The 57,671-nt window shown below is 44.2% G+C and carries 55 protein-coding genes and 1 pseudogene (1 of these 56 running past the window's edge); 37 read left to right on the top strand and 19 right to left on the bottom strand.

The window, feature by feature from the left end:
• The 5 genes from ispG to der form a co-directional block, all read left to right on the top strand.
• Positions 1-1,014: the 3' portion of a flavodoxin-dependent (E)-4-hydroxy-3-methylbut-2-enyl-diphosphate synthase gene (ispG, locus tag B9T34_RS09020; RefSeq protein ID WP_086212833.1), read on the top strand. Its footprint begins 102 nt before the window's first position; 1,014 of the gene's 1,116 nt are visible here — the last part of the coding sequence; its start codon lies beyond the left edge, outside the window; the stop codon is at positions 1,012-1,014.
• A complete protein-coding gene (gene hisS, locus B9T34_RS09015) occupies positions 1,011-2,306 on the top strand; it encodes a histidine--tRNA ligase (RefSeq protein ID WP_086212832.1) in 1,296 nt (431 codons plus the stop codon). Before ispG ends, hisS begins: the two co-directional genes overlap by 4 nt.
• Before the next feature lie 30 nt (positions 2,307-2,336).
• The gene (locus B9T34_RS09010; RefSeq protein WP_086212831.1) at positions 2,337-3,035 is read left to right on the top strand and encodes a YfgM family protein; all 699 of its coding nucleotides are present in this window, start codon (positions 2,337-2,339) and stop codon (positions 3,033-3,035) included.
• On the top strand, positions 3,032-4,177 hold the full coding sequence (bamB, locus tag B9T34_RS09005) for an outer membrane protein assembly factor BamB (RefSeq protein ID WP_086212830.1): 1,146 nt from the start codon (positions 3,032-3,034) through the stop codon (positions 4,175-4,177). The genes B9T34_RS09010 and bamB overlap by 4 nt, the downstream gene beginning before the upstream one ends.
• Before the next feature lie 167 nt (positions 4,178-4,344).
• On the top strand, positions 4,345-5,754 hold the full coding sequence (gene der, locus B9T34_RS09000; RefSeq protein WP_086212829.1) for a ribosome biogenesis GTPase Der: 1,410 nt from the start codon (positions 4,345-4,347) through the stop codon (positions 5,752-5,754).
• A gap of 73 nt (positions 5,755-5,827) precedes the next feature.
• On the opposite strand, the gene B9T34_RS08995 is transcribed toward der, so the two are convergent.
• Positions 5,828-6,598, bottom strand: a complete 771-nt coding sequence (locus B9T34_RS08995) for an SDR family oxidoreductase (protein ID WP_086212828.1) — start codon at positions 6,596-6,598, stop codon at positions 5,828-5,830.
• Between the two features lie 115 nt (positions 6,599-6,713).
• Here B9T34_RS08995 and mazG point away from each other — a divergent pair, with 115 nt between their 5' ends.
• The 9 genes from mazG to yjgA all read left to right on the top strand — a co-directional run bounded on the left by mazG (position 6,714) and on the right by yjgA (position 13,400).
• A complete protein-coding gene (gene mazG, locus B9T34_RS08990; protein ID WP_086212827.1) occupies positions 6,714-7,508 on the top strand; it encodes a nucleoside triphosphate pyrophosphohydrolase in 795 nt (264 codons plus the stop codon).
• 22 nt (positions 7,509-7,530) lie between these two features.
• A complete protein-coding gene (locus tag B9T34_RS08985) occupies positions 7,531-7,920 on the top strand; it encodes a ComEA family DNA-binding protein (RefSeq protein WP_416202708.1) in 390 nt (129 codons plus the stop codon).
• Between the two features lie 147 nt (positions 7,921-8,067).
• Positions 8,068-9,534 carry a polynucleotide adenylyltransferase PcnB gene (gene pcnB / locus B9T34_RS08980; protein WP_086212825.1) on the top strand — a complete coding sequence of 489 codons (1,467 nt, stop codon included), beginning with the start codon at positions 8,068-8,070 and terminating at the stop codon, positions 9,532-9,534.
• The gene (gene folK / locus B9T34_RS08975; RefSeq protein ID WP_086212824.1) at positions 9,531-10,019 is read left to right on the top strand and encodes a 2-amino-4-hydroxy-6-hydroxymethyldihydropteridine diphosphokinase; all 489 of its coding nucleotides are present in this window, start codon (positions 9,531-9,533) and stop codon (positions 10,017-10,019) included. The genes pcnB and folK overlap by 4 nt, the downstream gene beginning before the upstream one ends.
• A 42-nt stretch (positions 10,020-10,061) precedes the next feature.
• Positions 10,062-10,871, top strand: coding sequence for a 3-methyl-2-oxobutanoate hydroxymethyltransferase (panB, locus tag B9T34_RS08970; protein ID WP_086212823.1), 810 nt, complete (start codon positions 10,062-10,064; stop codon positions 10,869-10,871).
• Between the two features lie 3 nt (positions 10,872-10,874).
• Positions 10,875-11,723, top strand: coding sequence for a pantoate--beta-alanine ligase (gene panC, locus B9T34_RS08965; RefSeq protein ID WP_086212822.1), 849 nt, complete (start codon positions 10,875-10,877; stop codon positions 11,721-11,723).
• A gap of 23 nt (positions 11,724-11,746) precedes the next feature.
• A complete protein-coding gene (gene rapZ / locus B9T34_RS08960; protein WP_086212821.1) occupies positions 11,747-12,598 on the top strand; it encodes an RNase adapter RapZ in 852 nt (283 codons plus the stop codon).
• Positions 12,595-12,864 (top strand): HPr family phosphocarrier protein, encoded by a 270-nt coding sequence (locus B9T34_RS08955; protein ID WP_086212820.1) that lies wholly within the window; start codon positions 12,595-12,597, stop codon positions 12,862-12,864. Before rapZ ends, B9T34_RS08955 begins: the two co-directional genes overlap by 4 nt.
• 2 nt (positions 12,865-12,866) lie before the next feature.
• On the top strand, positions 12,867-13,400 hold the full coding sequence (gene yjgA / locus B9T34_RS08950) for a ribosome biogenesis factor YjgA (protein ID WP_086212819.1): 534 nt from the start codon (positions 12,867-12,869) through the stop codon (positions 13,398-13,400).
• Between the two features lie 66 nt (positions 13,401-13,466).
• Here the strand turns inward: yjgA and B9T34_RS08945 are convergent, their stop codons facing one another.
• Together B9T34_RS08945 and B9T34_RS08940 are read right to left on the bottom strand one after the other, a co-directional pair.
• Complete coding sequence (locus B9T34_RS08945; protein WP_086212818.1) at positions 13,467-15,110, bottom strand: acyl-CoA synthetase; 1,644 nt, start codon at positions 15,108-15,110, stop codon at positions 13,467-13,469.
• Positions 15,111-15,439: 329 nt separating this feature from the next.
• Positions 15,440-17,056 (bottom strand): glutamate synthase-related protein, encoded by a 1,617-nt coding sequence (locus tag B9T34_RS08940; RefSeq protein ID WP_086212817.1) that lies wholly within the window; start codon positions 17,054-17,056, stop codon positions 15,440-15,442.
• A 332-nt stretch (positions 17,057-17,388) separates the two neighbouring features.
• Between B9T34_RS08940 and thrS the strand changes: the two genes are divergently transcribed.
• The 5 genes from thrS (at position 17,389) to B9T34_RS08915 (ending at position 21,838) form a co-directional block, all read left to right on the top strand.
• Positions 17,389-19,311, top strand: coding sequence for a threonine--tRNA ligase (thrS, locus tag B9T34_RS08935; RefSeq protein ID WP_086212816.1), 1,923 nt, complete (start codon positions 17,389-17,391; stop codon positions 19,309-19,311).
• Between the two features lie 5 nt (positions 19,312-19,316).
• Positions 19,317-19,868 (top strand): translation initiation factor IF-3, encoded by a 552-nt coding sequence (gene infC / locus B9T34_RS08930; RefSeq protein WP_086212815.1) that lies wholly within the window; start codon positions 19,317-19,319, stop codon positions 19,866-19,868.
• 304 nt (positions 19,869-20,172) lie between these two features.
• Entirely contained in the window at positions 20,173-20,790 is a 618-nt protein-coding gene (locus B9T34_RS08925) for a glutathione S-transferase N-terminal domain-containing protein (RefSeq protein WP_086212814.1), read from the top strand.
• Between the two features lie 331 nt (positions 20,791-21,121).
• Positions 21,122-21,409: a hypothetical protein gene (locus B9T34_RS08920; protein WP_086212997.1), complete on the top strand. Its 288-nt coding sequence runs from the start codon at positions 21,122-21,124 to the stop codon at positions 21,407-21,409.
• A 3-nt stretch (positions 21,410-21,412) separates the two neighbouring features.
• Complete coding sequence (locus B9T34_RS08915; RefSeq protein WP_086212813.1) at positions 21,413-21,838, top strand: YqaA family protein; 426 nt, start codon at positions 21,413-21,415, stop codon at positions 21,836-21,838.
• Here the strand turns inward: B9T34_RS08915 and B9T34_RS08910 are convergent.
• The 3 genes from B9T34_RS08910 to B9T34_RS08900 all read right to left on the bottom strand — a co-directional run bounded on the left by B9T34_RS08910 (position 21,826) and on the right by B9T34_RS08900 (position 24,735).
• Positions 21,826-22,575, bottom strand: coding sequence for an energy transducer TonB family protein (locus B9T34_RS08910; protein WP_228147429.1), 750 nt, complete (start codon positions 22,573-22,575; stop codon positions 21,826-21,828). The genes B9T34_RS08915 and B9T34_RS08910 overlap by 13 nt on opposite strands.
• Before the next feature lie 61 nt (positions 22,576-22,636).
• The gene (locus B9T34_RS08905; protein ID WP_086212811.1) at positions 22,637-23,380 is read right to left on the bottom strand and encodes an energy transducer TonB; all 744 of its coding nucleotides are present in this window, start codon (positions 23,378-23,380) and stop codon (positions 22,637-22,639) included.
• Positions 23,381-23,481: 101 nt separating this feature from the next.
• Positions 23,482-24,735, bottom strand: a complete 1,254-nt coding sequence (locus B9T34_RS08900) for an MFS transporter (protein ID WP_086212810.1) — start codon at positions 24,733-24,735, stop codon at positions 23,482-23,484.
• Positions 24,736-24,966: 231 nt separating this feature from the next.
• Here B9T34_RS08900 and rpmI point away from each other — a divergent pair, with 231 nt between their 5' ends.
• The 5 genes and pseudogenes from rpmI to B9T34_RS08875 all read left to right on the top strand — a co-directional run bounded on the left by rpmI (position 24,967) and on the right by B9T34_RS08875 (position 27,002).
• A complete protein-coding gene (gene rpmI / locus B9T34_RS08895; RefSeq protein ID WP_004278281.1) occupies positions 24,967-25,161 on the top strand; it encodes a 50S ribosomal protein L35 in 195 nt (64 codons plus the stop codon).
• An 11-nt stretch (positions 25,162-25,172) separates the two neighbouring features.
• On the top strand, positions 25,173-25,532 hold the full coding sequence (rplT, locus tag B9T34_RS08890; RefSeq protein ID WP_004692276.1) for a 50S ribosomal protein L20: 360 nt from the start codon (positions 25,173-25,175) through the stop codon (positions 25,530-25,532).
• Between the two features lie 161 nt (positions 25,533-25,693).
• A pseudogene (locus tag B9T34_RS08885) lies at positions 25,694-26,073 on the top strand (hypothetical protein).
• A gap of 117 nt (positions 26,074-26,190) precedes the next feature.
• Positions 26,191-26,727 (top strand): adenylate kinase, encoded by a 537-nt coding sequence (locus B9T34_RS08880; protein ID WP_171265171.1) that lies wholly within the window; start codon positions 26,191-26,193, stop codon positions 26,725-26,727.
• Between the two features lie 62 nt (positions 26,728-26,789).
• Positions 26,790-27,002, top strand: a complete 213-nt coding sequence (locus B9T34_RS08875; protein ID WP_086212808.1) for a KOW motif-containing protein — start codon at positions 26,790-26,792, stop codon at positions 27,000-27,002.
• Positions 27,003-27,062: 60 nt separating this feature from the next.
• Here the strand turns inward: B9T34_RS08875 and B9T34_RS08870 are convergent, their stop codons facing one another.
• On the bottom strand, positions 27,063-28,085 hold the full coding sequence (locus B9T34_RS08870) for a hypothetical protein (RefSeq protein WP_086212807.1): 1,023 nt from the start codon (positions 28,083-28,085) through the stop codon (positions 27,063-27,065).
• A 156-nt stretch (positions 28,086-28,241) separates the two neighbouring features.
• Here B9T34_RS08870 and pheS point away from each other — a divergent pair, with 156 nt between their 5' ends.
• The 3 genes from pheS to B9T34_RS08855 all read left to right on the top strand — a co-directional run bounded on the left by pheS (position 28,242) and on the right by B9T34_RS08855 (position 32,039).
• Positions 28,242-29,222, top strand: a complete 981-nt coding sequence (gene pheS, locus B9T34_RS08865; RefSeq protein WP_086212806.1) for a phenylalanine--tRNA ligase subunit alpha — start codon at positions 28,242-28,244, stop codon at positions 29,220-29,222.
• Positions 29,223-29,364: 142 nt separating this feature from the next.
• The gene (gene pheT / locus B9T34_RS08860; protein WP_086212805.1) at positions 29,365-31,746 is read left to right on the top strand and encodes a phenylalanine--tRNA ligase subunit beta; all 2,382 of its coding nucleotides are present in this window, start codon (positions 29,365-29,367) and stop codon (positions 31,744-31,746) included.
• Positions 31,743-32,039 (top strand): integration host factor subunit alpha, encoded by a 297-nt coding sequence (locus B9T34_RS08855; RefSeq protein WP_004649746.1) that lies wholly within the window; start codon positions 31,743-31,745, stop codon positions 32,037-32,039. Before pheT ends, B9T34_RS08855 begins: the two co-directional genes overlap by 4 nt.
• A gap of 148 nt (positions 32,040-32,187) precedes the next feature.
• Here B9T34_RS08855 and B9T34_RS08850 read toward each other — a convergent pair whose 3' ends face one another.
• A complete protein-coding gene (locus tag B9T34_RS08850; RefSeq protein WP_086212804.1) occupies positions 32,188-32,442 on the bottom strand; it encodes a hypothetical protein in 255 nt (84 codons plus the stop codon).
• A 90-nt stretch (positions 32,443-32,532) separates the two neighbouring features.
• Between B9T34_RS08850 and B9T34_RS18885 the strand changes: the two genes are divergently transcribed.
• A complete protein-coding gene (locus B9T34_RS18885; RefSeq protein WP_171265168.1) occupies positions 32,533-32,694 on the top strand; it encodes a hypothetical protein in 162 nt (53 codons plus the stop codon).
• Positions 32,695-32,854: 160 nt separating this feature from the next.
• Here the strand turns inward: B9T34_RS18885 and rho are convergent, their stop codons facing one another.
• Both rho and trxA read right to left on the bottom strand, forming a co-directional pair.
• Positions 32,855-34,126: a transcription termination factor Rho gene (gene rho / locus B9T34_RS08845; RefSeq protein WP_086212803.1), complete on the bottom strand. Its 1,272-nt coding sequence runs from the start codon at positions 34,124-34,126 to the stop codon at positions 32,855-32,857.
• 327 nt (positions 34,127-34,453) lie between these two features.
• Positions 34,454-34,780 (bottom strand): thioredoxin, encoded by a 327-nt coding sequence (trxA, locus tag B9T34_RS08840; RefSeq protein WP_086212802.1) that lies wholly within the window; start codon positions 34,778-34,780, stop codon positions 34,454-34,456.
• A gap of 271 nt (positions 34,781-35,051) precedes the next feature.
• Here trxA and ppx point away from each other — a divergent pair, with 271 nt between their 5' ends.
• The 5 genes from ppx to B9T34_RS08815 are packed head-to-tail and all read left to right on the top strand — an operon-like array spanning position 35,052 to position 40,170.
• Positions 35,052-36,572 carry an exopolyphosphatase gene (gene ppx / locus B9T34_RS08835; protein ID WP_086212801.1) on the top strand — a complete coding sequence of 507 codons (1,521 nt, stop codon included), beginning with the start codon at positions 35,052-35,054 and terminating at the stop codon, positions 36,570-36,572.
• A gap of 33 nt (positions 36,573-36,605) precedes the next feature.
• Complete coding sequence (locus B9T34_RS08830) at positions 36,606-37,430, top strand: acetyl-CoA carboxylase carboxyltransferase subunit alpha (RefSeq protein WP_086212800.1); 825 nt, start codon at positions 36,606-36,608, stop codon at positions 37,428-37,430.
• Positions 37,367-38,740 carry a tRNA lysidine(34) synthetase TilS gene (gene tilS / locus B9T34_RS08825; protein ID WP_086212799.1) on the top strand — a complete coding sequence of 458 codons (1,374 nt, stop codon included), beginning with the start codon at positions 37,367-37,369 and terminating at the stop codon, positions 38,738-38,740. The genes B9T34_RS08830 and tilS overlap by 64 nt, the downstream gene beginning before the upstream one ends.
• Positions 38,741-38,742: 2 nt before the next feature.
• Positions 38,743-39,573 carry a pyrroline-5-carboxylate reductase gene (proC, locus tag B9T34_RS08820; RefSeq protein ID WP_086212798.1) on the top strand — a complete coding sequence of 277 codons (831 nt, stop codon included), beginning with the start codon at positions 38,743-38,745 and terminating at the stop codon, positions 39,571-39,573.
• A 27-nt stretch (positions 39,574-39,600) separates the two neighbouring features.
• Positions 39,601-40,170 (top strand): YggT family protein, encoded by a 570-nt coding sequence (locus B9T34_RS08815; protein WP_086212797.1) that lies wholly within the window; start codon positions 39,601-39,603, stop codon positions 40,168-40,170.
• Between the two features lie 155 nt (positions 40,171-40,325).
• Here B9T34_RS08815 and polA read toward each other — a convergent pair whose 3' ends face one another.
• Positions 40,326-43,091, bottom strand: a complete 2,766-nt coding sequence (gene polA, locus B9T34_RS08810) for a DNA polymerase I (RefSeq protein ID WP_086212796.1) — start codon at positions 43,089-43,091, stop codon at positions 40,326-40,328.
• Between the two features lie 224 nt (positions 43,092-43,315).
• Here polA and B9T34_RS08805 point away from each other — a divergent pair, with 224 nt between their 5' ends.
• Positions 43,316-46,033 carry a DUF2339 domain-containing protein gene (locus B9T34_RS08805; protein WP_086212795.1) on the top strand — a complete coding sequence of 906 codons (2,718 nt, stop codon included), beginning with the start codon at positions 43,316-43,318 and terminating at the stop codon, positions 46,031-46,033.
• A 155-nt stretch (positions 46,034-46,188) separates the two neighbouring features.
• Here the strand turns inward: B9T34_RS08805 and B9T34_RS08800 are convergent, their stop codons facing one another.
• Positions 46,189-47,112 (bottom strand): mechanosensitive ion channel family protein, encoded by a 924-nt coding sequence (locus B9T34_RS08800; protein WP_086212794.1) that lies wholly within the window; start codon positions 47,110-47,112, stop codon positions 46,189-46,191.
• A 9-nt stretch (positions 47,113-47,121) separates the two neighbouring features.
• Entirely contained in the window at positions 47,122-47,943 is an 822-nt protein-coding gene (locus B9T34_RS08795; RefSeq protein WP_086212793.1) for a hypothetical protein, read from the bottom strand.
• Between the two features lie 99 nt (positions 47,944-48,042).
• Between B9T34_RS08795 and gspE the strand changes: the two genes are divergently transcribed.
• From gspE to B9T34_RS19020, 3 genes are all read left to right on the top strand, one after another.
• Complete coding sequence (gspE, locus tag B9T34_RS08790; RefSeq protein WP_086212792.1) at positions 48,043-49,530, top strand: type II secretion system ATPase GspE; 1,488 nt, start codon at positions 48,043-48,045, stop codon at positions 49,528-49,530.
• A gap of 451 nt (positions 49,531-49,981) precedes the next feature.
• Positions 49,982-50,314 (top strand): hypothetical protein, encoded by a 333-nt coding sequence (locus B9T34_RS08785; protein WP_086212791.1) that lies wholly within the window; start codon positions 49,982-49,984, stop codon positions 50,312-50,314.
• Positions 50,315-51,091: 777 nt separating this feature from the next.
• Positions 51,092-52,474, top strand: a complete 1,383-nt coding sequence (locus B9T34_RS19020) for a hypothetical protein (protein WP_228147428.1) — start codon at positions 51,092-51,094, stop codon at positions 52,472-52,474.
• 221 nt (positions 52,475-52,695) lie between these two features.
• On the opposite strand, the gene B9T34_RS08775 is transcribed toward B9T34_RS19020, so the two are convergent.
• The 6 genes from B9T34_RS08775 to B9T34_RS08750 form a co-directional block, all read right to left on the bottom strand.
• Positions 52,696-53,121 (bottom strand): organic hydroperoxide resistance protein, encoded by a 426-nt coding sequence (locus B9T34_RS08775; protein ID WP_086212790.1) that lies wholly within the window; start codon positions 53,119-53,121, stop codon positions 52,696-52,698.
• A 201-nt stretch (positions 53,122-53,322) separates the two neighbouring features.
• Complete coding sequence (locus B9T34_RS08770; RefSeq protein WP_086212789.1) at positions 53,323-53,715, bottom strand: DUF4951 domain-containing protein; 393 nt, start codon at positions 53,713-53,715, stop codon at positions 53,323-53,325.
• Between the two features lie 145 nt (positions 53,716-53,860).
• The gene (locus B9T34_RS08765; protein WP_086212788.1) at positions 53,861-54,685 is read right to left on the bottom strand and encodes a carbon-nitrogen hydrolase family protein; all 825 of its coding nucleotides are present in this window, start codon (positions 54,683-54,685) and stop codon (positions 53,861-53,863) included.
• A 27-nt stretch (positions 54,686-54,712) separates the two neighbouring features.
• A complete protein-coding gene (gigB, locus tag B9T34_RS08760) occupies positions 54,713-55,231 on the bottom strand; it encodes an anti-anti-sigma factor GigB (protein WP_086212787.1) in 519 nt (172 codons plus the stop codon).
• Positions 55,232-55,343: 112 nt separating this feature from the next.
• Positions 55,344-56,312 carry an RsbU family protein phosphatase GigA gene (gene gigA, locus B9T34_RS08755; protein ID WP_086212786.1) on the bottom strand — a complete coding sequence of 323 codons (969 nt, stop codon included), beginning with the start codon at positions 56,310-56,312 and terminating at the stop codon, positions 55,344-55,346.
• Between the two features lie 99 nt (positions 56,313-56,411).
• A complete protein-coding gene (locus B9T34_RS08750) occupies positions 56,412-57,386 on the bottom strand; it encodes a VacJ family lipoprotein (protein WP_086212785.1) in 975 nt (324 codons plus the stop codon).
• Between the last annotated feature and the right edge of the window lie 285 nt (positions 57,387-57,671).

Raw genomic sequence — 57,671 nt, 5'->3', positions numbered from 1 at the left:
ACGGAAACTTGCGACGTCGATGCAACTGTAGCGCAAATTCAGCGCTGTGTTGATGTCGGTGCAGACATCATGCGTGTTTCTGTGCCGAGCATGGAAGCTGCAGAAGCGTTTGGCGAAATCCGTAAACGCTCGCAGGTGCCGTTGGTTGCCGATATTCATTTTGATTATAAAATTGCGCTGCGTGTTGCCGATTTAGGCGCAGACTGCCTGCGCATTAACCCAGGCAATATCGGTTCGGAAGCAAAAATCCGCGAAGTGGTTGCTGCCGCGCGCCATAATGATATTTCAATGCGTATTGGTGTGAATGCAGGTTCATTGGAAAAAGATATTCAAAAGAAATATGGCGAGCCGACAGGCCAAGCTTTGCTTGAATCTGCACTGCGCCATATTGATATTTTAGACCGTTTGGATTTCCACGAATTTAAAGTTTCAGTCAAAGCGTCTAATGTATTTTTAACCATGGATGCGTACCGTCTGCTGTCTAAGCAAATTGACAATCCATTGCATTTAGGTGTGACTGAAGCGGGTGTTTACCGTACAGGTTCAGTGAAATCGGCGATCGCGCTGGGCGGACTGCTGATGGAAGGTATTGGCGACACCATGCGTATTTCGCTGGCGGCTGAGCCTGAAGAAGAGATTAAAATCGGTTTTGATATCTTAAAATCATTGGGCCTGCGTTCGAATGGCATTAACTTTATTGCCTGTCCAAGCTGTTCGCGTCAAGAGTTTAACGTCATTAAAGTGATGCAGACGCTGGAAGAGCGTTTGGAAGACGTGCGTACGCCAATGGATGTCTCTGTGATTGGCTGTAAAGTGAATGGCCCCGGTGAAGCCAAAGAGGCAGATATCGGTGTGGTAGGTGCAAGTCCGCGTTCACTCGTGTATCGTAATGGCGAGAAAAGTCATTTAATTGACACAAATCAGTTGGTTGATGAAATCGAAACAATGGTTCGTCAACGTGTTAAGGCGCTTGAAGAAGCAAAATCTAAAGAAATTATACGCAGTAAATCATGAGTTCAATTGTCGCAATTAAAGGTTTTAACGATATCCTTCCAACGCAAACACCTGCGTGGAGACGTCTTGAGCAGCATTTAGCATCTTTAATGGATGCCTATGGCTATCAGCAAATCCGCCTGCCGATTGTTGAACAGACCAATCTGTTTAAGCGTTCTATTGGCGATGCAACGGATATCGTTGAAAAAGAAATGTATACCTTCTTAGATAAAGGCAACCCGCCTGAATCTTTGACTTTGCGTCCGGAAGGCACAGCTGGCTGTGTACGCGCAATGCTGGAACATAATTTACTGCGCGGCGCTGCGCCGCGTGTGTGGTATGTGGGTCCAATGTTCCGCTATGAAAAGCCGCAAAAAGGCCGTTACCGCCAATTCCACCAGTTTGGTGTAGAAACTTTTGGCGTTTCAACACCAGATCAAGATGCAGAACTGATTTTGATGACTGCGCGTTTATGGAAGCGCATGGGTGTTGCGGATAAAGTGCAGCTGGAGCTGAATACTTTAGGTGAATCAGATGAGCGCGCAGCTTACCGTGCAGCTTTGGTTGAGTTTTTAGAATCACACAAAGCAGATTTGGATGAAGATTCTCAGCGCCGTTTAACGACCAACCCTTTGCGTATTTTGGACTCGAAAGATGCCAAAACACAGCAAATTTTGGAAAATGCGCCGAAACTGCATGATTTCATGGGTGAAGATACCATGAATCATTTTGCACAACTGCAGCAGTATTTAAGCGATGCTGGCGTGAAATTTGTAATTAATCAAAAATTGGTTCGCGGTTTGGATTATTACAATAAAACAGTATTTGAATGGACCACAACATTGCTGGGCTCACAAGGCACAGTGTGTGCTGGCGGCCGTTATGACGGATTGGTGGGTCAGCTGAAAGGCAAGCCTGATCAAACTGTACCTGCTGTTGGATTTGCAATGGGCATGGAGCGTTTGCTTTTGCTTCTTGAGCAAGTCGAAGACAATACGCCAGTGCGTGACTGCGAAATATTCTTGGTGTCAGATCCGTCGGTACAAGGTAAAGCTTTGGTGCTGGCAGAACAGATCCGTGATCAGCTGGAAGCTGCAAACAGTGCAATCCGTTTAAAAGTCGGTTCGCAAGGCTCCATGAAATCGCAAATGAAAAAAGCCGATCAGTCTGGCGCTTACTATGCGGTGATTTTCGGTGAGCGGGAGCAGGAGGCGCAGCAAGTGCTGGTTAAAGAGCTGGCGACAGCAGAACAAGCTGAAGTTGCAGTAGATGGCTTTGTGCCATTTATCATTGAAAAACTTTCTTCAAAATAAGCCATAAAACATAAGGAAAAGGGTCGTCAAATGAACGCATTAAGTGATGATGAACAACTTGATAATTTAAAATCTTTCAGCAAAAAATATGGCTCTGCCATTGTGAGCGGGATTTTAATTGCGTTGATTGCCTTTTTCGGATGGGAATATTGGCAAAAGAAAAATTTAGCTGCTTCTCAAACTGAGACCGCTAAAGTACAGCAGCTGATGGACAGTGCAAAATCAGCGCAAGGTGATGCATTTGCCCAGCTGTCGACGTCTGCAGACAGCATCATGAAAGAATCTGCTGATTCACCGCAAGCAGTACAAGCGCAGTTGGTCATGGCGAAATTGGCCTATGATAAGGCTGATTACGCGAGTGCGGAAAAAGCGCTGCAGAAAGTTGAAAATGTTAAAATCAGTGATGAAGGCTTGATGCAGATTGTGAAGCTGCGTCTAGCTTATGCGCAGCTGGCGCAAAAAAAATATGATGTGGCGCTGAAAACATTAGAAGCTGTGAAAGATCCAGCATTTAAAGCGACTGCAGATGAAGCGCGAGGCGATATTTATGTTGCTAAAAATGATATTGAAAATGCAAAAAAAGTATATCAAAGTGCATGGGATGCATTAGTTGAACGTAAAGAAGAACGTCAAATTTTACAAATTAAACTCGAAAGTGTAGGCGTTTTAGTCGATGATCCTGAAATCGAACGCCCGATTTTAGAGACTCAAGTGGAAGAAACTGAATGAATAGAAAATACAAAATTGCGTGTGCACTGACGGTTTTAACGCTTGCGCTTTCAGGCTGTGCCAGTAAAGGCAAAGTTGAAGAGGCAAAACCAAATCCATTGCCAAAGCTCACGCAGGCAAAATCATTGGTTCCGGTATTTTCTCAAAGTGTGGCTTCTACAGATGAGGCAGATCCGCTTCGCTTGCGTTTAGATGCAGACAATGGCGTGATTTTTGCCATTAATCCCAAGGGTGAAGTTGAAGCTTATCAAGGTAAGCAGCGCCTTTGGCAAAAGAATATTTCAAAACTGGGCTTAAGCTCCGGTGTTGAAGCAAAAGACGGCTTAGTGGTTGTTGGCAATCAAAAAGGCCAGCTGTTCGCGCTCGATCAGGCGACTGGCGAAACCAAATGGACGGCACAGCTGTCTGGCGCTATTCTTGCGCCGTCATTAATACATGCAGGCCGTGTGATTACTGTATCGAATGACGGGACTGTTTTTGCGCACGAAGTTGAAACAGGCAAACAGGCATGGACGTATAACCTGCCAAATGTTCAGTTCAGCTTGCGTGGTCAGGCAGCACCCGTGGCTTTAGATGCGCGCAATGTCTTAATCGCATCTGCCAATGCTTATATTTATGCCATTGATGCAATCAGTGGCATTCCAAAAATGCAGCGCCGAGTAGCGGTGTCTGAAGGCCGCTCAGATATTCAGCGTTTGATTGATATCGATGGCGAGCCTGTTGTTGCTGGCCAGTTTGTGGTGACGACAAGCTATCAAGGTCAAGTGACTGTACTGGATTTGGCTTCACAGCAAGTGGTGTGGAGCGAAGATGCCAGCAGCATTCAGCGGCCTGAAGTAAAAGGCAATGGCGTTTTTGTTGCACAAACTGATGGAAAAATTACGGCTTATGAAATTACCACGGGCAATAAACTGTGGGAAAATGATCAGCTGCTGAACCGCCAGTTGAGCAATCCAGTCATGCTGGGCAATGATTTGGTGGTAGGTGATTTAGACGGCGTATTGCACTTGCTTGATCCAAGCACAGGCGAGATTATCGGCCGTTCTAAAACCAGCGGTGAAGTGCGTACACTGCGCGTGATTGATAATCAGCTTTACGTTGCAACACGTAAAGGTGCGATGAGTGTTTGGCAGAATCGTTAATTTTTGCAGCTTATGTTAATATAAGCGCACCGTATTTTTTAACGCGGGGGATTGAACAGTCAATGCCCCGTGTTTTTATTTAAGCCCTTGGCTTAATTCCTATTCTTCCATTGTTTCTGATTGTTCAGACCAGACCAAACTGGCTGATCTTGAATATAGGTTAATCTATGAAACCCGTAATTGCGCTCATTGGTCGTCCGAACGTCGGAAAATCAACGTTGTTTAACCAGATCACTAAGAGCCGTGATGCCCTTGTAGCAGACTTTGCAGGTCTGACGCGTGACCGTAAATACGGTGATGCAAAGTATCAAAATAAATCTTTCATTGTTGTCGATACCGGCGGTATTGGTGAAAATGAAGGCGGTATTGACTCGTACATGGCTGAACAGTCAAAAACTGCCATCAATGAAGCTGACATCATTATTTTTGTTGTTGATGCGCGTGCCGGCTTATTGGCTTCTGATGAACAAATTGCCCGTGAACTGCGGACGCTAGGTAAAAAAGTTTATCTTGTGGCAAACAAAGTGGATGGTGTACATGCTGAAGCTGCACTTGTAGAGTTTTACAAGTTGGGCATGGGCGAACCGATGCAAGTGGCTGCCAGCCATGGCCGCGGTGTACAGCAAATGCTGGAAGATGTACTTTCTGAAGTTCCTGATGATGAAGATTCTGAAGCGCGTGATGAAGACACAGGTTTACGTCTAGCGATTATCGGCCGTCCAAACGTGGGCAAGTCGACACTGGTCAACCGTTTATTGGGTGAAGAGCGTGTGGTTGCGTTTGATGAACCGGGTACAACGCGTGACTCAATTTATATTCCCTATGAGCGTGAAGGCCGCAAGTACACATTAATTGATACAGCTGGTGTGCGCCGTAAAGGTAAAGTTGATGAAATGATTGAGAAATTCTCAATTGTTAAAACTTTACAAGCGATTAAAGATGCCAACGTCATTGTTGTGGTTGTCGATGCGCGTGAGGGTATTGTAGAGCAAGATTTACATTTAATCGGTTATGCACTTGATGCTGGCCGTGCAATGGTGATTGCGGTGAATAAGTGGGACAATATGTCCGAATATGACCGTAAGCAATGTAAATTGGATGTGGAACGCCGTTTTGACTTTATTCCATGGGCAAAAGTGCATTTAATTTCTGCACTTCATGGTACGGGTGTAGGTGATCTTTATCCTTCAATTCATCGTGCTTATGATTCTTCGCGTTTGAAAGTATCGCCTGCTAAAATTACCCAAATTTTGCAGGATGCAACTGAAGCGCATCAGCCTGGTATGGTGCAAGGTCGCCGTATTAAAATGCGCTATGCGCATATTGGCGGTCAAAACCCGCCTACGATTGTTATTCATGGTAACAAGGTGGATAAAACACCTGCGGATTATCGCCGTTATTTAGAAAACGTATTCCGTCGCGTGTATAAGCTTGAAGGTACCCCAGTTCGTATTGAGTTTAAAACTTCGGAAAACCCATTTGAAGGCCGTAAGTCACAGATTGATGAGCGTACAGCAGCACGTAAGCGCCGTTATGTTCAGAAATTTAAAAAGGCTGAGAAAAAATTTAAACGTTAATTTTTTCTTCTTAAAAAACCCGCTTTATGGCGGGTTTTTTATGGCTAACGTTATCCGTATATACATCTAAAATTTACTTCTTCGCAATCCACAAATTACTTAATCTGTTGATAAATTGCGGGCTAATATTGGATAAGCCAAATAAAAATTTGGTTTTAAGACCAACTGGACGGTGTGTTGGTGTAAATGCATTCGCTTTCAGTGTCGCTAAACTGAAAATTTGCTGTGCAACATCTTCAGGAGTCAAATTTACGCCCATTTTACGGATGCTTTCAGCATCCATATCTTTGACCATGGCAGTTTGCACAAATAGCGGCATAACATCCAGCACACGTATGCCGTGCTTTTGCCATTCAATATCTAAACTTTCCGTTAAGCCGCGTACCGCAAATTTACTCGCGGAATACGTGGCTAAGTCTGCCTGACCGTAGATTGCAGAAGCTGAAGACAAATTTATTACGCGGGCAAAAGAGGCTTGTTTTAAATAGGGCAATGCAGCATGGCAACCATTAATCACGCCTTTAACATTAATATCGATGGTGCGGTGATGTGCGGCAATGTCGGTATGTTCAAAAGCGCCTGAATATAAAATCCCAGCATTATTCACTAAGATGTTTAATCCCCCAGCCCAATGGAAAAACTCTTCTAAGGCTGTGTGCCAATGCTGAATATTGGCGACATCCAGCAAACCTGCTTTGGCATTCGGCCCAAGCTGCTGCGCCAGCTGCTCTGCCTGTGCGGTGTTAATGTCATAAATGCCAACTTTATAGCCTTGGCTGTAAAATAATTTGGCTGCCGCTGCGCCAATGCCTTGGCTTGCGCCGCTAATCAAGATACTCGGCATGTTATTCTTCTCCCTGCGTTTTTCTTCCTTGTTGTTATTCAGAGCATAGCAAATTCTGATGCCTAAAAAAGACGCAGGCCTTAAAAAAACTTAATTTAAATGATAGAGGTATATCATGGAACAGCTGTTGAACATCATGCGTGAATTACGTGAGAAATGCCCTTGGGATCAGCAGCAAACGCCAGAGTCTTTAACCCGTTATGCGATAGAAGAGGCCTATGAAGTGGAGGCTGCAGTGCGTGCTGGCAAGGCTGAAGATGTACGTGATGAATTGGGGGATTTATTGCTGCAGGTGGTGTTCCAGTCGCAAATGTACAGTGAGCAGGGGGCTTTTGGTTTTCAGGATGTGGTGCAGGCTATTTCAGATAAATTGGTGCGCCGTCACCCGCATGTGTTTGAATCAGAAAAATTCAGCCAGTTGAACGCTGAGGATGTTGCTGAGCTTTGGCAAGAGATTAAACGTCAAGAAAAAGCCGGTAAGCCGCAATCGCGCTTGGATCAAGTCAAGCATGGGCCGGCCTTGCAGCAGGCGGAAGGCGTTCAAAAAAATGCCGCTAAAATTGGCTTTGATTTTGTCACAGCCGAAGATGCCTATGGCAAATTAGAAGAAGAGCTTGCTGAATTTAAACAGGCGCTTAAAGATCAAAATTCCGACGAAATTATGGAAGAGTTTGGTGATTGCTTATTTTCACTGGTGAATATTGGCCGTAAACTCAGCATCTCGAGTGAAATGGCATTATTGGGTACTGTCCACAAATTCCGCACTCGTTTTGCCTACATTGAAACGCAGGCGCAAACCCACAATAAAAATATAGAAGATCTGACATTGGCTGAGATGGATCAGCTTTGGGATCAGGCAAAACAATATTTTAAACAGCAGGCTTTATATGAAAAACAGCAGCATGAATAAATTTCAGCTTTTAACTTTGCTGATGCCTTTACTCGGCATCAGCATTACCCTCAGCAATGCAGCATCACCTTCCAGCAGCAATTATGAGCAATGGAAGTCTGAGCAACAGATGCAGGATCAAGCACTCAAAAAAACCAATACGCCTGCAAAATCTGGCACAGCATCTCAAAATCATTATTTGAGCAAACCTGCACTCAGCGGAAATTCAATAACCAATAGTCAAAAAATTAGATTAAATTCTGCCAGCGCTGAACAGTTTCAGCAGCTGAACGGGATTGGTCTAAAGAAAGCCGAAGCGATTGTGGCTTACCGCACAAAAAATGGGAAATTTAAAAGCATTGAAGAAATTCAGGAGGTTAAAGGAATTGGTCCTGCTATTTTTGCTAAAAATAAAGAGCGTTTAGGCTTATAGAGCAGGTGGAAAATAGTGAAAAAAATATAAAAGGCTGACAGTAAGGGTAATTTACAGCAGGAGAATCAAATTGCCCTTTGATTGTGTTAGAGATATGATTAGCGTCATCTTAAGAATTTTACGTTCAGACGTAGGAGACAGCGTCTTTTGCAAACTTTGCGCGCGTCAAAATGCGGTTTATCAGCCGCACAATTACCTTCTTCCATATTAGATGTGATTGATGCCTTAACCAAGGCAGGCTATGAAGCTTATATCGTCGGCGGCGGTGTACGTGACTTGATGTTGGGTCTAAATCCGAAGGACTACGATGCTGTCACCAATGCAACCCCATCTCAGGTGAAGGAAGTTTTCGGGCGTCGCTGCCGGATTATCGGCCGCCGTTTTGAGCTGGCTCATGTCTACTCAGGCCGTGAACTCATTGAAGTGGCGACATTCCGCGCGCCGCCGAAAAAGGCTGTAACTTCTTCTGCAGGCATGATTCTGCGCGACAATAACTGGGGAACCATTGAGCAGGATTTTGCCCGCCGTGATTTTTCAATTAATGCGCTGTATTACCAGCCGCGTAAAAATGAAGTCTTGGATTTCTGCGATGCAGTAGATGATATTCAGCATAAAACACTGCGTCTGCTGGGCGACCCGATGCTGCGTTTTGAAGAAGATCCGGTACGTATGCTGCGGACACTGCGGTTTGCTGCCAAGCTGAATTTCAGCATTGATGAAAAAATTCTGGATATTTTTACGCCTGAAATTACTCAATTACTGCGTGATGTGTCCCCGCACCGTCTGTACGACGAGTCGCAAAAACTCTTTACGATGGGGCATTTGAACCGTGTCATGCCGATGCTGATTGAATTCGGCATTTGGCGCCAGCTGTTTGCAGATATTCCGCCTGACATTACGCCGTTTATTGAACGTGCAGCAAAAAATACCGATCAGCGGATTTCAATTGGCAAAACCATCAACCCAGCATTCTTTTATGCCGTTTTGTTATGGAAGCCTTTCTTAGAGCGCTGTGATTTTTATGCCAGCAAAGGTGTTGTGCCAGCAGAGGCGCGCGCGCAAGCAGGTTTGGATGTGCTGAAGCGCCAAGCGACACGAACCATTATTCCGCGTTTTGCTGAAACCTTCATTCGTGAAGTTTGGGAAATGCAGACTCGCCTGCTGAATCCGAAACCGCAGCAAATTGAAGCATTATCTAGCCATGCGCGTTTCCGTGCAGGTTTTGACTTTTTGCTGCTGCGTGAAAAATCAGGTGATCAAAATACGCAAGGTATGGGCATTTGGTGGGAAAACTATCAAACCCTGACTGCAGATGAGCGTGAGCGCGCAATTGCTGACTATAACCGCCAGCGTGCGAAAAGCCGACGCAAGGCAGCGCAAGCGCCTGCGGAAGACAGCAAAGCCCACGCTGCCGTTCAGCAAGCTGAAATTGAGCCATTGGTGAATGAGCCTGAGCCGCGCAGCCGCCGCTCCCGCAAAGCTAGATCTGCAGAAGATCGCCGTCCAGCAGCATCTGCGGCAGCAGAAGGCGGAATTGGCGCAGACCATCCAATTTTAAAACGTAAACGCGTGCAGCGTGATTTAAGCCAAGTAGTGTTTGGACCAACGCGATGAGCACGGTGTCTTATATCGGCTTGGGCAGTAACTTAGGCGATTCATTGCAAATTTTGACTGAGGCAGTGCATAAACTGGCTGCTTTAGGTGCAGTGAAAATCTCTAAACTGTATCAAAGTCCGCCCATGGGACCGCAAGATCAGCCGAATTATTTGAATGCTGTGGTGCAGTTGAAGACTGAGTTGGCGCCCATGGCTTTGCTGGATGAACTGCAGCGCTTTGAGCAAGAGTCTGGACGGGTGCGCCTTCGCCGCTGGGGGGAGCGTACATTGGATTTAGATTTGTTGATTTATGGACAAGAGCAGATTCAGAATGAACGCCTAACCGTACCGCATATTGGGGTGCTGGAGCGTGATTTTGTGCTGATTCCTTTATTGGATTTAGACCCTGAATTGGTGCTGAAAGGACAATTATTAAAAGATTTGCCTATTCTGAAACATCCGGCATTAGATGTGCTGGATGCTGGAAATTGGGCAAAGATTTAAGCTTTACGTGGCTATTGCATGAGCCATAAGAGGAACATCTAGATGATTAGTCTAAGTGACTTAAAAAAATTTAAAGCGCAAGGCCGTAAATTTTCCTGCCTGACCTGCTACGACGCCAGCATGGCTAAGGCCATGGAAACCGCTGAGATCGATACGATTTTAATTGGCGACTCTTTGGGCATGAGCATTCAAGGGCGCGATTCTACTTTACCTGTAACGGTAGAGGATATGGCTTACCATACTGCTGCGGTGCGCCGCGGCAACAGCCATGCATTCATTTTGACGGATCTGCCGTTTATGAGTTACGCCACGCTGAATGATGCGCTGCAAAACTCGAAAACTGTGATGCAGGCTGGCGCGCAAATGGTCAAGCTGGAAGGCGGCGCTTGGTTAAGTGAGACGGTAACAACGCTGACACGCAATGGTATTCCTGTTTGTGTGCATCTGGGGTTAACGCCGCAATCTGTACATGTATTTGGCGGCTATAAAGTTCAAGCGCGCACCCGTGCAGCGGCCGATCAGCTGATCGCGGACTGTAAGGCGGTGGTGGATGCAGGCGCAGCAGTTCTATTATTGGAATGCGTGCCTGCTCAAGTCGGCAAAGAAATCAGTGAATTGTTCCCAAATACACCGGTGATTGGTATTGGCGCTGGCGCAGATACTGACGGACAGGTGCTGGTGGTGCAAGACATGCTGGGACTGACCTTTGGCCATGTTGCGAAGTTTGTGCGCAATTTTATGGTTGAACAGTCAGGTGCAACGGCTATTTTAGATGCATTTAAAGCCTACCATGCAGCGGTCAATGAAGGTTCATTCCCAGCTGTTGAACACACTTTCCAAATTGAGCTCTAAGACATGAAAACAGAAACGACGATTCAGGGTTTAGCTGCTTCTTTAAACCCGGCACGGGCGGCGCGCAAAATTATAGGCTTTGTGCCGACAATGGGCAATTTGCATGAAGGTCATTTAAACCTTGTGCGTGAAGCGCGCAAGCTATGCGATATTGTTGTGGTCAGCATTTTTGTCAACCCGATTCAATTTGGACCAAACGAAGATTTTGACAACTATCCGCGTACTTTGGAGCATGATCAGCGCCTATTGGCGGAAGTGGGCTGTGACGTTGTTTTTGCGCCGACCGTTGAACAAATGTATGGTAAAAAGCCGCGCCTGACCAATATTACTGTGAGCGGTATTACTGATGACCTGTGTGGTCTGCAGCGCCTAGGGCATTTTGACGGTGTGGCGGTTGTTGTGACTAAGCTGTTCAATATTGTGCAGCCGAATTTTGCTTTCTTTGGCGAAAAAGACTATCAGCAGCTGGCGGTGATCCGTCAGTTTGTGCGCGATTTGAATCTGCCGCTGGAAGTGATTGGCGTGCCCATTACCCGTGCTGAAGACGGTTTGGCCTTAAGTTCGCGTAATGGCTATTTAAGTGCGGAAAACCGCGCCATTGCGCCAACCATTTTCAAAACGCTGAAAGAAGCAGAACAAGCGCTGAAATCTGGCAAAGCACTGAATGAAGTGTTAGCAGATATAAAAACAGCATTGACAGCTGCGGGCTTTGTTGTGGACTATGTAGAGGCACGGACAACAGAACTTCAAAAAATTGAACAATTTAATGAAAATGTAGTTCTGTTTGTGGCAGCAAAAATTGGCGCTACTCGTCTGATTGATAACCTGCAGGTAAAATACTCTGCGTCATAATGCAATAAAAAGGCAGTTATGCAATGAAACGCATCTTAATTGTTACAGGCCAATCGGGTTCTGGTAAAAGCTCTGCATTGCAGGTGCTCGAAGATCTTGGCTATTACTGTATTGATAATTTGCCGTTGGCGCTGCTGCCGGAAATTGTAGAAAAGCTGGACAGAGAAAATAATCTTGAGTTATTGGCGCTGGGTGTGGATGTACGCAGCACACGCGCTGACCTGCAGGAGTTTGATCAGGTTTTTCATGCGCTGCAGCGCCATGGTTCTGTTGATATCATTTATTTGACGACACAGGATCAGGAACTGATTGCAAGATTTAGCGCCTCGCGCCGCCCGCATCCTTTGTCCAGCCGCTTTAAAAGTCTGAATGAATGCATTCAGGAAGAAAAATCATTATTGCTGCCGATTCAAATGCGTTCTACGGTGCATATTGATACCACGGATAAAAGCGTACATGATTTAAAGCATGTTTTGCTGACCAAGCTGGGCCAAGCGGATAATCTGATTTTAATTTTGCAGTCTTTTGGCTTCAAACATGGCATCCCTTTAGACGCCGATTATGTTTTTGATGTACGGCATTTGCCTAATCCGCATTGGGATTTAGAGCTGAGACGATTTTCGGGCTTGGATGAGCCAGTGCAGAAATTTTTAGAACAAAGTCCAGAAACTGAAGAAATGTTTACGGATATTTATCACTTTTTAGACAAATGGCTGCCTGCATTTTCAGCCGGTCACCGTCACTATATGACGGTCTCAATCGGTTGTACCGGCGGGCAGCATCGTTCTGTTTATATTGTGGATAGACTAAAAAAAGCCCTTGAGGCAAAATGGTCTATTCAGGTCTTACATAGAGAAATGAAGCACTGGTCATGATAGACACAACTGTTGACGTAATTAATAAACTAGGTTTACATGCGCGTGCGTCTGGCAAACTGATTGAAGTCACCACAAAATTCCGCTCATCGATTCAGATTGGCAAAGGTGATAAATTAGTGGATGCAAAAAATATTATGTCCTTGCTGATGCTTGGTGCAGGCAAAGGCACAACTTTAAGAATAGTGATTGAGGGTGCAGATGAAGAAAAAGCTTTATCTGAAGTTCAAGCACTGTTCGCAGCGAAATTTTACGAGGCAGATTAATCGTGGCAAGTCGATCGAAGAGTTTAACTGATGAAGATTTTGATTCTTTAGACGGACGTGCAAGTAAAACCGAACAGAAAAAAGCTGTTCAGCGTATGGCTGCTTTAGGTTCACAGCTGGCTGAGCTCAGTGCGAAGCAAATTAAGAATTTGCCTGTAGAAGAGCGTTTAATTGAAGCGCTGCTTGATGTACAGCAAATTAGCTCACATGAAGCGCGCCGCCGTCAATTTTTACGTATTGGTAAACTTTTACGCAATGAAAATGAAACGGTCATTTTGTCATATCTGACCCCGAAACAAGGCCTAAAAAAAACAGCTCAGCTACAGCGCTGGGTAGAGCGTATTGTTAAAGATGGTGATCCTGCAATTAATGAGTTTACCAAAACGTATAATGCGACTGAACGTCATACTTTACGTCAGCATTATCTCCGTGTGCACCGTGATCTTAAAAATCAAGCGCCCGCAGAAGAGGTGAGTGCATCTAAGTTGAAGATGTTTAACTACCTGCAGCAAGTGGCATTAATTTCTGATAATTGATGCAGGCTTTCTGTATAAAAAAAACGGCTCTTTGAGCCGTTTTTTATTGCCAAAGATTCAGCTAAATTAGCTGGACTCACGATTGGCGCGCTCTTTCGCCCAGTCACGCAGCACAAACTTTTGCAGCTTGCCGGTTGATGTTTTAGGAATTTCAGTAATCACCACATCTTTTGGCACTTTAAAGCGCGCTAAGTGCTGTTTGCAGAATTCAATAATTTCTTCAGGTGTTGCTTTTTTGCCGGCTTTTAACTCAATAAAGGCGCACGGCACTTCCTGCCAGCGCGGGTCGGGTTTAGCCACCACAGCTGCAGTGAGTACTGCAGGGTGCTGATACAGAATTTCTTCTACTTCTAGCGAAGAAATATTTTCCCCGCCAGAAATAATCACATCTTTAGAGCGGTCAGTAATTTTGGCATAACCGTCTGGCTGGCACACGGCCAAATCTCCAGTATGGAACCAGCCGCCGGCAAAGGCTTCCGCCGTGGCTTCTGGGTTCTTTAAATAGCCTTTCATCACGATGTTGCCGCGGAACATAATTTCGCCCATGGTCTGACCATCTTTAGGCACAGGCTGCATGGTTTCAGGGTCAAGTACTTTCATGCCGTCCTGTAGCGGATATGGCACACCTTGACGCGAGTGCAGCTGCGCCTGCTCTTGAATGGACAAGTCTGACCAGCCTGCTTGTGATGCGCATAGCGCAGATGGGCCATAAGTTTCTGTTAGACCATAAACATGCGTTACATTAATGCCAATGTTGCGCATGCCCTCAATAATGGCAGCAGGAGGCGCAGCGCCAGCAACCATCACCTCAACGCGGTGATCAATTTTAACTTGCTTATCTTCAGGTGTATTGATCAGCATTGACAGTACAATTGGCGCGCCGCAGAAGTAATCAACTTTGTGGGTGGCAATCAGCTGATAAATCAGTTCTGGATCAACTTTACGCAGGCAAACATTGGTGCCGCCATTGGCTGCCATAGTCCAGGCAAAGCACCAGCCGTTGCAATGGAACAGCGGCAAGGTCCAGAGGTAGGTTGCGCGAGGCGTCATGCCGCAGGCAATGATGTTGCTGGCCGCATTGATATAGGCGCCGCGGTGGTGGTAGACCACGCCTTTAGGGTTGCCTGTTGTGCCTGATGTGTAGTTCAGGCTGATGGCATCCCATTCATCTTGCGGCAAATGCCATTCAAACTCTGGATCACCGTCTGCAATCCATGTTTCATATTCAATTTGGCCGATGGGCGCAGGTGAGCTGTCTTGATATTCGGCATCTGCGACATCAATCACCAGAATCTCCTGCTTCACCATGCTCAGCGCTTCTTGCGCAACCGCTGCAAACTCTGGATCGACCAGCAGCACTTTGGTTTCTGCATGTTCCAGCATAAAGGCGATGGTTTTGGCATCGAGGCGGGTATTGAGCGTATTCAGCACAGCGCCAGCCATAGGCACAGCAAAATGCGCTTCAATCATGGCTGGAATATTGGGCAATAGAACAGAAACAGTATCATTTTTAGCAATGCCCAGCTTTTGCAACTGATGGGCAAATTGACAGCAGCGCTGATAGGTCTGGCGCCAGCTGATGCGGCGTGAACCGTGGATAATGGCATCCTGATGCGGGTAGATATAAGCTGCGCGTTCTAAATAGCGCAGCGGCGACAAGGCAACAAAATTGGCCGGTGTCCGCGGCAACTCATCATATGCACTAACCATCTCAGAAACTCCGTGTCTGATTTTTTTCATTTTCTACACAATATTTAGTCTCGCGCTAAGTTTCATTTATGCTTTAGTCGAGTATTTATTCTAAAATTGTAATTATTTGAAAAATAATAAATAAAAATAACTTGAAATCGCAAAATTGAACCCTCTGGTTCTGGAATTTGCTTTTCATTTATAAATAATTTAGAGCAAAAAATAGCTTTTGTAGAGTATCAAACCTATCTTTATTTTATCTTAGGTGTTTTTGCAGGAAACTGCGGCACGCAAAATATGAAAGAGCGCAAAACTAAAATTTTACGCTCTGTTTTTTCGTAATTGGAATTTTAAAAACCGCCGTAATGAATGCCGGTCAGCTCGCTCATGTCTTTTTTCCATGTGGTGAGGTCATCTTTGCAGAACTTGCTGAGTTGATCATGCCCGCATGCACGCGCCATGACTTGCATGAGTTCAACCGACGCATTAAAGAAGTTTGCCAATTGCTGCGCTGATTTATCAATTTCTAAACGGCGGCGGAAATGATCTTGCTGTGTGGCGATGCCGACAGAACACTCATTGGTTTGGCAGGCGCGCATTCCCAAACAGCCAATGGCCTGCATGGCAGAATTGGATACGGCAATGGCGTCTGCACCTAAAGCAAGTGCTTTGATGAAGTCTGCTGGAACACGTAAGCCGCCCGTAATGACTAAGCTGATGTCTGAACGTCCTAAACGGTCTAAATGGCGTCGCGCACGGGCCAGTGCTGGAATGGTGGGTACAGAAATATTGTCACGGAACAGTGTTGGGGCCGCGCCTGTACCGCCGCCGCGGCCATCTAAAATAATATAGTCCACGCCAATCGCGAGGGCTGCATCAATATCTTTTTCAATATGCTGCGCAGACAGTTTAAAGCCAATGGGGATGCCGCCAGTTTCTTCACGGATATAGTTGGCAAAGTCTTTATACTGCGACAGCTCTGTCCAATCGGGGAAGGTGGCAGGTGAGATCGCGGCTTCGCCTTCAGGCAGATGACGTACTTCCGCAATTTTGCCCACCACTTTGTGCCCAGGTAAATGTCCGCCTGTCCCTGTTTTAGCGGCTTGACCGCCTTTGAAGTGGAACGCTTGGCAGCGTTTGACTTTTTCAATATCGTAACCAAAACGCCCAGAAGCCAATTCATAAAAATAACGTGAATTTGAACCCTGTTCATCCTCCAGCATGCCGCCTTCACCTGAACAGATGCCTGTTCCTGACAGTTCAGCGCCTTGCGCTAACGCCACTTTGGCCTCTTGGGACAGTGCGCCAAAACTCATATCAGAGACAAAAAGTGGAATATCTAAAACTAAAGGCTTTTTGGCATTTGGACCAATTACGACTTTTGTTGCAACAGGCGCATCATCAAGCAGCGGCACTTTCCAGAGCTGTGCTGTAACCAGCTGCAGGTCTTCCCATTTTGGCAGTTTATCAAAAGGCACACCCATAGCAGCAGTCGGCCCATGATGCCCAAATTTTTTCAGGCCATTACGTGCCAGTTCTAAAATGAATTTATTGTGCGGTTCTTCAGGCGCAGGGGCTGAGTCTGCATATAAGCCTTGATATTGATCGCGCTTATACTGCTGCGGATTTTTGACTTCCCATGCTGCTATTTCTTCTTCATCTGCATACACATAGCCATCTTCAATCCATGCATTAAATTTTTGCAGGTTTTTATTGATATAGCGCGGGTTAATGCCTGTTTTATAAATGTAATGCGAGCCGTGCAGTCCGCAAACAATTTTATCCCCTTGAATCTGCGCATCCGACATTAAAGCGCCGCGGTGCTGGCATCGGCCATACATGACTACGACTTGTTCGGGATCGTCTTCGGCCAAGCGCACGATGACTAAATCAACATTGGCGGCCAGCGCATAAGCAGGTTTTAACGGTTCTAAAGATGACCAAGGAAGAAGAGGGATTTTTTTCATAATACCGGCCTACAGAAAATTTCAGTGGGTATGGAGTTTTTAAATAAAAAGGAAAACAAGCAATTTATCAAAGTACATGCATATTTTTGTTTCAATAGCATAATCTGCTTTAAATAGGTGCGCTGCTCAGATTTTTAAGAGTCTTGTAAAGGCTTTTGCAGCAGATGGGCTGCAAAAGAAGTAAAGAAAGGTTTATTAAAATGGGGCAGGCGTGTAAAATTCTAGGCGATTTTTATTTATCCACCGTTTTTATCTTTTGAGGTTCGCCTCGATCATAATCTCGCGGTGACATGCTCCATTGTACGGGGCATCACTCCTTAAGGATTTTTTATATGCCAATTATCACTTTGCCAAATGGCGATCAAAAAGAATTTGATCAAGCCGTATCTGTGATGGAAGTTGCTCAAAGCATCGGTCCTGGTCTTGCAAAAAATACAGTTGCCGGAAAAGTAAACGGCAAGCTTGTAGACGCTAGCGATTTAATTACTGAAGATGCTTCGCTGCAAATCATTACGCCAAAAGACGATGAAGGGGTCGAAATTATTCGCCACTCTTGCGCGCATTTGGTGGGCCATGCTGTTAAGCAATTGTTCCCTCAAGCAAAAATGGTAATTGGTCCAGTTATCGAAGAAGGTTTTTATTACGATATCTTCAGCGAAAAGCCATTTACTTTAGATGATTTCGCAGCCATCGAAGAGCGTATGAAAAAGCTCATCGATCAAGATTACGATGTCATTAAAAAAATGACTCCGCGTGACGAAGTGATTGCAGAATTCACAGCGCGCGGCGAAGACTATAAATTACGCTTGATTGCAGACATGCCTGAAGAAACACAAATGGGCTTATACTACCATCAGGATTATTTGGATATGTGCCGCGGTCCGCACGTACCGAATACGAAATTCTTAAAAGCATTCAAATTGACAAAAATGTCTGGCGCTTACTGGCGCGGCGATGCAAAAAATGAACAGCTGCAGCGTATTTACGGTACAGCTTGGGCAGACAAAAAACAGCTGGCTGCTTATGTAAAACGTATTGAAGAAGCAGAAAAGCGCGACCACCGTAAAATCGGTAAAGCGCTAGACTTGTTCCATATGCAGGAAGAAGCGCCAGGTATGGTGTTCTGGCATCCAAATGGCTGGACCATTTACCAAGTGCTTGAACAATACATGCGTAAAGTGCAGCAGGACAATGGCTACTTAGAGATTAAAACACCACAAATCGTAGACTTTACGCTGTGGGAAAAATCTGGCCATGCTGCCAACTATGCAGACAACATGTTTACGACGCATTCAGAAAGCCGCAACTATGCTGTAAAACCAATGAACTGCCCTTGCCACGTGCAGGTGTTCAACCAAGGTTTGAAATCATACCGCGACTTGCCGATTCGTTTAGCTGAGTTTGGTTCATGCCACCGTAATGAGCCGTCTGGTTCACTGCACGGTATTATGCGTGTACGCGGCTTTACTCAGGATGATGCGCATATTTTCTGCACCAAAGAGCAAATTGGTCCAGAAGTTGCTGATTTCATTAAATTAACTTTAGATGTATACAAAGACTTTGGCTTCGAAGAAGTTCAAATGAAGCTCTCTACACGTCCAGAAAAGCGTGTGGGTGATGACAAACTTTGGGACATGGCGGAAAAATCTTTGGCAGACGCTTTAGATGCAGCTGGCTTAGAGTGGGAGCTGCAGCCAGGCGAAGGTGCATTCTACGGTCCAAAAATTGAATTCTCTTTGAAAGACTGCTTAGGCCGTGTATGGCAATGTGGTACAATTCAATGTGACTTCAACTTGCCGGAACGTCTGGACGCATCTTATGTGACTGAAGACAATGACCGCGATCAGCCTGTTATGCTTCATCGCGCAATTCTTGGCAGTTTTGAACGTTTTATTGGTATACTTATTGAACACTATGCTGGTTTCATGCCGCCTTGGCTGACTCCAATTCAAGCATGTGTGATGAACATTACAGATTCACAGGCAGAAGCATGTGAGTCAGTCGTCGCTAAACTTAAAGAAAGCGGTATCCGCGCGATTTCAGACTTGAGAAATGAGAAAATCGGCTTTAAGATTCGTGAACGTACATTAGAGCGCATTCCTTATTTACTGGTTCTTGGTGACCGAGAAGTAGAGGAAGGTACTGTGAACGTCCGTACCCGCTCTGGAAAAAATTTGGGTACTATGTCAATCGATGCTTTCGTTGACCTAGTAAAAGCAGCCGTTGCCGAACGCGGCCGGTACATTGTGGAGTAACAGCGATTAAACAGCCTGACCGTAATCAACAGGGCGGTAACAAGTCAAACCGTCCTGCCTTGAATGATGAAATTCGTGCAAAAGATGTCCGTCTTGTAGACGAAAATGGCGAACAAAAAGGCATCGTAAGTTTGGCGGAAGCCTTACGCGCTGCTGAAAGTGTTGAGCTTGATCTTGTAGAGATCGTAGCGAATGCTGAACCGCCAGTTTGTAAGATTATGGACTTCAACAAGCATTTGTTTGATCTGAAGCAAAAGCAGAAAGAAGCGAAGAAAAAACAGCATCAAGTACAGGTGAAAGAAATCAAGTTGCGCCCTGGTACTGATGTTGGTGACTACAACGTTAAACTGCGCTCTATTATCAAGTTCCTTGAAGAAGGCAACAAGGTGAAAATCACACTGCGTTTCCGCGGCCGTGAAATGGCTCACCAGCAATTGGGTCTTGCTCAATTGCAAAAAATTGAAGCTGACGTGGCTGATTTTGGTATTGTTGAACAAACGCCAAAAATGGAAGGCCGTCAAATGGGTATGTTGCTTGGTCCTAAAAAGAAAAAGTAAGCATCCATTGAAAAAAGCACTGCATTTACAGTGCTTTTTTTTGCCTAAAGCAAAGCAAGAGAACACAGCATGGCACTGAACGTACTTGCTGAACGGGGCAAGGGGGATTTAAAGGAATATCATTTGCCCTGAGAAAAAAACAAATCTCGCAGTTTGATAATCATATGAAAAAAAATTCGCTGTTCAGCATTTTTTAGGATTCTAACTTCAGTTTTAGCTAATGTTTCCAGCATAGAATCATGTTATAAACAGTATGAAAACTCGACAATTTGAACTATAACGAGAACAGTAACAGGACCTGAGAATGATTGATTTGTACTATTGGGGCACTCCCAACGGACATAAAATTACGATTGCTTTAGAAGAAATGGGGCTGGATTATCAAATTTTTCCCATCAATATTTTAGAAAATGATCAGTTTCAGCCTGATTTTCTAAAAATTTCGCCAAACAATAAGATACCTGCCATTGTGGATCAAAACGGTCCGCGCGGCGAAGCGATTTCTGTATTTGAGTCAGGCGCAATTTTACAGTATTTAGGCCGTAAAACAGGTTTGTTCTATCCAGAAGATGAATTTGAGCGTGTAGAGGTTGAGCAGTGGCTCATGTGGCAAATGGGCGGCTTTGGGCCAATGCTGGGGCAGAACCATCATTTCAGCCGTTTTGCGCCTGAGCGGATTCCTTATGCGACAGACCGTTATGTGAATGAAACCAAACGTTTGTACAAGGTGCTGAATGATCAGCTGATGGGGCAGAAATATGTCGCTGGCGAATACTCAATAGCGGATATGGCGATTCTGCCTTGGACGCTTCGCTATGAATGGCAGCAAATCCAGCTCGAAGATTATCCTTATGTCAAAGAATATGTAGAACGTTTGACTGCGCGTCCAGCTGTTCAGAAAGCGTTGGCGATTAAAGTGTAAATTTCAGGTGAACATGATGCCTGTCATGTTCACAATGACGCTGAGATACAAATAACCATGTTTGACTATGAAGACTGTTTATTTATTTTGATAATAAAAGACTGTCAGTTGTGAAAGTATTTTTTGATGCCGCGCAGTGATGAAATGCAGCTGAGCGGCCTGCTTTGATTGAGTGCTAGCCCCGTCTTTGAGGACTGGCATATCGGCAAACCCTAAGGTAGTTCAAGATGTGACCACTTTGTAAAAGACTCGTGCGGTTATGCTAAGATGCTCTCAATTAAAGACAAAAAACCACCAAAAATTGCGGTGGTTTTTTTATTGGATGGCAGGCATGAAAAACTTCTTTTTAAATCTTACCCGCATTGTTGAAAAAAATCCCCGCGTGTATTTTGCGATTATCTTCGGTATGGCAGCCTGCATGATGCTGTTTGTGGCTGAAGCCTTACATGTGCAGACAATATCAGATGCCTTGCAGACCCGCGATCAGTCTGTGTTGAAAGCTGCAATCGAACCTGTGTCTTCACGCTATACATGGTCAAGAGTGCTGGCAATTGCTGTAATGGTGCTCTGTTCGACGGCAGAATATCGCAAAACTAAAAAACAATTGGGCTTAAAATAAAAGATGGCGCTGTGGCTGCTGTTCCTATCGGCCTTTGGGGCGGCGACTTTATTGCCGCTGCAGTCCGAGGCGGTATTGCTGGGACTGTTGGTCAATAATCAGCACGCCGCTTGGGCGCTTATTGCGGTTGCGAGCCTTGGCAATATTTTGGGTTCATGTGTGAATTGGTGGCTGGGCCTAAAGATTGAACATTATAAGAATAAAAAGTGGTTCCCAGTGTCAGAAAGCAAGATGCTGCAGGCACAGGGTATGTATCAAAAATATGGCTATTGGTCTCTGCTGCTGAGCTGGACCCCCATCATCGGCGATCCAATCACACTGATTGCAGGCCTGCTGAAAGAAAATTTTTGGCGGTTTTTGATCTTGGTGAGTATCGCTAAGACTGGACGATACCTGTTTATTTATGGCTTATTTGTTCAATTGCATTGAATATTTTTGAGCTGAATTTTCTCTTCAAACTGATATTTAAAAATTTGATAAAACTTGCGCGGCGCTTCAATTTTAGCTGCTGAAAATTGATTTAAGAGCAATAAGGCAAGATATTCGCTGCCCGTGCTTTGTTTTAATTGAATATCGGAAATGCGGTTTTTGCGGTCTAAACTAAATTTAAAGTGAATATTGAATTCTTTTGCTTCCAAGTCAGTCATTGTTAGTTTCATGACTGGTGTTTCTATATATTGAAACGCACTGTGCTGGCCTGACTGCTGGCGCTGCCAGCCTTCGGTTTCAAAAGAATACGAGCAGCGTTTTATCGGCTTGCTTTTGACGCTTTTAGGTGTAGACGTATAGTCGTCAGCATCAAATTCAAAAGGCTGTGTCACTTGAATGGGGTAGCTGAGGCCAGATTCGATATAAGGTTTGAACCGCGCTCTCATCACCGCTTGAATAACGATTTCATCCAGATCTGGCAGGCCTGAACTTTTTTTGATTTTTACTGAAGTGATTTTACCTGAGCGGTCTGCTTGAATAAGCACATTGGCCTTTCTCGGACGCCCTTCAAGATCCCCTGGCAGTATTTTAACTTTTGGTGCACGCATCCAGCTTAATTGCCCGTCTTTCAATATTTTTACATCACTGGCTGGCTGAGTTTCAGCGGCAGAATGCTCTGCCCAAATCAGAGTGCTTGCACCGAGCATCAGGCTTATAGTTATACATTGCTTTAACATGGTAATCCCCGTAATGCGCGGCATTTCAATATAGAAATTCAAATGCCGCTGTAAATTGAAATTACGAGCAGGCGTTCAGCTTAAATTGAATTTCATCTTTGAAGCTGGATTTTTTATAGATCCACAGAGTGCTTGCTGTACGCTTCACAGAAATTTTACTGGCAGATAGCGCTTGCACGACTTTTTGATCAAGGGCATATACGCCTGAACCTTGCTTGATTTTAACTTTCTTCACATTGCCGTGCTTATCCGCTTTAAAGCTGAATTTTATTTTGCGGTCATGCTGATTCAGTTGTTCTGAATCTACTGAAAGCTCAGGCTGCTGGACATACTGAAACGCTGTGCGTTTTTCATTTTGCTGTGCTTGCCATACTTTTGAGTTAAATGCAAAATCACAGTCTTTGGTATTTTTATCCACCAGCTTCAGATTAAATGCCTGATAGCCAATCTGCGGTACAGCTTTGCCGTTTTCTGCGACATGCGGTTTCACTTGCGCTTTTTCCACAGCGCGAATGAGGACCTGATCTAAACCATTCAGACCTGTACTTTCTTCAACTGTCGCTTCCTGCACTTTGCCGCGCTCGTCTGCATAAACACGGATAATAGCTGCCCGGTTTTTATTTTTTAAATCGGTATTGCTGTAATTGGGCTTTGGAAACTTAGACCACTGAATGCGTGTGGTGAGATGAGCAGGCAGCACTTCAATGGTTTGCGTCGGCAAGGCCTGAACTTTTTTAGGAGATGCACTATAAGCAGCGGTCAATGGAAGCGTCATCAACACAGACAAGCATAGAATTTTTTTCATAACTTAAAGGCTTCAATTGCTTGAAGATAATCGGTGATCAATATTGAAGCGCAGTATTTCCTGATTTGGAAATACTGGCAAGTCTAAATCTAAAATATCGTTTATTTTTCTGCACCTTTAGTGATGTCTACACCAAATAAATCTTTGGTTTTTGCCCAGCTGACGGCAACAACCGCCATGGTCATGCATCCGCCAAATAAGGTGGCCATGATGGTGCCTATATATTTGGCGGCCAAGCCAGACTCAAAAGCTCCCAACTCATTGCTGCTGGACACAAACATGCCATTTACCGCAGCGACGCGTCCGCGCATATTTTCAGGCGGGGAAATTTGCAGAATAGTTTGGCGGATCACCACAGAGATGCTGTCGCAGGCGCCAGTCATGGCAAGTGCAAATAAAGACAGCCACATGTAGTTGGAAAAGGCGAAAAGGAGGGTGAAAATACCAAAGCCGGCAACGGCCAGCAGCATATTGCGCCACGCATGCTGTGTCGGCGGAAATTTAGTTAAGGCAATCATGGTGATCAGCGCGCCAATGGACGGCGCTGCCCGCAAATAGCCTAAACCTTCGGGCCCGACTTTTAAGATGTCTTCAGCAAAGATCGGCAATAGGGCAATGACGCCGCCAAATAGCACGGACACCAAGTCGAGGGAAATTGACCACAGCACAATTTTGGTTTTCCAAATAAAACGGAAACCATCTCCCAGACTGTCCCATAAATTGTCTGTTTCAATTTTGGGAAAGCTGCGCTTGCTCAGCAGGTTGATTAGAACAAAACATGCAATTAATAAGGCTGCAACTGTAAATAGACTGTTTTCACGGCCTAGTCCTGCCAGCATGAAACCGCCCAGCATAGGGCCGATAATCACGCCGCTTTGCCAGCCGATCGTCGTCCATGTTGCACCGTTGGCGTACAGCTCGCGTGGAATTAAAAAGGGCTTTAAAGATGTGGCGGACGGATTGTAAAAGCCGCGGATGGTGCCTAATCCAAAAATAACAGCGTAAATTCCCCAAGATAAGGTGCTGATCGTAATGTGCTTCTGTGCATAAGCATGAAACAGCCCCCATAGAATGATGGGCATCGGAATGGCGAAAAATAAACAGATCTTCATGATGGTCTGTTTATTGAAGCGGTCAGCAAAATAGCCGCCCCATAAAGACAGCGCAATAAATGGAATGGCTTCCGCTAAGCCAATTAAGCCCAAAGTCAGTGGGTCTTTGGTGATTTGATAAAGTGAATAAGCAACAATAATTTCTTGAATCAAAATGGCTAAGGTTAAGCAAAACTGATTTAGTGTAATAATTGAAAAGTCGCGGTAGCGCAGGGCTGCAAAAGCATCATCTGCGGGCGTCATAGATAAGTTCTTTGTGTAAAGTGCGCAAATTATAAAGTGTAGTTGCAGGCAGCTTATAATTTCATCACGGAAAGTTTATAGAAAATAGGACTAAAGCGTAGCTAGCAGTATTTTAATTTTCGATGGCGCTTTTGTTTTGATCAGAGATGCTTTAGAATATTCGCTCCCTTACCTGCAGGTCGTCATCGCAATGGTGCGAACGTGCCGAACAGGTGTTCAAAAGAGGTTATTATGCCTAAGATGAAAACTCGCCGTGGTGCAGCTAAACGCTTTAAAGCGACTGCAAACGGTTTTAAGCGTAAGCAAGCGTTCAAACGCCACATTTTGACCAAAAAATCTGCTAAGCGTATCCGTCAATTACGCGGCTGTGTAATGGTTCACGTAAGTGACGTTGCTTCAGTTCGCCGTATGTGCCCGTACATCTAAGGAGATTATAAATGGCTCGTGTAAAACGTGGTGTACAGGCTCATCGCCGTCACAAAAAAATTCTTGCTCGCGCTAAAGGTTACTATGGTGCTCGTTCACGCGTTTACCGCGTAGCGTTCCAAGCGGTAATCAAAGCTGGTCAATATGCTTACCGTGACCGCCGTCAAAAGAAACGTCAATTCCGCGCTTTGTGGATTGCACGTATCAATGCTGGTGCACGTCTAAATGGTTTGTCGTACAGCCGTATGATCGCTGGCTTGAAAAAAGCTCAAGTGATTATCGACCGTCGCGTACTTGCTGACATTGCTATGCATGACGCAGTTGCGTTTGCTGCTTTGGCTTCTAAAGCTAAAGACGCATTGGCTGCTTAATCATCTTCTGATGATTGAAAAAAGACCGCTTTTAGCGGTCTTTTTTTTTCAAAAATTTAAGTCATATATAAGATCAAAAAATTTCTGTTTCTAAATTGAAAATTCAATTTATCTATCAAATGCTATAAACACTATAAGTAAATTTTTTAAGGACGGAACTTGTGCGCAAGCAATATCATTTCCGCCAAGTGGGTGAAGACACTTATATATGGGATATTCATCGCTTGGTTAAGCTCAGCCAAAATTTGCCGCCTCAGCAAATTTATTAACCGATATTCAAGAGCTGAATGAGCCGTACTGGTTTCCATTTGTTGCGCCAACTACCCAGCAAATCATTGAACATATTCAGCTGGTGCAAGACGCAGATTTAAGTTATCCCATTATTTTGTGTGCATCGGGCAGAGTCATGGATGGTATGCATCGTGTTGCTCAGGCTGCACTCAATAATGAGGCTTATATTCAAGCTGTTCAATTTGCAAAGACGCCTGCCCCGGATTTTATGAATCTTGATGAAGATGAGCTGGACTATGGGGATGATTAAAGATTAGTCATGGCATACATGGAATATTTCGTGTATTACTGAATAGATGGCTTGAAACCGTTCTAAATAAAAGAACATTCATCAAGAGATTTGGGGGTAATATTTCCAATGGCTGAAATGAACAAAATCAACGTTGTTGGCACTTCAGCAACAGGCAAATCTACATTCTCCAAAGCTTTGGCGCAAAAGCTGGGTTTGCATTATATTGAGTTGGACAACTTGTTTTGGCTGGATGATTGGCAGGAATGCCCAGATAAGGTTTTTTTGGCCAAAATTGAGTCCGAAATTGCAAAAGCGCAAAATGGCTATGTCATTGACGGCAACTACACGCGGACCATTCCAGTGAAATGGGCGGAAATTGATACGGTAATTTGGCTGGATTTGCCTTTTCCTGTGAATCTCTATCGTTCGGTCAAGCGGGCTCTGCAAAGAGCTTGGGTACAAAAAGACTTATGGCCTGATTCAAATAATCAAGACAGTATAAAGAAAATGCTGGGGCGTGATTCCATTATCTGGTGGATGGTGAAAACGCATCAAAAAAACCGCAATAAGTATCAGCATATGATGCAGGCGCCTGAATATCAGTCTATTCAGTGGATTCATCTCAAAAGCCAAAAAGAAATTGACACTTTTTTGCAGCAGTTACATAAATAATCTTTAATCCTTGAGATGCAGCCTGCTTAATAAATCAGAACAGCAATGATAAGGAAAATAAGATGCTTGCAGAAATTACAGGTATGGGGCAAGGCAGCATCAGCATAGAGCTGCAAATGCTTCCGCGTAAGGGTGAAACTGTCAAAATCATGTATGGCCCTGATGCGCAGCTGGAAGGTGAGGTGGTTGCCATCAATCATTATATTAACCAGCATGCCAATCAGCACAAAGTTCAAATTCAGGTTCGGCCTTTTAATTATTTAATTACGGCCTAGTGAGTCTAACAATAAAGATAAAAAAGCGCCGTTGAAAAGCGCTTTTTTAGCAAAATGGCGTTACAGGCCAAAATAATAGCCGGCAATACAGATCAGCACAGTCACGATAATCAGTGCGAATACCCCTGTTTTACCAGACTTGTGCTCTGCAGGATACTGACTGCTTGTTTTAGATGGTTTTGCTGGCGCATCTGCAGCTGTTTCAAACGGCGAGTTTAGCGCTTTGGCGCTAAGGCGGGCAGATTTATAGTGATTGGCGGCTTTAACAATGAATTTAGCGCTGAGATCATCCAGTTTTTGAGCAAAATGGCGGTAATTCAGCTGTTCTTCAGGGCTGATCAGTTCGCCTGCTGCATTGTAGGGATGCAGCTGTTTTTCTTGTAAAAAACCTGCTAATGCATCAAAACGGCGCAATGTTTTGTGCGCATAGTCTGCAGGGTATTCTGTTGGAAGCAATGCTAGCTGCGCCGTATCGGCATCATTGCTGTGTTGCAGAGCTTTACCATAATAGGGTAAGTCTATATCTGATGGCGCACTAAAGCCTTCGGCATATTTGCTGTCAAATAGCTCGATGTCTGTATAGGCTTGGATGTCATCCCAATTCGGCTGCTGCAAATCTGCATCAACACGTTTTGCCAGCTTGGCATTCAGTTCAAAGCGCCAGAATGTTTCTAATCGGACTTCAGACTGCTGTGATGCGGGCGCTTCATAATCATTATCTGCGCTGTACCACTCTGCAAGCTCTTTGCCAAAAATCCATGCCTGCTTTTTATTTCCGGCATGGCTGACAATAAAATGCGCAATCGGCAGCAGTTCAACATTGGCATTCGGGTTCTGTTCTTCATTTAAAATACTGGAACTGTGCAGGCTGATGCGCTGAACCCCTTGTTTTTTCAATCCTTCCAGCCAAATTTGAAAATGCTGTGCCAGTAAATGCTGCGTCATTAAGTCGCGAAATAGAAAGCGGTGCTGATCAAAGATGGCATGCTGCACCCAGCGCTGGAAACTTAAATTCTGAGATAAATATTCATTACCGTAGGTCACTAAAGCCAGTTGTTGCTTCCAAATTTGATCGAGGGCCATATTGATAGATCTCATTGATATTGCGCTTATCTTATACTTTTTTTAATTCTTGACGCTATTGCAATTTTTACTTGTGATTGCGCTTCATCCTTCGGCGCAAAAACTGTTAGAATATGGGGTTTTTATATTTTCTAAATTGTTGCTTTGAGAGTTACTATGTCACTGGAAGCCCTGACCGCTGAAGCGCTCGCTGCGATTGCAGCAGCTCAAGACCTTGCTGCACTTGATCAAGTTCGAGTGCAATTTACGGGTAAAAAAAGCCAGCTCGCGGAACAATCGAAAGCATTGGGTAAAATGGACCCAGAAGAGCGCAAGGTTCAAGGCGCTGCGATTCATGCAGTCCGTGAAGCCATTAATGCAGCTTTAACTGAGCGCCAAACTCAATTACAAAAAGCGGCGCTTGAACAAAAATTAGCGAGCGAAACCATTGATATTACGCTCCCAGGCCGCGGTCAAACCATTGGCAGCATTCATCCTGTGACTCAAGTGCAAGAGCGTATTTGCCAATTCTTTACCAAGGCTGGCTTTACTGTAGCGACAGGTCCTGAAGTTGAAGATGACTATCATAACTTTGAAGCGCTGAATATTCCGGGGCACCACCCTGCGCGTGCAATGCACGACACATTCTATTTTGATGCGAACCATTTGCTTCGCACACATACCTCAGGTGTGCAGATCCGCACCATGGAAACAACCCAGCCGCCAATCCGCATTGTGTGCCCGGGCCGTGTCTACCGCTGTGACTCAGATCAAACGCATTCGCCAATGTTCCATCAAATTGAAGGTTTATACGTTGCCGAAAATACTAGCTTTGCTGAGTTAAAAGGCTTGCTTGTAAATCTTTTGAATGAATTCTTTGAAAAAGATTTGAAAGTGCGTTTCCGTCCGTCGTATTTCCCATTCACTGAGCCGAGCGCGGAAGTGGATATTATGGATGAGCGCGGCAAATGGCTGGAAGTTTTGGGCTGCGGTATGGTGCATCCAAACGTACTTCAAGCGGCTGGCATTGATCCTGAAAAATACAAAGGCTTTGCATTTGGTCTAGGCGTAGAGCGTTTCGCAATGCTGCGTTACGGCATTAACGATTTACGTATGTTCTACCAAAATGATGTGCGTTTCTTGCGCCAATTTGCTTAAACGAATTTAAACAGTTATTTGAAAATTATTGAAATCCCCCTAAATCCCCCTTTGTAAAAGGGGGACTTTCCTGTCTCAAAGGGCAGATGTGTTTCCCCCTCTTTTTAAAAGAGGGGCTAGGGGAGATTAAGGAAATGAATTTATGAAAATTAGCGAAAATTGGCTGCGTACATGGGTTAACCCGGCAATTGACAGCGAAACATTGTCTGACCAGCTGACGATGCTGGGTTTAGAAGTTGATGACATGGACCCTGCAGCAAAACCGTTTACAGGTGTTGTTGTGGGTGAAGTGCTGACTGTGGTGCAGCATCCAGATGCAGACCGCTTGCGTGTAACGACGGTTAATATTGGTACAGGCGAGCCATTGCAAATTGTCTGCGGTGCGCCAAATGTGCGTGCAGGCATGAAAGCGCCAGTCGCAACTATTGGTGCGGTACTGCCAGGCGATTTCAAAATTAAAAAAGGCAAACTGCGCGGCGTTGAATCTCAAGGCATGCTGTGCGGCGCGTCTGAAATTGATTTAGAAGATAAAATTGACGGTCTGCTGGAGCTTCCAGCCGATGCGCCAGTGGGTGTCGATATCCGCAAGTATTTAGATCTTGATGATCATGTGATTGATATCAGCATTACGCCAAACCGCGGCGACTGTTTCAGCATTCGAGGTATTGCGCGCGAAATTGGTGTGATCAATCAGCTGCCTGTGACTGCGCCTGAAGTTAAAGAAGTTGCAGCGACCATTGCGGATGCTAAGCAAGTCGTACTGGAAACAGATGGCTGCCCGCGTTACCTCGGCCGTGTCATTAAGAACGTAAATACCAAAGCGCCTACACCTGACTGGATGGAGCGTGCTCTGGCGCGTGCAGGCATTCGTCAGCACAGTATTCTGGTTGATATCACCAACTATGTATTAATGGAGTTGGGCCAGCCTTTGCACGCATTTGATGGCGGTAAGGTGAATGGTGCAGTACATGTACGTCAAGCGACAGCTGCAGAAAAATTGACATTGCTGAACGAGCAGGAAGTTGAGCTTTCTGAAAATGTCATGGTCATTGCAGACGATCAGAAAGCTTTGGCGATTGCCGGCATTATGGGCGGCCTATCTTCAGCAGTTTCTGATGAAACCACTGAAATTTTCCTAGAATCAGCATTTTTCGATCAATTGCACATTGCAGGTCGTGCACGTAGCTTCGGTTTACATACCGATGCCTCACAGCGTTATGAACGCGGTGTAGACTTTGAATTGCCAATGACTGCGATGCATCGCGCATCTCAATTGATTGCGGATTTGGCTGGCGGTGAGTTTGGCCCAATCACCATCGCTGAAAAAGCAGAATTGCTGCCAAAGCGTGATGCGATTGAGCTGAATCAGGCTCAAGTTGATCAATTGCTTGGCTATAACGTTGAAAGCGCATTTATTACAGACGCTTTAACACGTTTAGGCTGTAAGGTGACTGTAAAAGCTGAAGGTGAGTGGACCGTTGTTCCGCCATCACACCGTTTTGATATGGCAATTTACCAAGACTTGATCGAAGAAGTTGCCCGTATTCACGGTTATGACAATATCCAAATCAGCCTGCCTGTGATTGATGTGAAATTGGCGAAGCACCAAGATCAATTTGAGCTTGCGCAATTGCGTCAAACAATTGTTGCGCTGGGCTATCAAGAAGCGATCAGCTTCAGCTTTGCAGATGCAAAACTTGAAAAGCAATTGAATCAGCAAGTACAGCCTCTAGCGCTGGCAAACCCGATTTCAAGTGATTTAGCGGTGATGCGCTCGACTTTGCTGTCAAGCTTAATTCCATGCGTGCAATATAACGTCAACCGCCAGCAAAGCCGTGTACGTTTCTATGAGCTGGGTCTGCGTTTTGACTATCAAGGCGCATCAAGCATTCACGACCTGAAGCAAATCCCGACTTTCGCGATGATTGCTACAGGCGCGCGCAGTTCCGAGTCTTGGCATGGCAAAGCTGCGCCAATGGATTTCTTTGACTTTAAAGGCGATGTCGAAGAAGTTCTCGCTGCGGGCCGTGTAAAAGTTGAATATGCGCGTTCGGAGCGTGCTTGGCTGCATCCGGGCCAATCTGCAGAAATTTTAGTCGATGGAAAATCAATTGGTTATCTAGGCCGTTTGCATCCATCACTGGAAGATGAGCTGGATTTGAGCACCACTTGGGTGGCTGAACTCGATCAAAAGGCTGTTTTGCAAACTTATGTATCTAATTTTACAGAATTATCACGTTTTCCATCGGTTAGACGTGATATTGCGCTTTTAATTAGTGATAAGATTAATGTTAGCGAAATTCAGCAGCTTATCGGAAAAACTGGCGGAGAGCTTTTAGATTCTGCTTGGCTGTTCGATGTGTACACAGGACAGGGTGTTGAAGAGGGCAAGCGCTCATTGGCATTTGCACTGCTTTGGCAGCACCCAGCACGTACACTAGAAGATGCTGAAATTAAATCCGGTATGGATAATATTCTTCAAGTGTTGGAAGACACTTACAAGGCGACATTGAGGGCTTCATGACAGCATTAACAAAAGCAGAAATGGCTGATCATTTAAGTGAGCTCACGAGTTTAAACCGTCGTGAAGCGAAACAAATGGTCGAATTATTCTTCGATGAGATCAGCCAAGCGCTGATCTCTGGGGAACAGGTAAAATTATCAGGCTTCGGCAACTTTGAACTGCGTGACAAACGTCAGCGTCCAGGCCGTAATCCTAAAACGGGTGAAGAGATTCCGATTTCTGCCCGCCGTGTAGTCACCTTCCGCGCAGGACAGAAATTCCGTCAGCGTGTAGGAAATGAGCAGATCGATTGATCTGCTTTTTTTATGCTTAGAATTATTGTAGAGCGGTGATTTTACTGCGTGGGAACCTATTGCGCTGCGTTGCTGGATAAATCGCAGACAATAAAAAAGAGAGCCGTAAGGCTCTCTTTTTGTACTAACTAAATAATCAGTGAGATTATTAGTGAGCAGCTTCAGATGCAGCAGCAGTAGCTTCAGAAGCAACAGCAGTAGCTTCAGATGCAGCAGCAGTAGCTTCAGATGCAGCAACAGTAGCTTCAGATGCAGCAGCAGTAACAGCTTCAGAAGCAGCAACTACTTCAGATGCAGCAGCTTCAGATGCAGCAGCAGGAGCTTCTTCAGTTTTTTTAGCGCAACCAACGAAAGCTAAAGTAGTAGCAACTGCAGCAGCAATAGCGATTTTTTTGAATAACATGGCATCACTCTCTAAATATGAGATTAAAAAAAACCTGAGTTAGCACTGTTTGATGCTTTTATTATACCTAATTTTTATTAGGAAATAACAATGCAGATGCAGCCTAACTGGTATGCCGATATGCTATCACTGCGCATTTTGAATATCTACTGTCTTGAAGGGGTAAAACGTGAAAAAGTGGTTAAAAAAGCGCTTTTTTTAACAGAAAATAACAATCAAAGGAAAGAAATATATTGGATAAATACTAAATAACCCCCTAAAACTACTAAGGTTTTTTATGAAATTATTTTTATAATCATTTACTTGAAAATAAGTTAACAGTTTAAAGCATCAATTGTTTTAATATGTAACGGATGTCAACCAAATAAAAAGAGCCATCGTTATAGATAGCTCTTTTTGTGCATTGCAGCGCTTAGTTGTTTGTCGCTTTACGCTTCATTTGATCAAAGAAATCATCATTGGTTTTGGTTTCTTTCATGCGGTCAAGCAGGAATTCCATTGCGGCCAATTCATCTTGCGTATGAAGCAGTTTGCGCAGAATCCAAACTTTACGCAAATTGTCTTCTGACATTAAGCGTTCTTCACGGCGAGTGCCTGATTTCTTAATGTTCATTGCAGGGAATACGCGTTTTTCAGCAATACGGCGGTCAAGGGTGATCTCTTGGTTGCCCGTACCTTTGAATTCTTCGTAAATCACTTCATCCATTTTACTGCCGGTTTCAATCAATGCAGTCGAAATGATGGTCAATGAACCGCCTTCTTCAATATTACGCGCAGCACCGAAGAAACGTTTTGGACGTTCAAGCGCATGTGCATCCACACCGCCTGTCAGCACTTTGCCTGATGAAGGAATCACTGTGTTGTATGCGCGCGCTAAACGGGTAATTGAGTCAAGCAGAATCACAACATCTTTTTTGTGCTCTACCAAGCGTTTCGCTTTTTCAATCACCATTTCAGCAACTTGAACATGGCGTGCTGGAGATTCATCAAATGTAGATGCGATGACTTCGCCGCGTACCGTACGTTCCATTTCAGTTACTTCTTCTGGACGTTCATCAATCAGAAGAACGATCAGGAAGCATTCTGGGTTGTTGCGGACAATGGACTGTGCAATATTCTGCAGCAGCATTGTTTTACCCGCTTTAGGCGGCGCAACAATAATAGAACGCTGGCCTTTACCAATCGGAGCAACTAAGTCCACAACACGCGCTGTTAAATCTTCTGTTGTACCGTTACCCAATTCCATGATCAATTGCTCAGTCGGGAAAAGCGGCGTTAAGTTTTCAAACAGAATTTTATTGCGTGAGTTTTCTGGTGTGTCGTAGTTAATTTGATTAACTTTTAATAGGGCAAAATAACGTTCGCCTTCTTTTGGTGGACGGATTGTGCCGGTAATTGTATCGCCGGTACGAAGGTTAAAGCGGCGGATTTGTGAAGGGCTGACATAAATATCGTCAGGACCTGCAAGGTATGAGCCAGCGGCAGAGCGAAGGAAACCAAAGCCGTCTGACAGAATTTCCAAAACGCCATCACCAAAAATCTCTTCGCCATTCATCGCGTGGCGTTTTAAGATGGCAAAAATAATGTCTTGCTTGCGGTTACGCGCCATTCCTTCAAGGCCCATAAACTCGGCAATTTTGATGAGTTCGCCAATCGGTTTTTTCTTGAGTTCGGTTAAATTCATAGGTGTCAGATAAGAATCAAAAATTCTAGGGTACGGGATGGAAAGGGAGCAACATTGAGCCGCATGCAGACAATTAAAGTACGCGATTGTATTTGCACAATAACAATTCAGTGGACTGATTCATTGTTTGAAGAAAAATGTGTAAAAACAATTTCTATTGCCGAGCGGCGATCTTATGTGTTGTATCTTGTAAGAAAATGACAGGACTTGAGATCCTTTATCTCTTGAGCTAGCAATATAAGAGAGAATCAGGGCTTTGTCAATTTTTCAGCAAAAAAAATACGCTATTCAAATAGCGTATTTTTTAAAGCCTGAGCTGGCTTTCAATTAGATGTTTTCATCAATGAAAGCAGTCAATTTAGATTTTGGCGCAGCGCCAACTTGCTGAGCAACCACTTCGCCATTTTTGAACATCAGCAAAGCCGGGATGTTGCGGATATTGTAGTTAACAGCTGTAGCTTCACATGAAGTTACATCTACTTTTACAATTTTAACTTTGCCTTCGTATTCAGACGCTAATACTTCAAGCACAGGCGCGATAGCTTTACATGGCGCGCACCAGCCAGCCCAGAAATCGACCAATACAGGTACGTCAGATTTCAGTACGTCTGCATCAAAGTTATCATCAGTAGTGTTTACAATATTGCCTGACATGGATTGTGCTCCAAAAGAATTTTTTTAAACGACTTTGCAATGTGATTAGTATTACATAGCCATCTTGAACAATGTAGTGGGTTCTGTAAATTTTCGGCTTTTAATGCGGAATTGTCTAATTGATGCTCACGATAGCTGCAATCGTGTTATGCAATTGCGCTTTGAGTGCAAGTGTCTGTCTTTATTCACGCAGAATCGCACACATAAATGGCTTTTAAATTGTACGCTTGTGAATTACTCTAAGCACAATTCTGTAAAGGTTTTTTGAATCATGTCTGATTTTTTGATTGATGAGGAATTGCTGGCTGCTATTGATATGGGGTCAAACAGCTTTCACTTAGCCATCGCCCGCGTGGATCATGGTGAAGTTAAAAAAGTTGCCTCAATGTCAGAAAAAGTACAATTGGCAGCGGGTTTGGATGAAAATAAGAATTTAACTGAAGCCGCGCAGCAGCGCGGTTTGGCCTGTTTAGCGCGTTTTGTAGGACGTTTAAGCCCTGTACAGGCCAATCGTCTGCGTATTGTTGCGACTAATGCTTTGCGCCAAGCCAAAAATGGTCAGGATTTTATACAGAAAGCTGCAGAAATTTTACCTAAACCGATTGAAATTATTGCGGGCCGTGAAGAAGCGCGGCTGATCTATTTAGGTGTATCGCATACCATGGCCAACAGCGGCCGCCGTTTAGTGATCGATATTGGTGGCGGGTCGACTGAGCTGATTATTGGCGAAGAATTTGAGCCCATTCATACAGAATCTGTGCAGATGGGCTGTGTTGCATTTACTAAAGCTTTTTTTACCGATGGCGAAATCAATCAAAAAAGCTTTGATAAAGCGGTAAATGCTGCCCGTAAAGAACTGTCAGGCATTGCGAATACCTATAAAGCGGCTGGATGGGATACTGTAGTGGGTTCTAGCGGCACGATTAAAGCCTGCCGTCAGATTACTGTGAATATGGGCTGGAGCAATGACAAAGAAGAGCTGACCCGTGACGGCCTGGAAAAATTAAAAGAAAAATTGCTGAAATATAAGCACGTGTCTGAAATGGAATTTGATGGCTTAAAAGAAGACCGCCGAGCAGTTTTGCCAGCGGGGATTGCCATTTTATATACCGTATTTGAAGTGTTGGGCTTAGATAAGCTGGTGTACTCGGACGGCGCATTGCGTGAAGGCGTCATGTACGACCTGCTGGGCCGTTTCAAGCATGAAGATGTCCGTGACCGTTCTGTACATGCCTTATTGGGCCGCTATAATGCTGACTCTAAACAGGCGGAGCGCGTTGTTGCGACAGCGCAGCAGCTGTTTGACAATGTCTCGAAAAAACTGCATTTAAACAGTGATGACAGTGACTTGCTGCGCCGCGCTGCCTACTTGCATGAAATTGGCTTAGCCATCAGCCACAGCGGTTACCACCGCCATGGCGCATACTTGCTGCAGCATTCAGATATTCCGGGTTTCTCGCAAATTGATCAAAATCATTTGTCACATTTGGTCGCGCATCATCGCCGCAAGTTGCGCAATGATGCCCGTGTAGATGTAATGAAAGTCGGCGGTAGCAAACTTGTGCACTTATGTCTATTGCTTCGTTTAGCAGTTTTGCTGAATCACAGCCGCAGCGATGAGATGCTTCCTGCCATTGAATTGAGTGTGGACAATGCGCAACAATGGCAGCTTAGCGTTTCTGGCGATGCCAAGCAGTGGCCTTTGCTTGTAGCTGATTTGCATGATGAGCAAGTCCAGTTCAAGAATTGGGATATTGAATTGAATATTCAGTCGGAACAGTTTATCGATTAACACATTGGTTAATTCAGGGATAATGGTCGACCTATGAAAAATAAAGCAGCGCAGTCTAAAGCATGGACTACAGTTCAAATTGCACGTCACCCAGAACGTCCGCAATATTTGGATTATGTCAGTGAAATTTTCACTGAGTTTGATGCTTTGCATGGCGATCGCTTATTTGGTGATGATGGCGCAATGATTGGCGGTTTAGCACGTTTGGATGGTCAGCCAGTGATGGTTGTTGGGCAGCACCGCGGCCGCAGCACACGTGAAAAATTGCAGCATAATTTTGGCATGAGCAACCCAGAAGGCTACCGCAAAGCGCAGCGCCTGATGGATATGGCTGAGCGTTTTAACCTGCCGGTATTTACCTTTATTGATACTATGGGCGCATACCCAGGTGTAGGCGCAGAAGAGCGCGGTCAAGCTGAAGCGATTGCCACCAGTCTTGCGCAAATGTCGAGCTTAAAAGTGCCGGTGATTGCCACCGTTCTTGGTGAAGGCGGTTCAGGCGGCGCATTGGGTATTGGCGTTGCGGACCGCGTAGTGATGCTGTCTCACAGCATTTATTCGGTGATTTCTCCAGAAGGCTGTGCGTCTATTCTGTGGAAAACAGCAGAAAAAGCGGAACAGGCGAGTGAAGCGCTGGCATTGACTGCAGACAAACTGAAAAAAATCGGTATTGTTGAATATGTGGTTGATGAAGGCGAAGGCGCGCATGTGAATCCTGAGCAAGTCATGCAGAACTTAAAAACTGTATTGAAACAAGCTCTAGAAGAATTAGCGCCAATGGATGCAAAAGAACGATGCGAAGCGCGTTACCAGCGTTTAATGAAATTTGGCAGCGACAATTTAGGTCTGACTGCTTAAGTCAATCAGAAACTTTTTCTGAACAGGCTTCATTCTTAATCGGGTGCAGCGGCGGCGTGGATTCCATGCTGCTTCTGCGCCTGATGTCTTTGCTGTACCCGCAAAAAATCCGCGCCATCTATATTGACCATCAATTGCAAGCGCCCAGTGCAGATTGGGGCCGCTTTGTCGCTGAGTCCTGCGCTCTGCTTAACGTTCCCTGTATTGTGCAAAAGGTTGCTGTTGCCGAAGGCAATCTGGAAAATCAGGCGCGTTCTGCCCGCTATCAAGCTTATCAGCAGCATCTGTCGACGCATGAAATTCTAGTGCTGGCCCATCATCAGCAGGATCAGGCGGAAACGCTGATACTGCGCCTCTTATCGGGTGCCGGCATTCATGGGCTGGCGGCGATGCGCGCATTGGATCAGCGCGATGAAATGACTATTTGGCGCCCCATGCTGAATCTTTCCCGTGAGCAGATTTGCCAATGGGCCGCTGAATTGAATGTGCAAAATATTCAAGACCCCAGCAATTTTAATATCCAATATGACCGAGCGTGGGCCAGAGCGGAACTGTGGCCGATGCTGCAGTCACGCTATCCTAAAATGCAGCTGGCGCTGAGCCGCAGCAGCGCTTTAATGCAGGATGCAGAAGATATTTTGGCGGATGTGCTGGCGCAGGATATGGTTTCATGTGGAACATCTGATAGGCTGCAGCTGGAAAAATTGCAGGCATTATCGCTTCCAAGGCAGCGTCAACTGCTTTCTGCGTGGATGAAAGGGCAGGAACAGTACCGCCCATCATTTGATATGGTTCAGCGTTTAATGCATGAAGTGATCGATTCCAAAATGGATTCACAGGCGGCATTGCACTGCAATGGATTCTATTATTTGCGCTTTTCAGGGGGCGTGTTTCGGATCAGTTCAGCAGAATATATGCTGTCTAAGCATGAGCAATTCGCTATGCAGACGATTCAGCTGCACGATAATCAGCTATTCAAAGTATTGTCTGGACAGTTTCAAATTCAGTACACAGAAACTTATGGTTTGTCGCCTACATTGCTGTGTCAAAATTTGAGTTTAGTACAGCGTCAGGGGGGGGAGAAAATCCATCTTCATGGGCGCTCAGGTTCATGGCCTTTGAAAAAAGCCATTCAGCAGGCGCAAATTTTTCCGTGGCTGCGTCATCGAATTCAAATATTAAGCATAGATGATGTTATGCTAGGCGTCTTTACGCCGAAAGGTTTTTGGCTGGCGGAATCTCCCTATTGCGTTGCAGCAGGCTGGCAGCCCCAATTAGTTTCTTCAGATAACCGCAAAACTGGATTTTGATCATGAGCGCAGTATTAAATTGTAATATCACTTTTATTGGCGGCGGCAATATGGCGCAAGCTTTGATCGGTGGCTTAATTGCCCGCGGTGTGCCTGCTACGCGTATTACAGTTTCTGATCCTGTGGAAAAAATCCGTGAGCTTTTAGCTGAAAAAGATGTGCATGTCACCGATGACAATGCCGCTGCGGTCCGTGATGCAGACATTGTATTGTTTGCGGTAAAGCCGCAAGTTTTTGCCAGTATTTTAAAGCCGTTAAAAGGCGCATTAGCTGGCAAGCTGGTCATTTCAATTGTTGCCGGCGCTGAAATCTCCACCATTGCAAAAATTTTGGAAACAGATCGTATTGTGCGTGTTATGCCGAATACGCCTGCATTGGTGCAAACCGGTGCGCATGGTTTATATGCGAATGATGCCGTGAATGCGCAAGACCGTGAGCTGGCAAGCCAAGTTTTGGCTTCAACTGGCTTAACGATTTGGGTAAACTCTGAAGCGCAAATTGACGCTGTAACGGCGGTTTCAGGTTCTGGTCCTGCATATTTCTTCTATATGATGGAAAGCATGATCCGCGCAGGCAAAAATATGGGCTTGGATGAGAAAGTTGCAACCGCTTTAACGCTGCAAACCGCTTTAGGCGCAGCGCAAATGGCGATTACCAGCTCAAGCAGCCCAGCGGAATTGCGCAAAAATGTCACATCGCCAAATGGTACAACCCAAGCGGCGCTTGAAGTTTTTGACCGCGCACAGATTTCACAAAATATTCAGGCGGCTTTGGCGGCAGCGCAAAAACGCAGTCAAGAGCTTGCGCAAGATTTAAGCGACAGCATCAAGTAATTGGTTTTTATTGAGGAATAATCTGCTATGGGTGCAAATTCTGCGCTGATTTTTGGCATCATTATTAACGTAGCGATTCTGCTCGTGTTTTTCCGTTTTTTAATGCAATTGGCTGCAGTCAGCCCGTACAATCCGGTGGTGCTTTCAACTGCAAAAGCCACTAAAATTGTGGATATATTCAGCCGTATTTTCCCTACTGTGGGTAAGGGCCGTGTAAATACTGCAGCTTTGGCTTTGCTGATTATTCTGTACATTTTAAAAATGTTCGGCTTAATGCATTTGTCCGGCGCCTCACTGAATAGTCCAGTGCATTTGGTGATCATGACTTTTGTGACCATGATTCAGGATCTGATCCGTTTCTGCCGCTACTTAATTTTCGCTTCGATTATTTTGAGCTGGGTAGTGATGTTCAGCCAATCACGTTCGCCTTATATTGAGGTCATTCAGGAATTGGCAGAGCCGCTATTGGCGCCGTTCCGCCGGATATTACCGAATATGGGCATGATTGACTTATCGCCAATCGTGGCGATCTTCGCTTTGCTGCTTGCAGAAATGATTATGAAAGAAGTCGCGATTGTGCTGCTGACTGGCTTATAAGTTTAAGTGAAATAAAAAAGGACTCGGTTGAGTCCTTTTTTATGGCTGAATATTTGTCACCGTGTATGTTTATTTGGGTAGAAAACCTCTCCCTTGCGCAGCAGTGCTGCTCATCTCCTAAAAGGAGAGGGAACACTCATATTCGGTGCAAGCTCTTAATGCGCTTCATCCCAGTTGTTGCCTTTACCGACTTCTACGACCAGCGGAACAGAGATTTTCAGCACGGACTGCATCACGTCAGCCAGTTTCAGGGCTAAATCATCGGCAATGGCTTCATCCACTTCAAAGACCAATTCATCGTGCACTTGCAGCAGCATTTTGGCTTGGTCTTTCGGCAGCATTTTTTCTACTTCAATCATGGCCATTTTAATAATGTCAGCTGCAGAGCCTTGCAGCGGCGCATTGATGGCCGCGCGTTCGGCGCCTTGCTTGATCATTTTATTGCTGGCGTTGATATCTGGCGTATACAGACGGCGGCCTAAAATAGTTTCTACAAAACCTTGCTCACGCGCGACTTGGCGGGTGCGTTCCATATATTCCAGTACACCAGGGTAGCGCTGGAAATATTTGCCAATATAGCTGCGTGATTCTTCACGGCTAAAACCGAGCTGACGGGTAAGGCCAAATTCAGACATGCCATAGAGCAGACCAAAGTTGACAGCTTTGGCTTGACGGCGCTGATTGCTGGTCACATCTTCCAAAGCAATGCCAAGGACTTCCGCTGCTGTGCGGCGGTGTACGTCTTGTCCGTGATTGAAGGCATCGACTAAGGCATGGTCTTGTGAAAAATGCGCCATCAAACGCAGTTCAATTTGCGAATAATCGGCTGCCAGTAAAATGCGGCCTTTAGGCGCAATAAAGGCTTTACGGATTTGACGGCCAATATCTTCACGTACAGGGATATTTTGCAAGTTCGGATCGGTTGATGATAAACGGCCAGTGGCAGTTAGCGCCTGATGGTAGCTGGTATGCACACGGTGCGTATCATTATTGGCTTGTTTCAGCAGCCCGTCGGTGTAGGTGCTTTTCAGTTTAGACAGTCCGCGGTATTCTAAAATCAGATCCGTAATTGGATGTTCGATTTTTTCTAAAACACTTTCGCTGGTGCTGTATTGTCCTGTTGATGTTTTCTTGCCGCCTTTCAGGCCAAGCTTATCAAACAGGATTTCGCCTACTTGTTTGGGTGAGCTGACATTGAAAGATTGGCCCGCCAATTCAGTGATTTGGTTTTCCAAATCCTGCATCGTGTTGGCAAATTCAACACTCAGCTGGTCGAGGAACTCTAAGTTCAGCTCAATGCCGTTTTCTTCCATCATGGTCAGCACACGCGCCACGGGCATTTCAACATTGTGCAGAATATTGGTCAGCTCAGGGTGCTTTTGCAGTTTGGCATCCAGCACTTCATACAGGCGGAAAGTGACATGCGCATCTTCTGCGGCATAATGCGAGGCTGTTTCCAGCTCAATCTGGTTAAAGGTTTTTTGCTTCGCACCTTTGCCAGCAACTTGTTCAAACGTTGTGGTCAAATGGCTGAGATATAAACGCGCCACATCATCCATGCCATGACGGGTCGCAACAGAGTTCAGCACATAGGATGCCAGCATGGTATCGAAGTACCAGCCTTGCAATTCAATACCGTGGTTTTCCAGCACATGCGCATCATATTTTAAATGGTGGCCAATCTTCTCGACGCTTTTGTCTTCTAAAATCGGTTTGATCTGCGCCAAAATGCTGTCGCGATTCAGCTGTTCAGGCGCGCCTTCATAATCATGCGCCAGCGGCACGTAATAGGCATCATGCGCATCAAAAGCCACAGAGAACCCGACAATTTGCGCAATGCGGTAATCTAGACTGGTGGTTTCAGTATCAAAGGCAAAGCGTTTTTCGGTACTCAGGCGGTTGAATAAATTGTCCCAGTCTGTTTGCGCTAAAACAGTGTGGTAATTGGCTTGCCCCAAAACGTCATCCGTGCTGGTCACCGAAGCTTGATCTTCAATAACCGCTTTTTCTTCAGCGTGAGCTTCTTTAATAATCGCTTTCGAATTTTGCTTGTAGGTTGCGCCATTTGGATTGTTTGGATGATCCAGCGACTGCAGCTGATTGCGGAATTCAAGCTCTGTATAGAGGCTGCGCAGCTGATCGATATTTGGATCGGCTAGCTTCAGGTCATCATAGGTCAGGTTCATGTCGAGATCGCAGACGATGCTGGCTAATTGATGATCCAGCGCAATGCCTTCGACATTGTCTTTAATATTTTGACCGACTTTGCCTTTAATGCTGTCGACATTTTCTAAAATGCCGCCAATGGAACCATATTCAGTCAGCAGTTTGGCTGCTGTTTTTGCACCAACACCGGGAACACCGACAATGCCGTCTGACGCATCGCCCATCAGCGTCAGGTAATCAATAATCTGATGAGGCCATACCCCAAATTTTTCAAAGACGCCGTTTACATCCATCGGCTTATCTTTAAAGCTGTCTTCCAGCGTTACTTTTTCGGTAACCAGCTGCGCCATGTCTTTATCGCCAGTGGAAATCAGCACTTGATGGCCTTTGGCTTCTGCGCGTTTGGCCAAGGTGCCAATGATGTCATCGGCTTCTGCGCCCGGCAGCATATGCAGGGGAATACCCAGTGCGCGGATCAGGGCATGCAGATAGGGAATCTGTTCAGCCAATTCTGTTGGCATTGCAGGACGGTCACCTTTATAAATGGGTGACAATTCATGACGGAAGGTTGGTTCCGGTGTATCAAAAATAACGGCCATATGCGTCGGCTGAGTGCGGCGCATCAGTTTCTGAATAGCGGAAATTGCACCGCGGACAGCATTGGTGTGCAATCCAGTTGACGTGGTTAAAGGGGGGAGTGCGTGAAAGGCGCGATATAAAAAGTATGACCCGTCGACCAAGACAAATGGCGGCATTGAAAAATTCCTAATCCAGAAAACAGTTTTATTGTACGTGATTTTTTCAATCTGCGCTGATGCATGATTGTATGCTTGAGCTTTGGTTTTTTTGCTCAGATTTAAAGATATAGACCGTTTCACTAAGGCTCAGTTTTTAGATGTTTACCGAATATCTGATAAAGCCGTCAAATATCTGTGCCGTGCTGGGGTATTATCATATGAAAAGGATATGAAGAGCAGGCATGCTGAACGGGCAAAATAAGGGAAGCAATGAAATCCGAATGATCTGGCTGATGGCGCTGATTATTGTGGCGGTCGGATGCTGGTTTTCAGACTGGAAAATTTTCAGCTATTTGTGCGGATTGGCTTTTGCCGTGAGTGTGATGCACTATGTCGACGATTTGCAAAAGCCGCTGGATCAGCTCTCGGCAGAAGCAGGTTTGCCTTTAGTGCCAAGCTCTAAAATTCCGCTGTATCTCTCATCCATCATGGTTCTGGTGGGCGGATTTAGCCATATCGGCATACTTACAGGCGTGGGGATTTCTGCCTGGATTTACTTTTTCCTGCGCTGGCTGAAACGCATTGAACGTAATGTGCTGTCTATACAGCATCAGCTGCATGCGCATCCGATGCTGGCAGATGAATCATCGTTCGCGGCGCGAACCTCCGCAGTGAAAGCTGCGCCTCAGATGAATTCGGCTACCGCTATAAGCCTGACAGATCAGCTGAAACTGTGGCTGTTTCAAGGCAATCCCGTACTCAAAGCTGCCATAGCTGTGCTTGTTATTGGCGTCATTCTTCTGCTGCGTTTTGCCACTGAACATTGGCAGCTGAGTCTGGCTGTTAAATTGGCGATAGTCGCAGCGGTGAGTGCTGGCGTGACGCTGCTGGGCTATGTGCTGCAGCGGCGCAACCGCGGTTTTGCCTTGGCGCTGGAGGGGTTAGGCCTTGCCAGCCTTTCGCTGACGCTGTTTTATGCCTATTACAATCTGGTGATTCCAAACCTGGCACTGGCAGGCCTGTGCTTTGCAGGCATTATTGCGCTGGCAATTTGGCTGAGCCTGAAACAGCAAAGCATTGAATTGGCATTGATGGCGATGATTATTGCCTATATAGCGCCTTTTACTTTGCCTGTGCGCAATGCCACTGCGGTGGAGTTTATTGCTTATTATCTGTGTATCAATGCTGCTGTAGCTGTACTCAGTACTTTGCGTCCTTGGAAAGTGCTGAATCAGATTTCCTTTTTAATGACGGTGCTGGTGGGCGGCGCTTATGCATTTTATAAAGGAAATACTCAAGACAAGGCGATGCTAAGTGTGCTGGTGTATGCGCATGCCGCCATTTTTATTTGGCTGGGATTCCGTTTTAGCCAGCTGTTGGCTAAAGAGAGCCTCAGCCGTTTTCAATTGAAACCTGTACTGGATTTGGCGCTGATTTTTGGCGCGCCAATCATCAGCTATGGCTTTTTATATCTGATGTATTTTGATGAGCCGAAACAGCAGGCGCTGTTCAGCTTAAGTTTTGCAGGCGTATATGCCGTACTGCATGCACTGTCTAAACGCAGCCAGATCATTCAGATCATTGCGCAAAGCTATTTCAGTTTAATGCTGATCTTTTTGGCATTTATTCCGCCCATTTTATTGCATGAGCAATGGAGCGTTGCGGGCTGGGCCATCGAAGGCGTGGCTATATTCATCTACGGTCTATACCGCCATTCTGCGTTGAGCCGCTATGTAGGCATGGGGCTGATGATGATGGCCGGCTTTTCCAGCCTGTATTATTTTTCCGTGCAAAATATTTTTCCGAGCAATGCGTACTGGGTGCTGTGCATCAGTTATTTGCTTGCGGTACTGGTTGCTAACAGTTATAGCGCCTTTCGGAATCAGCTGAGAAATTCTGCAATCGCTTTCCAATGCATGCAGATGCTGTCGGCTACGGTTATGCTGTTTATCCTGCTGATGGATGAAATTGACAGTCCCAGCCAAGCGTTTTGGTGCCTGCTGATTATTGCAGCGGTGTACAGTATTTTGAATGAATGGCTGCTGCGCCGCGGGGCGGAATGGTCATGGCTGCTGCCGAAATGGATTGGGCTTATCCCTGTCTATGCTATGGCGTTGTATATGCCAATTAGCTTAAGCCATGAGGGCGCAATCGTTTGGCAGCATACGCAGGACAGAATGCTGTTTGCTTTAAGCGCAATACTCTTGACGGCGCTATGGCTGCGCCCATTGCTAGGCGTGAAAGAAGAAAAAGAATGGGTCAGTTTGGGTGTGATGCTGAGTTTGGCGCTCACCAGTTTAACGCTGATCCCAAGCATGCCGTATTTGAGTGCTGTGATCTTGCCGCTGCTGTTTGCTCTATGGTGTTATCGTCAGCCCAATAATGCGTGGCAAATGTTTTGGCAGTCACGCAATACTTTGCTGTTGATGCTGCTATGGATTATTTTTTCGCAAATCTTCAGCCGTCAGGCCTTTCAGATGTATTGGCTGCCGCTGCTGAATCCGTTTGACCTCATTAGTATTGCCATGCTGGCTGGGTTTATCTGGATGCTGAATTTGCAGATGAAAGCGGGCTTGGAAAAAAGTCTTGGCGCAATTTTAATGATGCTGGGCCTGCTTTGGCTCAGCAGTTATGTGGTATTGCGCGCTCTGCATGTTTATCTGGATACGCCGTACAATGTCTGGGAGATGTGGGAAAACGCCACGGTGCAGCTGAGTTTTACGTTGCTCTGGGTTAGCTTAGCCTTTATTTGCATGCTGACCGCGGATAAACGGCATTTGCGTTCGTTATGGATTTTTGGCGCCAGTATTTTGGTTTTAGTGACTCTGAAGTTGGTACTGTTTGATTTATCGCATATTGGCACACTCACCCGCGTGATTTCCTTTTTAGGTGCAGGTTTTGCCATGCTGATCATTGCCTATATTGCGCCTATGCCTGAATCGGATGAGCATAAAACCTGATTTAAAGTCATAGTATCGGTTGCGCTGTATGTATGAGTAAGATGATGCTGTGAGACAAATGAATTGAACTGCTGAACTGCTGATTTGCTTACTGGCTAGATATGAAAAAGCCCGCAAAAATGCGGGCAGATGGACTTGGGAGCAATCGAAAAGAATTATTTAAGTGTCGGTTCGCGTTTGATTTCCTGCGCATTGGCATACTGATCCAATTCTTCGTTATGCAGCGCTGCCGCAGAAGGGCGGTCAACGAAGCCCATTTTGGGAACTGGAATTTCAATTTGATTATCGACAAAGCCATTGCGGATGCGTTCCTGCATTTCATCACGCACGCGAAGGAAGTTTTCCTGCTGGCACCAGACTGCAAACAGCAGTTCAATAGACGATTCGCGGAATGCCGTCACTGTAACTGCAGGCTTCGGATCGGCTAGCACCAGCGGATATTTGCTGGCAACATCCAGCAGTACTTCACGCACCTTAATAATGTCTTCGTGAAAGTTGATCGCCAAGGTGATGGGGATGCGCCGTATGGGAAACTTCGACAGATTATGCACAGGGGCGCGAATCAGCTGCTCGTTAGGCAGGCGTACATAGACATTGTCCTGCGTCAGCAGCTTGACGGACAGCAGGTCAATGGAAATGACTTCGCCTTCAATGGTATGACCGCGGATGAGGGTAATCTGAATGGTATCGCCAATTTCAAAAGAGCCTTCACCAATCAAGAAAATCCCGCTGATCAGGTTGGATGCAGAGGTTTGTGAAGCGAAACCCAGCGCGACTGTTAAAATACCGGCAGCGCCTAAGAAGACACTGAGTTTAAAGCCCGCCTCTTTAAGGCTGGCCATCACAAAAATAATAAAAATAAAATAGAAAATACCGCGGCGCCAGACCAAGCGCTGGTGTGCATTAAAACGTGTGCCAATGGTGCGGATAAAGGCATTGGATACAAAGCGCGCAATTAAAAAACCGATAAACGCCAAAATGACCGCAACCAGCAGTTCAGTCAGCCGGTCTGTATTCACGTTTTTGAACATTCCAGTCAGGCTGCTGGTAATTTCCGTGGAGATATTGGTATTCGCCATGACTACCCCTTAGAAGAATGAATCAAACATATTAAACAGCGCGCCCGCAGGTTCACGTGGTGGATGCACATACATGACTTCACCTGCATGCGGCGGCGTGCGGTTTTCAATGCGGATACGCGCTGGGCGGTCTGGACTTTCATGCAGGACTTTAATTTGCGATGTCCATAAGCGTCCAGTGCTTTCACTGTAAAACAGTGGCAGGGCTGGAATAGGCACATTCATGCGGTCAAAGCGTAGCTGTTCATGACTGGTGTTGTGAAATTCAATGGGGGTAATCGCGCGAAAGGCACGGACTTTCAGCTGATGCAGTTCTGTACGGCCATCGACAGCCGTGGCATAGCAGATTTCACCCATGCGCTTATTCGGGCCAAACCATGTGTCTTTGGGTAAGATTACAGGAATATCAAATAGCGGATCTTTTTGACCATCGACAAAACCGGCAATCCATAAGGGCGTGCTGATATATAAGGTGCCGCGCTGTCCCGCTGGAATATAGATTGGATCGACAGGGCGGATCACCACAGAACGGTCAGCCAGCCGCGGCATAATTTGAATGGTTTCATGCGTACTTTTAAACATGTAGCGTTCAATATGCACAGGCGGCGGAAAAGCAAACTCAGGGTCATCAATGCTGTGCCATTGCTGTTCATAATCATACTGCACGGCAGGGCGGTGATATTCCAGCCGCCATTCCTGCAGGCCGCGGGTCAGTCGGAACAGCAGTGAGCCGAATTGCCATGTTTTTGGGCGGTTCAGCTCAAAATGTTGTTCACCCCACCATTTTTGTTTTGGCGTTTCTGTTTGCAATACATCACTAGTCAAAGACAATGCAGTTTTCCCTTTATCATTAAAACCTGAAAAACAGACTTCACGGTGTCATAAGCATAGAGTACACTCAAAACACTTTTTTCATCATTATAAACTTTGATGCAAGTACTCAAACAATTACAAATACCATATAGTTTTGCCAAGCGGCATGGCGTTTTACTTCGTTATGAAGGGGATCAGGCATATATCGTCCGCAGGGAAAGCACACCTTTGCTGGCGCTGCAGGAAGCTCGGCGCTATTTGGGGAAAACTGCAAAATATCAGCTGTGTACAGATCAAGAGTTTCATCAGCTGCTCAGTTCCAGTTTTGCAGGCGATACAGGGGAATCACAGCAAGTTGCGGCAGGTCTGGAAGATCATCCAGATTTACTCAGCCTTGCAGACTCTGTACCTGAAACTGAAGATTTGATGGATCAGGAAGATGATGCGCCGATTGTGCGCCTCATCAATGCCTTGCTGTCAGAAGCCATTCGTGTTGGCGCATCTGATATTCATATTGAATCCTTTGAAAAGAAACTTTCAGTGCGCCTGCGGGTTGATGGTCAGCTGCGTGAAATTGTGCAGCCGCGCCGTGAATTGGCGCCGCTGCTGGTATCGCGTATTAAAGTTATGGCTAAGCTGGATATTGCCGAAAAACGTATTCCGCAAGATGGCCGTATTTCATTGCGTTTAGCAGGCCGTGAAGTGGATGTGCGTGTATCAACCTTGCCGTCATCTTATGGTGAGCGTGTGGTTATGCGTTTGCTGGATAAACAGGCGGGCCGTTTGAACATGATCCATTTAGGCCTGATGAATAATGACTATGAGCGTTTAAAAGTTTTAGTACACCGTCCGCACGGCATTATTTTGGTAACAGGGCCAACGGGTTCTGGTAAAACCACAACTTTATATGCTGCGCTGTCTGACCTGAATGACGGCTCTAAAAATATTCTGACGGCTGAAGATCCGATTGAATATCAATTGGAAGGCATTGGTCAGACGCAGGTGAATACCAAAGTAGATATGACCTTTGCCCGCGCTTTAAAAGCCATGCTGCGTCAAGACCCTGATGTGGTGATGGTGGGTGAGATCCGTGATTTGGAAACTGCAGAAATTGCGGTACAAGCGTCGTTAACAGGTCACTTGGTGTTATCGACCCTGCATACCAATACTGCTATTGGCGCCGTAACCCGTTTAAAAGATATGGGCATTGAGCCGTTTTTACTATCCAGCTCACTTATTGGTGTGATCGCTCAGCGTTTGGTGCGTACTTTGTGTCCTCACTGTGCGACATGGCATGATGCAGATGATTTTGAAACTAAATTATTTACAAATATTCAGCATGATACGGTGCTAAAACTGCCTAAACCTAAAGGCTGTGACCAGTGTTCACATACAGGTTTTAATGGTCGTACCGCCATTTATGAAATTGTGCCTGTAGATGAACCTATGCGCCGCTTAATTCATGGCAATGCTGCGGAATATGAAGTGGAAGCTTATGCACGTCAGCATTCGGGTTCCATTCGTGATGATGGCTTGCGTAAAGTGCTGGCTGGTAAAACCACGCTGGAAGAAGTGCTTCGCGTGACGAATGAAGCGGCGGAGTGATGAAAGGAATATTTACTTTATTTTTTCATTACTGATGGCGGAGCGTGCTGTTTAATATGCCTAATTTAAATTGTGGAACATTGATTAAGTATTAATCGTGGAACGTGATAAATCATTCAAAAAGCCCAATCGGTGATGATTGGGCTTTTTACATCGGTATAAATTAATGATTTATATGAAATAAAAAATAGAATTTCGTATAACGTGTATTATGTTAATTTTAGGGAAAATATGAAATGTCTGTAAGTTTGCTAGCTATTTAAATAAATAAAGATATCACACTTATAGCTTTACTCAGATAGTCACTTGAACACATAATTTTGTACAATTAGCATAGTATTCATACAAATATTATTGTAGATGATTATAATTAAAATCTATGTTTTTTTTAAAGCAAACATATGAATTTTATAATATAATTTTTAATAAATTTTCATACTAAGTTAATAAAATGAATAGTATTATCCAAAAATCCTTTGAGAATGGAAGATTAGTCGTTTTTTTGGGAGCTGGTGCTTCTTTTTCTAGCAAGACTCAAAATGGTGAACAAATACCTCTAGGTGTAGAGCTTTCAAAAATAATTATGAAAGAAATGGGTTATACATATAGTAATGAAAGCCTTTCTGAAATATATCAAGCAGCAAAAACCTGCATGGGGCAGCAACGTTTAATAGAGCTATTGAATAAATATTTCAAAAATACTAGACCGTCTGAGGAATATAAATATTTAGTTAGTTTACCCCTTACGAGAATATATAGTCTGAATATTGACGACTGTGTATAAAGAGCTTTTTATTTTGAACACTCAACTCAATCTAAAAGAACAATAGAAGTATATAGAAATAATGACCCATTAAAAGAAACAGATCAATTTTTCCATAGATTAGATGTTATTAAATTAAATGGTGATATTAATTATCCTAAGGATGGGTTTATTTTTTCTGAACAAGAATATGCACAGGGATCTACTAAAGAGCCGTTATGGTATTCAGAGCTTGCAAGAGATTTTAATAGGAATGTAATTATATTTATTGGTTCGAAGTTAAAAGAACCTCTTTTATGGCATCAAATAGAAAAGTATAAAGCAAGAACTAATTCAGAATCTGGGCTTAGCTATATTATAACCCCAGATACTTTAACTTTTGTTGAAGATATAAACCTCAAGAGTAAGAATTTACAACATATTAAAGCTACACTTACTGATTTAGTTGAATGGTTTAAGGAAACGTATCCTAATGGTTATACACCTAAACAAATTATTACTTCAAAAAGACCTGAATTACAGGGGTTACTAGATGATACATCGGAGGTAGCATTATTTGAAAAAGTAATACCTATTAGTATTTCTAGCCTATCATTACTTGAAGGTAGAGATGAGGATGGTATCAAAGAGTTCTATAAAGGATTTAAACCATCTTGGGCAGATATTGTTTTAGAAGTACCTGCACGACTAAAAAAAGTTGATGACTTTTATGATGTTGTAATTAACGATTATAAACATAATGCTTTATCTACACTGTATTTAATTAAGGGGTCTGCTGGATCTGGAAAAACTACGGCTTTGAAAAAAATTGCTTTGGACCTTTCAAATAATACAGATCTTCCAGTTTATTATTTAGATGAAAGTAAACATGATTTTATTGACTTAATAAGGATGCTAGATGAAAAAAATAATGGAAATCACTATTTTCTATGTTTAGATAGGTTAGGAAATTTTTATAGATATTTATTGGAAGTTTTCAAAAAAAGCAGCAAGGCAATTTTTATTTCTTGTGAAAAATCATCAGTATTAAGCAGAAAGTTACCTCAGCATTTTTATCAGTATATTTCGAGACAGGTTGATATTTCTGAAATTGAATACTCTGATGTACCGAAAATTTTAGAAAAAATAAAACAACATGGTCCTTGGTTGCGCCTATCAAAAATGACTGAGAAGCAACGTACCGAAGAAATATTCAATAAATCTAAAAAACAACTTCTCATCGGTTTGTTAGAAGCTACTTCTGGATTTGGATTTCATGAAATTATTAAAAATGATTATTCATTAATAACTGATGATTCAGAGCGCTATTTAATTATCTTATCAGGCATTGCAACTTTACAAAATACTGTAGCAAGTGAAGTAACTTTATCTAGAGCACTAGAATTTTTAAATTGTTGTAATGATATTGATAAACTCTGTAGTAAATTGGTTGGTATTGTTAATCTAAATGATAAAAATGAAATTAATACTAGACATAGTTTATATATAGAAAACTTATTTGATCGTCATATTGATTTAGATTCTATAGAAAAATCTATTATAGCTTATATTTCGGCTTTTACTGTTTACCCATTTCCTATTGTAATTCATGTTAATTCAAGTGAGGCCATGGTATATAAATATTTAGTCAATGCAAAGTATTTAACCAAGCTATTAAAAGAAAAAAATCGAGTTTTATCTATATATAAGAAATTTGAAAAGAAGTTGGAGCAAGAAGGTCTATTTCTAATGCAATATGGTTTAGCTTTGCGTATGTATAATGAACATAATAAGGCCCATCAGATGTTAGAGCAGGCTGTTATAGCGTATCCAAACTCGGCTCATATTGAACATGCACTGGCAGTACAATTATTTATTTTATGTACTAAAACAAATAAACTTACTGCTAGTCACTATTTAGATAAAGCTGTAGGAATTCTAAATAAATTGAAGACTTTACCGAATGATAAATTTTTTGGTGAGCAAGTGGATATGTATCCAATTATTACTCTTTCGGAAGGTCATGTATCTATTTTAGATTATCTTGATAGGCCAGAAGAAGCTAAAATTTTCGCCTATCAATATTTTAAAAATATTGAAAAAATTGAAAGAAAGGATGGCTCTAATAGATTAACTGAGACAAAAGAAAAACTTATGAAATATTATCTAAATGGCACAAAATTTGATTTTACATATAGATAATATTAAAAATTATCTCTTTTACCTAAAAAGCCAAATTATTTCACGATTTTTTAAAGGTATAAAATCTTGACGCCACTGATTTTATAGACAACTTTTAAAGAGTTAAGGTGCTACTTAACATAAAATCTCTTATACGAAATTGGACTTAACGTACAACCATAAAAAGCTGATATGCAAATACATATCAGCTTTTTTTCTTTTTGAACATTCAGAGATAAAAATCAAGTAATCACATTCAGCGTCACATCAATATTGCCGCGAGTTGCATTTGAGTACGGGCAGACAATATGCGCAGCATCAACCAACTTTTGCGCCTCAGCTTGCTCTAAACCTTCCAAATGAACATTTAAAGTTACCTGAATACCAAAACCCGTTGGGATAGGGCCAATACCAACATCACCTTCAACATAAGCATCTGGTGTGATTTTTAAATGATCGCGGTTGGCCACAAACTTCATTGCACCTAAAAAGCATGCAGAATAACCTGCGGCAAATAGCTGTTCAGGGTTGGTGCCGCCGCCAGCGCCGCCCATTTCTTTAGGCACTTTCAGCTGAACATCTAAAATACCGTCGGAAGAGGTTGCTCGGCCATCGCGGCCGCCCGTTGCTTTTGCATGTGCTGTATAAACGACTTTTTCTAGTGACATTGTTATTCTCTAAATCATTGCAGGTGGATATTTATCCTCGCTGAAAATGCTTTAAGAATAAGCAGTGATTTTGTAAAAAGTGCAAATGTATAAATGAAATCAGAAAAAGCAGGTGAGAAAAATTGCTTAAGCAGTAGAAATAGAAGGGCTGAGGGATGTTCATTGATAGTCTGCGCCATCAATGAACATCTTGCTGATTGCTTACCAAAGCTCTGCAATTTTTTTCATTAATTGTGCGCGGAAAGGGGCAGTAGGGTTGCCGGCATTGCGCTGAGTTTCATTTTCATAAAACTTTTGCCATGTTTGAACCATCTCTAAAGTGACCTCTTGCGTTTTCAGCTTGGCAACATCTTCTTTTGTGATGTTGTTTAAGCGTTTTTCTGCACCATCTGGGCCAGTTCCCCAGCCAATAATACCCTGACCAAATGCAGGCAAAGACATATTGTTTGGTGTAGGCGGAATCGCTAAACGGTCAATATTTGGATTAACCAAAGATTTAACTGTCGGGCGGATTTTTTCAGAAAGTTGAAGTTCTGCAAATGATACTGTAGAGATAGACAGCAGCAATGCAGACAGGAGAGCAGTTTTAAACATAATAACAAGACCAAAAATAAATCGTCTTTATTATAGGAGAGTTGCGCTAAAAAACGAATGAAGATGACGATGCTTATTGCATTACAAAAAGCAGAAATTATTTTGCATTTTAGAAGGTAAGGATTGGAAGATGTATGATGAGTTCTTAGTACTCAACTAAAACCCGATGCTGCATCAGTGGCATAGATTCGCGGATTTTTGCTTGTTCAGCTAAATCAAAAGGCACGGTAATTAAGCCTGCGCCTTCACTTTGAATCATGTCCTGTAATTGACCACGGCTATTTGCAGCACCAGTATGTCCCCAAGTTTGACGCTTTTCACCATGCCAGCCTTGTTGCGCAGAGCCTAAAACAGCGCATTGGCTGTCCATTGCGCGGGCTTGTAAAAGCAGCTGCCAATGCATTTCACCAGTGGTGTAGGTAAATGCGGCAGGAGCAGTCAATATGTTTGCACCTTGCGCACGTAATTTCAGCGTTAACTCTGGAAAACGTAAGTCATAACACACCATGAGGCCAATGTTGCCAAAAGGAGTCTTCGCTATGCTTAAATCTGTGCCAGGTTCAAAAAATTGAGATTCTTTATAGCCGCCTATAGCATCACCCACTTGTACATCAAACAAATGAATTTTATCGTAGCGCGCTTCAGTTTTTTCAGGACTGATACATAAGCTGACAGTGCGGACACGGCCATCTTGAATAATGGAACCATCAGGACGGAAAGGACAAGGCAGAGTGCCTGCAATAATCCAAATATTATGCTGATGAGCCAAGCGTTCTAAACGCTGCTGAATGGATTCAAACTGCGCTGCAGTTACACGCTGTTTGCCTGCCGCAAAGCAGACAAAATTTTCAGGAAAGACGATTAAGCTGGCCCCTTGAGCTTTACTTTCTGCAATCAGTGATTCGATGACAATGAAGTTAGCTTCAATATCATTTTGCGAATTCATTTGAGCAACGGAAAGAAAAGTCATGGGAAATCTCAGGGAGAGGAGAAACGCTTAAACGTTTTGCTGCGCTGTTTGGTCTAAGCTGTCTTGCTCTTTTTGCAATTGCTTTACCAAAGGTTCAAACATATTTTGGTTGCTTTCATTGAGTTTCATCAATGTTTTATGCGCATCTAATACCGTTTTCAGCATATTGCTATGCGTAATATTATCTTCAACTAATTTTAGCGTGCAGACATCTGGATCACCGCAGTAATCTAAAATGACAAAAACTTGCCCTAGCCCCATACTATTGGCCAGAGTTGTAATGTCTGAGTTGGTTGACAGCATAACTGCCTGAATATGATGGGTTTGTTTGAGCTTTAAGCCCAATTTAGCCAAGATACCTAAAACCGTACTGTCAATGAAAGTAGTTTGGGTCAAATCGACGATTGCGCCAACCACATTTTCTTGCTGTTCAATCTTATTCAGTAACTTGTCTAAACTAATGCAAGACTGGGCACGCACTTCGCCAATAAGCTTAAAAATATGCGTTCCATTCAAGCTTGCATATTCAACATGACCTGTTGACATATAAATGCCATTTGCAGAGAAGGATAGTAAATTATCCCATAGGGCCACTGCTTACTCAAGTAGCCAACAGTCGTAGAATATAGGATTTAATATTAAGTGTTTGATTTATTGATTAATTCATTCTTTGGAAACTTAGGATGGCAATATCGTCTGCCACATGATCAGGGGCTTGGAATGATTGATTTTGCAAATGATGTACCAGTTGGCCCAGCTGTTCGTTTAAGCCGCCATCAAAAGGTTCGAGTGCGCCGTCAGAACAAATAATGAAGCGCGCATGCCGATTCAGCACACATTCAAACTCTTCAACTTCTAGATCTTCAGTGAGACCGAGCGGAAAACTGCTGGTGGTTAAAACTTTAGGTTCTTTATTCGGTTCAAATAAAATGGCAGGAGGGTAATGTCCAGCGCTCGACCAGCGCAGCAGGTGAGTTTCTAAATTGAGAATGCCTGTCAGCATAGTGATGTGCTTTTCGATGTTTTCCTGCACCAGCATGCCGTTCAGCTTTTTAATTAATTCGCGCGGCGTTTTTGAGCGTCCGTGAAAAGCAGCCATCCATGAAGTTAACAATGAGCTTGTCACACCGTGGCCAGACACATCCGCCAGATAAAACAGGACCTCTTTATCGCTGATCTTCCAGTAATCATACCAATCACCAGAAAGATAAGCTGAGGGCTGGAAAAAAGTCTCTACTTTATAATTCAGCAAATCGATCGGATTTGGCAGCAGTTTCTTTTGCAGTTCAGCTGCGGACGGCAAGTCACGGCTGTCCTGATTGCGTTTATATTGCGCATCAATTTTAACAAGTGCCTGCTGCGGGTTAGCGGGGAGTCTATTCCACATCCATCCCGCCAGAGCGCCTAGCTCCCAAGCCTGAGCAAGCGCCGAACCTTCATCCTCAAATGCCAAGACAATTGTCGGCAAATTCCATTGATGCTGCAGGTAGTCGCCTACATCTGCAATTGCAATAATAGTAGGATCATACAAATCAAGATCTTCAATACGGATCATCTGCACACTAGGTAGTGCCGCAATAACCTGCTCTAGGTAAGGAATATCACGAGTTGGCTGAATGAAATACATAAAGAAATTGTATGATCCTAAGGCTGTGTTCTTAAACTACTATAACAAGCAAATCTTTGCTAAAGGGAAAAAACACCTCTAGCAAAAGAATAAAATGACTTATTTTGTGATGCTGTTATCGGATTGAGTGCCATCTGCTTCTGCAGGAGCATCACTTTCATCTGATGGCATCGCTTGATCATCGGAAGTGTCAGAACTGCCGTCATCAAGTTCATCATCTGTTTCAATAAACATATTTTCAGCAGTGCCGCCTTTCTTTTCTGAAATGGCAAAGCTGATGCGCTGTAAATAAAAATCACGAATTTGTGCGTATTTATCGCCTTGAAGCACTTCTTCAAGTTCCAGCAATTGTGAACGGGCATCTACACCGCGAAGCACTTGCTCAGACCAATAAGCACCTTCATGGTCTTCTAAAATATACTTCTGCGGACGGGCTTGGCTGTCTGCTACTGCGCCTACGCCTTCACGGATTGTGCTTGGGCCTAGTACAGGCAAGACCAAATATGGGCCGGAAGGAATACCGTAATAGCCCATCGTAATGCCGAAGCCTTCAGATTCAGCAGGCATATTTAAGCGGCGTGCAGGATCTGCAAAACCTAGAGTCGTCAGCGTATTTACTGTAAAACGTCCAAGAGATTTGGCTGCACGGGCAGGGCGGCCTTGAATCAATTGATTAACTGCATTCCAAGGCTCACCTAAGTTTTTACGGAAGTTGCGATACGATCCGCGCACATCAGTAGGAACCTTTGCAACATATTGCACTGCAAGCGGGCGGGCGAAATGACGGTCCAGTGTGTCATTAAAAGCAAAAATTTTCCGGTTAAAGCTTTCAAAAGGATCTTTTTGTTCATCTGATTGAGCGGCATTGGCATTAACAGCCAACTTTTTTGCGACTTCAGAAGATTTTGCTAAAGCGGCTTGAGCCAGTTGCTGTGTTTTTGATTGGGTGGCTGTATCTGTATTTTCTGCTTTAGATGCTGTTTCTTCTGTATCCGCAGTTTGTTCGTTTGCAAACGCGGGAACGGTAACTGCCAATGACAATAAGCCTGCATATATAAAATAAGTGTGACGCATATAAAGTCCTGATGCTTTCGCTCAGCAAATGTGTTTGCCTAATAATAAAGAAAAATGTTGGAAATAGTCGCGAATTACAACTATTAAAACAAATTTGATCAAAATATGAATAAAAAAATGAAAAATGACTAAAAAATATCCACTCAAGTAAATAAACTTAAAAAAGGTATTGCGCCTGATGTGAAATGCTGTAGAATGCACATCCATCGGCGGTGATGAAGATTAAAACTTCTGATAAAACAGCAACTTAGCACGAAGTGTTAAGATTGGGTTTTAGAAAGAAAG

It is taken from the genome of Acinetobacter sp. ANC 3813, from assembly GCF_002135435.1.
Lineage (GTDB): Bacteria > Pseudomonadota > Gammaproteobacteria > Pseudomonadales > Moraxellaceae > Acinetobacter.
This window is presented reverse-complemented; position numbering and strand designations above follow the sequence as displayed.

Bases quoted from the DNA above. Each gene is read 5' to 3' on its own strand.
- hisS (WP_086212832.1), top strand. From the start codon at position 1,011: ATGAGTTCAATTGTCGCAATTAAAGGTTTTAACGATATCCTTCCAACG.
- B9T34_RS09010 (WP_086212831.1), top strand. From the start codon at position 2,337: ATGAACGCATTAAGTGATGATGAACAACTTGATAATTTAAAATCTTTC.
- bamB (WP_086212830.1), top strand. From the start codon at position 3,032: ATGAATAGAAAATACAAAATTGCGTGTGCACTGACGGTTTTAACGCTT.
- der (WP_086212829.1), top strand. From the start codon at position 4,345: ATGAAACCCGTAATTGCGCTCATTGGTCGTCCGAACGTCGGAAAATCA.
- B9T34_RS08995 (WP_086212828.1), bottom strand. From the start codon at position 6,598: ATGCCGAGTATCTTGATTAGCGGCGCAAGCCAAGGCATTGGCGCAGCG.
- mazG (WP_086212827.1), top strand. From the start codon at position 6,714: ATGGAACAGCTGTTGAACATCATGCGTGAATTACGTGAGAAATGCCCT.
- B9T34_RS08985 (WP_416202708.1), top strand. From the start codon at position 7,531: ATGCCTTTACTCGGCATCAGCATTACCCTCAGCAATGCAGCATCACCT.
- folK (WP_086212824.1), top strand. From the start codon at position 9,531: ATGAGCACGGTGTCTTATATCGGCTTGGGCAGTAACTTAGGCGATTCA.
- panB (WP_086212823.1), top strand. From the start codon at position 10,062: ATGATTAGTCTAAGTGACTTAAAAAAATTTAAAGCGCAAGGCCGTAAA.
- panC (WP_086212822.1), top strand. From the start codon at position 10,875: ATGAAAACAGAAACGACGATTCAGGGTTTAGCTGCTTCTTTAAACCCG.
- rapZ (WP_086212821.1), top strand. From the start codon at position 11,747: ATGAAACGCATCTTAATTGTTACAGGCCAATCGGGTTCTGGTAAAAGC.
- B9T34_RS08955 (WP_086212820.1), top strand. From the start codon at position 12,595: ATGATAGACACAACTGTTGACGTAATTAATAAACTAGGTTTACATGCG.
- B9T34_RS08945 (WP_086212818.1), bottom strand. From the start codon at position 15,110: ATGGTTAGTGCATATGATGAGTTGCCGCGGACACCGGCCAATTTTGTT.
- B9T34_RS08940 (WP_086212817.1), bottom strand. From the start codon at position 17,056: ATGAAAAAAATCCCTCTTCTTCCTTGGTCATCTTTAGAACCGTTAAAA.
- thrS (WP_086212816.1), top strand. From the start codon at position 17,389: ATGCCAATTATCACTTTGCCAAATGGCGATCAAAAAGAATTTGATCAA.
- B9T34_RS08925 (WP_086212814.1), top strand. From the start codon at position 20,173: ATGATTGATTTGTACTATTGGGGCACTCCCAACGGACATAAAATTACG.
- B9T34_RS08920 (WP_086212997.1), top strand. From the start codon at position 21,122: ATGAAAAACTTCTTTTTAAATCTTACCCGCATTGTTGAAAAAAATCCC.
- B9T34_RS08915 (WP_086212813.1), top strand. From the start codon at position 21,413: ATGGCGCTGTGGCTGCTGTTCCTATCGGCCTTTGGGGCGGCGACTTTA.
- B9T34_RS08910 (WP_228147429.1), bottom strand. From the start codon at position 22,575: ATGTTAAAGCAATGTATAACTATAAGCCTGATGCTCGGTGCAAGCACT.
- B9T34_RS08905 (WP_086212811.1), bottom strand. From the start codon at position 23,380: ATGAAAAAAATTCTATGCTTGTCTGTGTTGATGACGCTTCCATTGACC.
- B9T34_RS08900 (WP_086212810.1), bottom strand. From the start codon at position 24,735: ATGACGCCCGCAGATGATGCTTTTGCAGCCCTGCGCTACCGCGACTTT.
- rpmI (WP_004278281.1), top strand. From the start codon at position 24,967: ATGCCTAAGATGAAAACTCGCCGTGGTGCAGCTAAACGCTTTAAAGCG.
- rplT (WP_004692276.1), top strand. From the start codon at position 25,173: ATGGCTCGTGTAAAACGTGGTGTACAGGCTCATCGCCGTCACAAAAAA.
- B9T34_RS08880 (WP_171265171.1), top strand. From the start codon at position 26,191: ATGAACAAAATCAACGTTGTTGGCACTTCAGCAACAGGCAAATCTACA.
- B9T34_RS08875 (WP_086212808.1), top strand. From the start codon at position 26,790: ATGCTTGCAGAAATTACAGGTATGGGGCAAGGCAGCATCAGCATAGAG.
- B9T34_RS08870 (WP_086212807.1), bottom strand. From the start codon at position 28,085: ATGGCCCTCGATCAAATTTGGAAGCAACAACTGGCTTTAGTGACCTAC.
- pheS (WP_086212806.1), top strand. From the start codon at position 28,242: ATGTCACTGGAAGCCCTGACCGCTGAAGCGCTCGCTGCGATTGCAGCA.
- pheT (WP_086212805.1), top strand. From the start codon at position 29,365: ATGAAAATTAGCGAAAATTGGCTGCGTACATGGGTTAACCCGGCAATT.
- B9T34_RS08855 (WP_004649746.1), top strand. From the start codon at position 31,743: ATGACAGCATTAACAAAAGCAGAAATGGCTGATCATTTAAGTGAGCTC.
- B9T34_RS08850 (WP_086212804.1), bottom strand. From the start codon at position 32,442: ATGTTATTCAAAAAAATCGCTATTGCTGCTGCAGTTGCTACTACTTTA.
- B9T34_RS18885 (WP_171265168.1), top strand. From the start codon at position 32,533: ATGCAGATGCAGCCTAACTGGTATGCCGATATGCTATCACTGCGCATT.
- rho (WP_086212803.1), bottom strand. From the start codon at position 34,126: ATGAATTTAACCGAACTCAAGAAAAAACCGATTGGCGAACTCATCAAA.
- trxA (WP_086212802.1), bottom strand. From the start codon at position 34,780: ATGTCAGGCAATATTGTAAACACTACTGATGATAACTTTGATGCAGAC.
- ppx (WP_086212801.1), top strand. From the start codon at position 35,052: ATGTCTGATTTTTTGATTGATGAGGAATTGCTGGCTGCTATTGATATG.
- B9T34_RS08830 (WP_086212800.1), top strand. From the start codon at position 36,606: ATGAAAAATAAAGCAGCGCAGTCTAAAGCATGGACTACAGTTCAAATT.
- tilS (WP_086212799.1), top strand. From the start codon at position 37,367: ATGCGAAGCGCGTTACCAGCGTTTAATGAAATTTGGCAGCGACAATTT.
- proC (WP_086212798.1), top strand. From the start codon at position 38,743: ATGAGCGCAGTATTAAATTGTAATATCACTTTTATTGGCGGCGGCAAT.
- B9T34_RS08815 (WP_086212797.1), top strand. From the start codon at position 39,601: ATGGGTGCAAATTCTGCGCTGATTTTTGGCATCATTATTAACGTAGCG.
- polA (WP_086212796.1), bottom strand. From the start codon at position 43,091: ATGCCGCCATTTGTCTTGGTCGACGGGTCATACTTTTTATATCGCGCC.
- B9T34_RS08805 (WP_086212795.1), top strand. From the start codon at position 43,316: ATGCTGAACGGGCAAAATAAGGGAAGCAATGAAATCCGAATGATCTGG.
- B9T34_RS08800 (WP_086212794.1), bottom strand. From the start codon at position 47,112: ATGGCGAATACCAATATCTCCACGGAAATTACCAGCAGCCTGACTGGA.
- gspE (WP_086212792.1), top strand. From the start codon at position 48,043: ATGCAAGTACTCAAACAATTACAAATACCATATAGTTTTGCCAAGCGG.
- B9T34_RS08785 (WP_086212791.1), top strand. From the start codon at position 49,982: ATGAATAGTATTATCCAAAAATCCTTTGAGAATGGAAGATTAGTCGTT.
- B9T34_RS08775 (WP_086212790.1), bottom strand. From the start codon at position 53,121: ATGTCACTAGAAAAAGTCGTTTATACAGCACATGCAAAAGCAACGGGC.
- B9T34_RS08770 (WP_086212789.1), bottom strand. From the start codon at position 53,715: ATGTTTAAAACTGCTCTCCTGTCTGCATTGCTGCTGTCTATCTCTACA.
- B9T34_RS08765 (WP_086212788.1), bottom strand. From the start codon at position 54,685: ATGACTTTTCTTTCCGTTGCTCAAATGAATTCGCAAAATGATATTGAA.
- gigB (WP_086212787.1), bottom strand. From the start codon at position 55,231: ATGTCAACAGGTCATGTTGAATATGCAAGCTTGAATGGAACGCATATT.
- gigA (WP_086212786.1), bottom strand. From the start codon at position 56,312: ATGTATTTCATTCAGCCAACTCGTGATATTCCTTACCTAGAGCAGGTT.
- B9T34_RS08750 (WP_086212785.1), bottom strand. From the start codon at position 57,386: ATGCGTCACACTTATTTTATATATGCAGGCTTATTGTCATTGGCAGTT.